Source organism: Janthinobacterium psychrotolerans (assembly GCF_001677885.1).
Lineage (GTDB): Bacteria > Pseudomonadota > Gammaproteobacteria > Burkholderiales > Burkholderiaceae_D > Janthinobacterium > Janthinobacterium psychrotolerans.
Map to the genome: position 1 here is coordinate 56728 of NZ_LOCQ01000062.1, position 57241 is coordinate 113968.

Here is a 57241-nt window from a genome sequence, read left to right on the forward strand (position 1 = left end):
TACCCCTTGTGCAATTGCGCATCAGAACGCAGTGTGCAGCCCCCTGTTACGCTTAACTTTGGAGAATGACATGAGTGCTATTGTTGACATTATCGGCCGTGAGATCCTGGACTCGCGCGGCAACCCTACCGTCGAATGCGATGTATTGCTGGAATCGGGCGTGATGGGCCGTGCCGCCGTACCGTCGGGTGCTTCGACCGGTTCGCGCGAAGCCGTGGAACTGCGCGATGGCGACGCCAAGCGCTACTTCGGCAAGGGCGTGCTGCAGGCATGCGAGAACATCAATACCGAAATCTCCGAAGCCATCATGGGCCTGGACGCCAATGAACAGGCTTTCCTGGACCGCACCCTGATCGACCTGGACGGCACCGAGAACAAATCGCGCCTGGGCGCCAACGCCATCCTGGCCGTGTCGATGGCGGTCGCCAAGGCCGCCGCCGAAGAAGCCGGCCTGCCTCTGTACCGCTATTTCGGTGGTTCGGGCGCGATGCAGCTGCCAGTGCCGATGATGAACGTCATCAACGGCGGCGCACACGCCGACAACAACCTGGACATCCAGGAATTCATGATCATTCCGGTGGGCGCCCCGTCGTTCAAGGAAGCGGTACGCTACGGCGCGGAAGTATTCCACACGCTGAAAAAGATCCTGCACAAGAAGGGCCTGAACACCAACGTCGGCGATGAAGGCGGTTTCGCGCCATCGCTGGCCAACCACGAAGAAGCGATCAAACTGATCATCCAGGCGATCGAAGAAGCCGGCTACGAGCCAGGCACGCAAGTAGCCATCGGCCTGGACTGCGCCGCTTCCGAATTCTTCAAGGACGGCAAGTACGAGCTGGCCGGCGAAGGCCTGAGCTTGAGCGCCACCGAGTTCACCAACCTGCTGGCGACCTGGTGCGACAAGTACCCGATCATCTCGATCGAAGACGCGATGCATGAAGGCGACTGGGACGGCTGGGCAATCCTGACGGCCGAACTGGGCAAGAAAGTGCAACTGGTCGGCGACGATCTGTATGTCACCAATACCAAGATCCTGAAAGAAGGCATCCAGAAGGGCATCGCCAACTCGATCCTGATCAAGATCAACCAGATCGGCACCCTGACCGAAACCTTCGCCGCCATCGAAATGGCCAAGCGCGCCGGCTACACGGCCGTCATTTCGCACCGTTCGGGCGAAACGGAAGATTCGACCATCGCCGATATCGCCGTCGGTACCAATGCCCTGCAGATCAAGACCGGCTCGATGTCGCGTTCGGACCGCATGGCCAAGTACAATCAGCTGCTGCGGATCGAAGAAGACCTGGGCGACATCGCTTCCTACCCTGGCCGCGATGCATTCTATAATCTGAAGTAATTGTAGTAATTGAAGTAATATTAGCAATTGACCGGCCGGAATTTTCCGGCCGGTTTTTTAACCGAGACCCATGCGCCTGATTACGCTTGCCCTGGCAGCACTGCTGCTGTTGATACAATTTCCCCTCTGGACGGGCAAAGGCGGCTGGCTGCGCGTTGCCGACATGGAAGCGCAAGTGGCGCAAGCGCATCAAAAGAATATGGAATTGAAAGCCCGCAACGCCAAGCTCGAATCCGAAGTGCGCGACCTGAAGGACGGCACCGGCGCGGTCGAGGAGCGTGCCCGCTATGAGCTGGGCATGGTCAAGCAGAACGAGATTTTCGTGCAGATCGTGCGCAAGGGCCAGCTGCCGCCGATGACAGAAACGCCAGCCGCGACGGCTGCGCCGCACTGAGCGATCGCCTGCGCATGCCAGTTGTGGCGGGCGGGCAGGCTGGTGTCATTATCCCGTCATCGGGCGGTCACCGCGCTGTCATCACTGGTTTTTACAATATGAAAACACGGTTTTTCGGGCAATCGCTGCGCATTGCCCGGTACGTGTTCCCATAATGAAAATCAACCAGGAATTGCGCTTGCCATGATCCTCAACAAACACACCTTGCTATGCCTGTCGGCGCTGGCCTTGTCCGCTTGCGGCGGCGGCAGTACCGAGTCGTTGCAGACGCTGGACGGCAAGGCGCCGCTGGTGATTGCCCACCGCGGCTTGCCTGGCCTGTACCCTGAAGAAACCCGTCCGGCCTACGAGGCGGCGGCCGATGCCGGCGCCGATTCGCTGGAACTCGATGTGCATATGTCGAAAGACTGCGTACTGGTTGCGCGCCATAACCCCTGGCTCAGCGACAACACCAATATCAGCACTGTCGCACTGACCAATGCCCAGGTCGCCGCACGCAAACGCACGGTGCCAGGCCGGCTGGTCAATGTCGGCTATTCCCTGGCGACCTATGGCGGCCCGGCGCAATACCTGACCGACCTGACCGATCCGGCCAATCAGAAATCGGTACTGAAATCGCTGATCGTCGATGGTGAAGATCATACGGGCGACTGGTCGATCAGCGATTTTACGGCGGCCGAACTGAAGCAATGGATCGGTGGCACGACCTACGACGCGCGCGAATCGCGTCCCAGTGAATTGAATGGCAAATATCCTGTGCTGACGATGCAGGAAGTGATCGATATCGCCAAGGCCAGGAGCGCATCGAGCGGCCGTACGATTTCGGTGTATCCGGAATCGAAAAACCCGGTATGGAATAATGCCCAGGCAATCGCCAACGGTTGCGGCAGCGGCAGCCATCCGTTCGAAGACGCGATTGTGAAGATCGTCAAGGACAATAACCTGAACAGCAAAACAGCGGCGATCTATATCCAGAGCTTTGATCCCGCCAGCCTGAAATACATGCGCGCTGCCGGTTTGACGAGCAAAATGGTGCAGCTGGTGGACGGCAATGACGTCAATTACAAGACAGGTGAAATGATTTATCGCACCAACGATGTCTACAACTTCGTCGATGGCCGTCCGTATAGCTGGACGCTGGCTGGCGATGGCCGCTTCTTCGGTGACATGCTGACGCCGGCGGGCCTGGCCGAAATCAAGACCTACGCCGACGGTATCGGCCCCTGGAAGCCGCAAGTGATGGCCTTGACGATTTCACCGTTCAAAGCCACGAATGCCGATGGCACGCCGTACACCGGTTCTGCTGCCGACGTCAACAAGGCTACGCCAACGAGCCTGATCGCCGACGCTCACAAGGCCGGCCTGTTCGTTCACAGCTATACGTTCCGTAACGAGGCGAAATATCTGGCTGGCGTGTATAAAGGCGATCCTGCAAGCGAATTGCGGGACTTTTTCCGCGCTGGCATCGATGGTGTTTTCAGCGATTTCAGCAATACGGCCGTGGTAACGCGTAATGCTTACTTGAAAGAAACCGGACATTAAGCACCTTGGCCGGCGCCGCCCAGCTGTGGTGTTGGTGCTTAGAACTCGCCCTTGCCGGTCGAGATCAGGTAAAAACGGATGGCGGTGACGGCGACGGCCAGGGTGATCAGGGTAGTTTCGAGGATCATCATATTTTTCAGTTCAAGTAAGTTAGTAATGTAAAAAGTGTTCATGGCAAAGGCGCAAGGCCGAAGGCAGTACCGCTGGCACGACGAGGCGAAGCGACGCCGCCATGGACACTTTTTAACCGCGCGAGGCCAGAAAGCGCAGTTCGCTGGCCAGATTCGGCATCAAGTGTTCGTAGCGTGCCGCTTCCGAGTTCAGCAGGGCGATATCGCGCTGGCTTGGGCGGACGTAGCGCGGCTCGTCGGCGGCGGCGGCTGCCTGGACGACCGGTTTCGAGGCCAGCAGGGCGCCCAGGAAAGCGCGCGTGGCGCGGCCGAGGTTGTTGAAGTAGCCGTCGTGGCTGGTGGTGCTGTACGTGCTGGTCATTGTGGACATATGCCCTCCATGAAAGTGTGTTGTTGCATTGCACAATAATGGAAACCGCGATATGCGTCCAATTCCAAATTCCAATTTCAGTAATTCAAGATGTGAATAATGGGGGCGTCACCACCGGCCATGCCCCGCAATAAAAAATTGTAACTAATTATTATCCTGCAGCAATACGGCCCAAACCTGGGTCGTCGCTGAAAAAACCGTCCAGGCCGGTGGCGATATAGCGGCGCATTTCCGCCACCGCCCCCGCCTCGTTGCGCGCGTTCTCGCCATTGCCATCCCTGAAGTCGGCCGCCAGAAAACGGTTTTCCGGGCGGAAGGTCCAGGTGTGCAGCAGCAGCCCGGCCCGGTGGGCGTCGTCAACAACGGAGGTCGGACTGGCCAGGCGCTGGTCGGCGCCGAGAGGGATCACGCCGCGCGTGGGCGGCGCCAGCACGTCGGCATAGGCGGCAATGTCGCGCAGGCCGGCCGGCTGCAGCATCTGCCCGAACGTCAGCTTGCCGCCGGTCTTGGCCACGTCCATCGGGCGCAGCTCGCCACCGAGTACCAGCTGCATCAGGCGCACATTGGCGCGCTTGCCCAGCTTGTTGCGCAAATACTTCAGGTTGGCCGTCTCAAACGACTGGATCTCGACCGGCGCACGGCGCGTGTACTCATGCGCCAGCATGGTTGCCATAAAACGGTCTTCCAGCGCCAGGCCGGCCTCGCTGAAGTAGGTCGAGCTTTTCAGCTCGGGCACCAGGCCGATCACGCGCCCGCTGGCCGCTGATTGCGCTGCAACAAATTCGATGATTTCTTCCCAGGTCGGCACCTGGAACTGGCCATCGTAGAGTGTGTTGCCGGTACGGATGGCCGGCAGGCGTTCGATGGCGCGCAGGGTTTTCAGCTCGGCCAGGGTGAAGTCGTCGACATGCCAGCCGTCGTGCCAGCTGCCGTCAACCATCTTCTTGCTGCGCCGGCTCGCAAATTCGGGCCGGCGCGCCACGTCGGTGGTGTCGATCAGATTGCTTTCGTGGCGCGCCACCAGCACCCCGTCGCGCGTGGCGACCAGGTCGGGCTCGACATAATCGGCGCCGTCGGCGATCGCCTTGGCATACGAGGCCAGCGTGTGCTCGGGGCGCAGCGCGCTGGCGCCGCGGTGGCCGTACACCAGCGGACGGGCAGGGGCGGTGGCCAGCATGCCGGCGAAGGCGGGCGACGCCGCCAGCGCCAGGGCGCCGGTGGCCGCCTGCACGAAACGGCGGCGCGACAGATGGCGTTGCGGCAAGACAGGCGCGCGCATCAGAAGTCCGCCGTCAGGGTCAAAAAGCCCTGGCGCGGCGCGATCGGGAAGGTGTTGTAGGTCTTGTCGGCGGCGCCCACCACCACGTTGAGCGCGCCTTCGCGGTTGGCCAGGTTGCTGACGTTGACTCTCCAGCGCGGGTTTTTCAGCCAGCTGGCCAGGGCCGGCAGCTTGCCCGACACGCCCAGGCTCATCAGGAAATAGCTCGGTACCGACAAGTCATTGGTGTAAGTGGCGTAGCGCTTGCCCACATAGTCTCCGATCAGCTGGAATTCCACCTCGCCCAGATTGGCGGTGGCGACGAATTTATTGAGCCACTCGGGCGAACCGGGCACGTTCTTGCCGGCCGTCGGCACCAGGGTCGCGCCATTGAAGTAATTGTCCGCATATTGCGAGCGGTTGTACGACAGCGCATTGTAGAACGAAAAATTGTTGCCGAAGTGGACGGTGGCAGCCAGGTCGACGCCGTCCGTGCGCACGCTGCCGACGTTGGCCAGCACCGGATTGCCGCCGATAATCGACGAGATCACCGGCGTCGGGCTGATCTGCAGCAGACGGTTGCTGAAATCCACATGATAGACGCTGACCTGGCCGTCGATGGCGGTGACGGCGCCCAGCTGCAGCGGATGGTTGCCGCGCAGACCCAGCTCATAGGTCAGCGCCGTTTCCGGCTTGGCGTCGCGCTTGAACAGGTCGAAGGCGGCCTGGCTGGCCAGGCTCCACGGCGAGGCGCCGCCACCGCCGTAGGTGACGAACTGGCGCATGTTTTTCTGGAGATTGAAGTACAGCTGGTCTTGCGGCGTGACATCCCAGCGCCCGCCGACCTGTGGCAAGAACCATTTTTTGGTGGTGATCGAACCGACCGGCAGGGCCGTCGAGCCGCCCGAAATCGCGCCCCGCGCCGGCTGCACCGGGAACTGGCCGTCGGCAAACTGCAGGCTGGACTTGAAGCCGGCCTGCAGCGCGATATCCTGGCTGACCTTCCATTCGTCCTGCAAGTGCAGCTGTACCACCTTGTTGTCGATCTCGCTGCCGTATTGCGTGATCAGCGGATTGCCGGGGCGGTCGTACGGCGAGGTCGGGTGGTTGACGTCGAGCGCATACCAGCGGCGGTAGGCCGAGGAACGGTTCTGTTCCAGCCACAGGCCCGCTTCCAGCTGATGCTCGCCGAGCTCCTTGCGCAGGGTGGAGATGAAACCGCCGCGCTTGATGTCGTATTCGGTGGTGCGCACGGCGTAGCCGGAATTGCCGAACACCTGCTTGAGGTTCTGATTCGGGTAGTACACGCCGAACAGCGCCGGCAGGCCGGCCACGCCGATCGGACCGGCCACCACGCCGGCGCCGTCATCCTTGTGGAAATAGACCTGGTTGGACCAGGTGGCGCCTTCGGCGAGGTTGGCGTCGAATTTGGCGTAGGCCAGGTAGTCGGTGCGCTGCGCGTCGCTGTAGTAATTGCGGTAGTTGTTGCCATCCGCCGCAGGCGTGGCGCCGGTCGGCGACAGGTAATTGAGGGCCGCGCCGAAGTTCGGGTACAGGAAGGGGCGCGTGTACGGCGCGCTGGTTTCGCCGGCCACGTGCACGGTGCTGTCTTCGTTCGGCTCGATCTTGTCCGAGTAATTGAAGAACAGCGTCAGCTTGCCGGCCTCGCTGCGGTTGACGAACTTGGCGTTGAACTGGTCGCCGCCCTGGCGCGCGTCGAAGTCCCAGGCGCGCGCTTCGTGGTGCAGGATGGAAAAATAAGCGCTGCTGCCGTCGCCAAAGGCGCCCGTATCGTAGCGGGCAAAGGTGCGCGAGGTGCGGTGGCTGCCGACGGTTTGCTGCACGCTGGCGCCTTGCGTGGCCAGCGGGTCGCTTGAAAACGTTTCAATCGTGCCGCCCAGGTTGCTGGTCGAGGCGGTGGCCAGGTCGCCGGCGCCCGACGACAGCACCACGCTGCGCACGTTTTCGCTGATCACGGCGCGCTGCGGCGACAGGCCGTTGTAATTGCCGTACTGCTGGTCGCCGAGCGGCACGCCATCCATCGTATAGCCGAGTTGCTGGCCCGAAAAGCCATGCACGAACAGCGACAGGTTCTGCTCGTTGTTACCCCAGGGATCGGCGCTCTGGAAGCTCACGCCCGGCAGGGTTTGCAGCGCTTTCAATGGATTGGTGCCGGGCAAGATTTTCTGGATTTCATTCTTGCTCAGAGCCACCGACGAGCGCGTCTTGCGCGAAGAGATCTCCACGGTGGCCATCGGTGCGTTATCTTCGACCGGGGCAGCCATCTCGGTGGTGGCGGAAGCGACCGCAGCCGCCACGGCCGTTTGCGCCAGCGCAGGCAGGGCGCTGCCGGCGGCGCAGCCCAGCAGCAGGTTAAAGGAATGGCGGCGCAACGCCAGCGTCAGATTCGTGTTCATCATGGCCTGTGGTATATGTGGGGGACAATACAAGCTGGGCAGCGTAACGGCAGGGCGTGACGCGCTGATGACGAACTGGTGACGGATCGATGACAGCCAAAAAACGCCGCCAGGACGGCGGCGTTCAGATGCGATGCTGAATAGAATTAATTGATGCTGGTCGCCGGCGGGATCAGCACTTCGGCCGGCGCATCGGTAATGAACAGCTGCGCACAATCGACCTTGTCGAAATCATAGTGCAGGCCGCAGAAGTCGCAATTCACGCCCACATGGCCGATTTCGGCCAGCGTGTCGTTGACTTCCTGTTCGCCCAGCATCTTGAGCATATTGCCGACTTTTTCGCGGGTGCAAGTGCAATGGAAACTCGGGTGCAGCGGCTCGAACACGCGGATCGTTTCTTCCCAGAACAGGCGCTGCATCAGGGTGTCGATATCGGTGGCCAGGATTTCTTCCTCTTTCAGGGTCGAGGCCAGCATCACGGCGCGGTTCCAGGTGTCGAGCGCATCTTCTTCCGACACCGGCGTCGCTTCGGCCTTGCCGCCGTGGTGCGGCAGCTTTTGCAGCAGCAGGCCGCGCGAGGTGGTGTCGTCGGTGGCCAGCCACAAACGCGTGTCGAGCTGCTCAGAGCGCAACATGTAGTTTTCAATCACGGTCGCCATATCGTCGCCGTCGAGCGGCACGATGCCCTGGTAAGGCTGCTGGCCCGGCACCTTGTCGGCCGGATCGAGCGTGATGATGAAGCGGCCCTTGCCGTTGGCGTTCATCAGCTGCGGCACGGTGGCGCCGTCAACGATCTCGGCGTCCGTGTCGAGCTTGGCGGTGGCGCGCAGGCGCAGGTCGGAGTCGCACTCGACCACCATCAGGCGCACCGGGCCGTCGCCGTGGATCTGCATGATGATGGAGCCGTTGAATTTCAGGTTGGCCGACAGCAGGGCGGCGGCCGCCACCATTTCGCCGAGCACTTTTTTCACGGCCAGCGGGTAGGCGTGGCGCGTGACCACTTCCTGCCAGGTGTGCGAGACGTCGATGAACTGGCCGCGCACGGCGGCGTTATCGAAAATAAATTTTTGCAGCGTATCCTGGCCTGCGATGGGGGCGGTGATCGCGCCGCTGGTGTCAGTAGTCATGTGTTTTATCCAATCTTCTTGAGTTGCGTATTAAATAGCTGGCCGCGCTGCACATAGTTGAGAGCATTGCCTTGCAGCCTGGTGATATCGTCCGCCGTCAGGGTGCGCACGGCCTTGGCCGGCGTGCCGATGATCAGCATATTGTCGGGAAATTCCTTGCCTTCGGTGACCAGCGCGCCGGCGCCGACCAGGCAATTTTTGCCGATCTTGGCGCCGTTGAGCACCACCGCCTGGATGCCGATCAGCGCGCCGTCGCCGATGGTGCAGCCGTGCAGCATGGCCTGGTGGCCGATGGTGACGTTCTGCCCCACGTCGAGCGGATAGCCGGGGTCGGTATGCAGCACCGCGCCTTCCTGCACATTGCTGTTGGCGCCGACCGTGATGCGCTCATTGTCGCCGCGCAAGGTGGCGCCGAACCACACCGAGGTGTTTTCATGCAAGGTCACCTTGCCGATCACATTGGCGGTGTCGGCAACAAACGCGGAAGCATCAATCCGCGGCGCGTCGGCGCCCAATTGGTAGAGTGTCATGATGAGCCTGAGGCTAGGGTGGAAAGGCCGGGGAACCGCTATTTTACGCTGTTGCAAGACAAGCCAGAACGGCGGCAAGCGATCCGGTATAATTAAGAACGGTCGTACTTTTATGGCGGTACATTACTTTCAGACACAGCATGTGGCGACGCCTGCGCCACTTTCAAGGTAGCTACTCATGAAACTTTCTCGTTCCGAATTCATCAACATCCGCGGCGCGCGCGTCCATGTGCGCCACTGGGGCCGCGAAGGCGCACCGATGTTGTTCATGGTGCACGGCTGGATGGACGTGGCAGCCTCGTTCCAGTTTGTCGTCGATGCGCTCGAAGGCGACTGGCATGTGATCGCCCCCGACTGGCGCGGCTTTGGCCAGAGCGACTACACGCAGTCCGACACCTACTGGTTTCCCGACTACCTGGCCGACCTCGACGCCATGCTGCTGCATTACTCGCCCGACTCGCCGGTGCACCTGCTGGGCCACAGCATGGGCGCCAATGTGGCCGGCCTGTATGCGGGCGTGCGGCCGGAGCGCATCACCAGCTTCATCAATCTCGAAGGCTTCGGCATGATGGCGACCCGGCCCGAGCAGGCGCCCGGCCGCTACGCCAAATGGCTGGACGAATTGCGCGCGCCGGCGCAGATGCGCAGCTATCCGACCTTGCAGGCGGTGGCCGAGCGGCTGCAGAAGACCAATCCGCGCCTGACCGACGAGCGCGCCGCCTTCCTGGCCGAACACTGGTCGGTGCGCAACGAAGCGGGCGAGTGGGATATCGCCGGCGACCCGCGCCACAAGCGCGTCAACCCCATGCTGTACCAGGTCGAGGAAGTGATGGCCTGCTGGCGCCGCATCAGTGCGCCGGTGCTGTGGGTAGAGGCGGCGGACACCAATATGTGGGAATGGATGGGGCCGAAAGAAAGCGCGCGCCTGGAAATCGACCGCCGCCTGGGCTTTTTGAAGGACGTGCGCTGCAAGATGATGGCGGACGCCGGCCATATGTTGCACCACGACCAGCCGCAAGCGCTGGCACGCCTGGTCGAGGAGTTCCTTGCTTCAATATGACACAGACGTGATGCAGAAGAGACATCGGCGCTGCCGTGCCCCGGCAGGCAGCGTACAATGAAAACTTCCATCATTCACAGCCCTGCACGGTAATCTTACCCATGCTTAAAGTCGACCTGCATTGCCATTCGAATATCTCCGACGGCGTCCTCGCACCGGCCGCCGTGGCCGCCTACGCGCGCAAGGCAGACGTCGATGTCTGGGCGCTGACCGACCATGACGAAGTATCCGGCATTGCCGAGGCGCGCGTGGCGGCGGTGGAGCAGGGCATGCGGTTTGTGGCCGGCGTGGAAATTTCGATTACCTGGGCCGGCCAGACCGTGCACATCGTCGGCCTGCAGATCGACGAAAACGATCCCGGCCTGGTGCGCGGCCTGGACCAGACCCGTTCCGGGCGCGACGCGCGCGGGCGCGAAATCGCCCGCCAGCTCGATCTGGCCGGCATTCCCGGCGCCTATGAGGGCGCGCTGAAATTCGTCGGCAATCCCGACCTGATGTCGCGCACCCACTTTGCCCGCTACATCGTGGAAACGGGCAAGTGCGCAAATATTCCCGACGTGTTCAAGAAATACCTGTCCGAAGGCAAGCCTGGCTATGTCGAGCACCGCTGGGCCAGCCTGGCCGATGCGGTGGGCTGGATACGCGGCGCCGGCGGCGTGGCCGTGATTGCCCATCCGGGCCGCTACCGCTTCAGCGACATGGCGCAGGGCGTGCTGTTTGATGAATTCAAGCAATTGGGTGGCGTGGCCATCGAAGTGGTGACGGGCAGCCATAGCCCGGACCAGTATCCGGAATATGCGCGCCTGGCCAACGATTACGGCTTTCTTGCCTCGCGCGGCACCGATTTCCATGCGCCGGGCGAGTCGCGCGTCGATTTTGCGCTGCTGCCGCCATTGCCGTCCAATGTCAAACCGATCTGGCACGACTGGTTTTAAGTCGCTGCTAAGGCCGCTCTGGCAAGCTTGATAACAGCTGTATCATCCCTATCTGACTGTTATCGCACTGCTGCCGGAGCCATCGCCATGAAACGAATTGTCCTGTTTATTGTCACCAACCTGGCCGTGATGCTGGTGCTCACGCTCGTCCTCAGTTTGCTCGGTGTCGGCAATCCGGCGCGCGGCAGCACCCTGAACCTGGGCAGCCTGATGGTGTTCTCCCTGGTGGTGGGTTTTACGGGTTCCATTATTTCCCTGTTGATCAGCAAACCGATGGCCAAGTGGAGCACCGGCGCGCGCGTGATCGACAACCCGAGCTCATCGACCGAGTTGTGGCTGGTCAATACCGTGCGCGCCCTGTCGGAGCGGGCCGGCATCGGCATGCCCGATGTGGCCGTGTACGACGGCGAGCCGAACGCGTTTGCCACCGGCGCCTTCAAGAACTCGGCCTTGGTGGCCGTGTCCACCGGTTTGCTGCAAAGCATGAACCGCGATGAGGTCGAGGCCGTGCTCGGTCACGAGATCGCCCACGTCGCCAATGGCGACATGGTCACCCTGACCCTGATACAGGGCGTGGTCAATACCTTCGTGGTGTTCATGGCGCGCGTGGTGGGCTTCTTTGTCGACAATATGCTGCTGAAAAACAGCAACCGCGAAGGCGGGCGCGGCATCGGTTATTTTGTGACCGTGATGGTCTGCGAAGTGCTGTTCGGCCTGCTGGCGTCCATCATCGTGGCCTGGTTTTCGCGCCAGCGCGAGTTCCGCGCCGATGCCGGTTCGGCCAAGCTCCTGGGCAGCCCGACGCCGATGATGCATGCGCTGGCGCGCCTCGGTGGCGTGGCGCCGGGCGCGCTGCCGCAGTCGATGCAGGCGCTGGGCATCAACGGCAAGGGCGGCTGGGGCGCCCTGTTCGCTACCCACCCTCCGCTGGAGGAACGCATCGCGGCGCTGCGCGGCGTACAATCATGACATATCCATAAAAAACTGGTCCGCCAGTCAGTGAACCCATGAGTCAATTTTTCCAGATTCACCCTGACAATCCACAATTGCGCCTGATTAAGCAGGCCGCGCACATCATCCAGTCCGGCGGCGTGGTGGCCTTGCCCACCGACTCCTGCTACGCGCTGGTCTGCCAGCTCGACGACAAGGGCGCCGTCGAGCGCCTGCGGCGTATCCGCGGCATCGATGAAAAGCATCACCTGACCCTGCTGTGCCGCGACTTGAGCGAGCTGGGCGTGTATGCCCGCGTCGACAATCGCCAGTTCCGCCTGCTCAAGGCGGCCACCCCGGGCGCCTACACCTTTATCCTGGAAGCGACCAAGGAAGTGCCGCGCCGCCTGAGCCATCCGTCGCGCAAGACCATCGGCCTGCGCGTGCCGGAGCACCGCATCGTGCAATGCCTGCTGGAAGAGCTGGGCCAGCCGCTGCTGGGCACCACCTTGATCATGCCCGGCGACGAAGACAGCCTGACCGACGCCGATACCATCCGCGAGCGGCTGGAAAAGCTGGTCGACCTGATCGTCGACGGCGGCGCCTGCGCGCATGGGCCGACCACCGTGATCGACCTGACCGGCGCCGAGCCTGAGGTGGTGCGCGTGGGCCGCGGCGATCCGGCCGCGCTGGGCTTGTAGGCGAGAGCTTCACCTGCCTTTAATGGCGGCATAAGAAAGTGACAAGGGCGCCTCTGGTAGAATCGCGGTCATGAGCGATTTCAACACGATAGTCCAAACCGTCGCGGTGTACCTGGTGCCCGTCCTTTTTGCCATTTCCCTGCATGAGGCGTCGCACGGTTACGCCGCGCGCTATTTCGGCGACCCGACCGCGTCCAACGAGGGCCGGCTGAGCCTCAATCCGATCCGCCATATCGACCCTTTCGGCACGGTGATCCTGCCGCTGCTGCTGTATTTCACGATACAGGTGCCGTTCGGCTATGCCAAGCCGGTGCCGGTCGACTTCAGCCGCCTGCGCAATCCGAAAAAGCAGATGGCCTGGGTGGCGTTTGCCGGGCCCGGTTCGAACTTCGTGATGGGCTTTGCCTGGATGATCGTTTTTGTCGTGCTGAGCGTGCTGCCGCCAAGCGAGATGGGGGCGTTTTTCCGCAAAATGGCGGGCGCCGGCGTCAGCGTCAATGCGGCCATGTTCGTCTTTAACATGATCCCGGTGCCGCCGCTCGACGGCGGGCGCATCATGACCGGCATGTTGCCGATGTCGCTGGCGCGCCCCTACGCCAGCATCGAGCGCTACGGCATCTATGTGTTTGGCGCGCTGGTGCTGCTGATGTACCTGGGCGTACTGAATCGCTTCTTGCTGGCGGCCATCGAATTTGTCATCGGCATTTTCGTCACCCTGGTCACGCCGCTGACTGCCTTGCTGACCTAGGCTGCAAGCAATTAACTGATGGAATTATCGATGCAAGCAACTGAGCAACACAACAATGCCGAGCTGATCTCCGGCTGGGTGCGCCGCTGGGCGCCACTGCTGCCGGGCGGCGAAGTGCTGGACCTGGCTTGCGGCAGCGGCCGCCATGCGCGCCACTTGGTCAGCCTCGGCCATACGGTGATCGCCCTCGACCACGATCCTGAAATGCTGGAAAAAGCGGCCGGCACCGGCATCACCACCTCGCTGGTCGACCTGGAGGCGCCGGGCGCCGCCTGGCCTTTCGCCGCCGGCCGTTTTGCCGGCATTATCGTCACCAATTATCTGCACCGTCCCTTGCTGGAGGCGATGATTGCCAGCCTGGCGCCCGACGGTGTGTTGCTGTACGAAACCTTTGCCGCAGGCAATGAAGAGTTCGGCAAGCCATCGAACCCGCATTTCCTGCTGAAGGAAGGCGAACTGCTGGCCCTTGCCCTGGCGCAGGGCCTGCGCGTGGTGGCGTTTGAAGAGGGCCGCGTGGAGCAGCCAAAAGCTGCTCTGGTGCAACGAATTTGCGCCGTACGGCCGGATTTTCCACGGCTGGCGGCCTTGTTGCCAGCGTTTTGAGCGGCGTTTCTACCTTACAATGCACCACAGGCGCGGGCTATCCGCTACAATCGTTGTTTTATTTATCGGCGCTATAAACTTACTATGATCAAGGGCAGCATTGTAGCAATCGTCACCCCGATGCAAGCGGACGGCAGTCTGGATATTCCAGGCCTGCGCAAGCTGATCGATTGGCATATTGCCGAGGGTACAGACAGCATCGTCATCGTCGGCACCACGGGCGAATCGGCAACCGTGAGCGTGGAAGAACACTGCGAACTGATCAAGCTGACCGTCGAGCATGCCAAGGGACGCATTCCGATCATCGCCGGCGCCGGTGGCAACTCCACGGCGGAAGCCATCAAGCTGACGCGCTATGCGAAAGACGCCGGTGCTGATGCTGTCTTGCAAGTTGTGCCTTACTACAACCGTCCGACCCAGGAAGGCATGTACCAGCACTTCAAGGCCATCGCCGAAGCCGTCGATATTCCCGTGATCCTGTACAACGTGCCGGGCCGCACCGTAGCCGACATGAGCAACGAGACCATCGTGCGCCTGGCCGCGATTCCGAACATTGTTGGCGTGAAAGATGCGACCGGCAACCTGGGGCGTGGCATCGACCTGCTGCGCCTGGTGCCTGGCGACTTTGCCGTCTATTCGGGCGACGATCCGACCGCCATGGCGCTGATGCTGTGCGGCGGCCACGGCAATATTTCCGTGACGGCCAACGTTGCCCCGCGCGCCATGCATGAACTGTGCGTGGCCGCCATGGCCGGCGACCGCGCCACCGCGATCGCCATCAATAACAAGGTCTTCCCCCTGCACCAGAAATTGTTTGTCGAACCGAACCCCGTGCCCGTCAAATGGGCGCTGGCGGAAATGGGCCTGATGCCTGGCGGCATACGCTTGCCGCTGGTGCCGCTGGCCGATCAGTACCATGCCACCGTGCGCGATGCCTTGCGCGACGCTGGCGTCTTAGCCTGAGCCCGGACTCGTACAGTCCGGACCTTCCCTGATTTCAGCTGCCACTTAGCTTCTTATCCAGTAACGACATGACTAATAGCAAGAAAACCACCCCGGCGCCAGCCACCATCGCCATGCGTGGCCTCGTCATCGGCGCCGTCGCGGCCAGTCTCGCCGGCTGCGGCATGATCAGCTCGGTAGTCGGCGGCGGCAAGGTCGACTACAAGTCGGTCAAGAAAGCCAGTTCCCTCGATGTGCCGCCCGACCTCACGCAATTGCAGCAAGATAACCGCTACTCCCTGCCTGACTCCAGGAACGGCGTCGCCACCGCTTCGGGCTACAACGCCCAGCGCAACGCCACCGCCGGCATGCCGACCATGGTGGGCGCCGATGGCGTGGTGGGCGTGGTGCCGGTCACGGCCGGTTCGGTGCGGGTCGAGCGCGCGGGCAACCAGCGCTGGCTGGTGGTCAAGCAGTCGCCTGAAGTGCTGTGGCCGCAGCTCAAGCAATTCTGGGAAGACTCGGGCTTTACCATCGCCATCGACCAGCCGACGGCCGGCATCATGGAAACCGAATGGAATGAAAACCGCGCCAAGATCCCGCAAGACATTATCCGCAGCACCATCGGCAAGGTCTTCGACGGCCTGTATTCGAGCGGCGAAAAAGACAAGTACCGTACCCGCGTGGAACGCCTGGCCGATGGCTCGACCGAGATCTACATCAGCCACCGTGGCGTGGAAGAGGTGATTACCGGCCGCGACAAGGAAAGCACCACCTGGACCGCGCGCCCTAACGATCCTGGCCTGGAAGCGCAGTTCCTGGCGCGCCTGATGACGCGCCTGGGCGCCGCTGGCGACGAGGCGCAAGCCAGGACGGCGATCGACTCGGCGATTGTGCAACCGCAGCATGCGAAGTTGATCGGCACGCCGGCCAGCGCCGAGCGCGCGATCGAAGTCGATGAAGGTTTCGACCGCGCCTGGCGCCGTGTCGGCCTGGCGCTGGACCGCGTCGGCTTTACCGTCGAAGACCGCGACCGCACGCAAGGCACGTATTTCGTGCGCTACATCGATCCCGATGCGGTCAAAAAAGACGGCTTCTTCTCCAAGCTGCTCAGCTGGGGCTCGTCGGACGACAAGAACAAGGGCGCGCAGCGCTACCGCGTGCTGGTCAAGGGCGGCACGGCGTCGGCCAGCACCGTCAGCATCCTGTCGAACGAAGGCCAGCCGGACACGTCGCCGGTGGCCGAGAAGATCCTGGGCCTGCTCAACGACCAGTTGAAATAAGGCAGTGCAGGGCGGCGGGTGCAAACCTGCCGCGCAGCAAAAAGGCTGGCCCGGAAACGGCGCCAGCCTTTTTTACGCCCGGCACTTGCGCCTCATGACAGTCATGACAAAGCGGCAGGCGTAAAAAAGCCGGCCCGAAGGCCGGCTTTTCACTACGGGGTGCTAAATTACTTAGCAGCCGATGCAGCAGCCGAAGCGGCAGCAGCAGCGTCCGAAGCGGCCGAAGCAGCGCTCGAAGCGGCAGCAGCAGCGTCGGTAGCAGCCGAAGCAGCAGCGTCAGCAGCTGGTGCTGGAGCAGCTTCAACTACTGGTGCTGGTGCTGGGGTTTCAACTACTGGTGCTGGTGCAGGAGCTTCTTCTTTTTTGCTGCAAGCAGCCAGAGCAACAACCATCAGGGAGGCGATCAGCAGGGATTTTTTCATTTGTTTTCCTTAATTATTTCAAAAAATAAATCAACATTGTTGCGATGAATAATTACCGGTAATTATCGCTCGTTAGGTCGTCTTCGAAGGCTTTTCGTACCAGGTGGTGCCTGCCAGACAACGGAAACTTCCTAACCGAATATTATAGCGATTTTTGGTGCGTCGCAATAGGAGCAAGAGGCAAATTCGCAACTATTTTGTGATATCGCAATATTTGCCAAGGCAAATTGCAAGCAAGTGTAAGAGTTTTGCGAAAGCGCGTCAAAACGATATTAAAACCTCATCTTTCTTTGCGCTGCCACAGAGTCTTTGCTCCTACCTGTGTTCCACCACATTTGCTGCGTTGCGCCTCATTCAGGCCAGTTCGAGCCAGCCATCCTGATACCAGGTGTACAGCGCTTCCATCACGTCATCGGAAGCCTGGGCCACGGCCGCGCCGTTCAGGGCGCGGTCATTGGCCAGCGTCTCCAGCGCCGTTTTATCGGCCCGGCCTATGGCAAACGACTCGCCATTGATGAAGACATTCTTGCCACGATACAGCATCATCGTCTTGCGTGACAACACAACACCGTTCTTGTGTGCCGCTTGTGTGAAGCGTCCCACAGTCAGCGGCTTGGACAGTGGCGTGAAGAACACATTGTGCTTCGGTTCGGACAGGTGTTCGCCAAGGAAAATGGTGACGTCTTCTTCCGTGAAGCGCACCTTGTTCATCTCTTCGGTAATCACCGACAGCATCTCGCGCGGGATTTCCGCCGGCTTGCTGGTTGCTTTCAGCTCGGGATCGCTGTAGATGCCGGGCAGGTCGATCGAATCGGCCATGAACTGCAGGAAGGCTTCGCCCAGTTCCTGGAACGACGGCGAGCGGAAACCGATCGAATAGGTCTGGCAGTCGCCGATGGCCACGCCGTCGTGCGCATAGTGCGGCGGCAGGTACAGCATGTCGCCCGGTTCGAGCGTGAATTCTTCGTCGGGCGTGAAGTTGCTGAGGATTTTCAGCGGCAGCCCGTCGATCAGGCTAAGGTCCTGCTGCGCGCCGATGCGCCAGTGGCGCTTGCCCTGGCCTTGCAGCAAAAATACGTCATAGGAATCGAAGTGCGGGCCGACACCGCCGCCATCGGTGGCAAAGCTGACCATCAGGTCGTCCAGGCGCGCGTCGGGCAGGAAACGGAACTGGCGCAGCAGGGCGTCGGCATCGGCGCTGTGCAGGTTGGCGCCCTGCACCAGCAGCGACCATTGTTTCTGTTTCAAGGAGGGCAGGCTGGCCAATGGGCCTTGCTGCATGGTCCAGTGGCCGTCGGCCTGGCTGACCAGGCGCGACTCGACATGGTCGAGCTTGGCCAGTTCGGACAGGGCCTTGAAGTCCAGCAGGGGCTTGAAGCCAGGCACGGCCTGGCGGATCAGCAATGGTTTTTTATGCCAGTAGTCGCGCAGGAATTGCGCCGGCGTGATGTCGCCGAGGAGAGTTAATTTTTTCATGCGCCCATTATAACAACCGGAAATGCAGGAATGCGCCTGTCGTTGGCGGGGGAAAGGTATAATTTGTCAGCTTATACAATGAAAGGAAGCATAATGAAGATTGCCAAAAATACGGTCGTGACTGTCAACTACAAACTGTCAGACGCGCAAGACAATCTGATCGAAGACGGCCGCCAGCCGATGGTCTATCTGCACGGTGACTATGAAAACACCCTGCCGAAGATCGAAGAAGAACTCGACGGCAAGGAAGTGGGCTATTCCAACACGATCCAGATCGAACCGGATGATGCGTTCGGTGAATACGACCCGGCGCTGGTCAAGGTCGAGCCACGCAACCGCTTGCCTGAGCCGCTGGAAGTGGGCATGCAGTTCGAAGGCATGCCGGAAAGCGATTCGCCGGACGAAGAAGCGATGATCTTCACGGTCACCGATATCGCCGACGACAAGGTCGTGCTGGATGGCAATCATCCGCTGGCCGGCATCGCCCTGCGCTTTGCGCTGACGGTGGCCGACGTGCGTGCTGCCACCGACGAAGAAATCGCCCACGGCCACGTGCACGGCGCGCATGGTCACGGCCATGACGACGAAGACGGTGATGACGAAGGCGGCGAGGGCGATCATTTCCGCACCCACCCTATCCACTAACACCTGATCAAACCTGCTGCGCGGCGCGCTTTGCGGCCGGCGATGCTCACCGTACTGAAGTACGGTTGCGCTTCTCGGCCACAAATCACTGCCGCTCGCTACGGTTTGCTCAGGCGTCGTGACGCTGGTTGTAAAGCAGTACTTCCGATTTAACGGCGCGGCACCGCAGGCCTGGTGGCGCGCTCGCGCACTTCAAACAGCGGCGTCTTGCCGGTGCGCACCGCAATCGCCACCCAGTCGCTGGCGATGCTGACATGGCCGATATTGTCTTTCCAGTGGATCGCCGGGGTATCCCCCTGACGTGTTCCCTTGCCCTTGCTGTCCCTTTCCTTCTGCGTATCGACCAGCAATACCTTGCCGCCGAATTTTTTTGCGAGCAGGCGGATCTGCTTGCGCGGACTGGCAAAGCCATCCTGCTTCGAGCTGAAGCTGGGCAGCAGCGAGCTTTCCTCTTCATCGAGCACGCCGACGTCGCCGTCGGAAAACAGCACGATGCCGTCGAGCTTCTTGCTTTGCGCCATGGCGAACAGGCGCTGCAGCCAGGACCGGTTGGCCACCAGCCGGTCTTCGAATTCGCTGTTGCGGCCGGCTTCGGGCAGGAAATGGTTGTTATTGGCGGGCAGGTTGACGGTGGCAAACAGCACGCCGCCCACCTCCCAGTGGGCATTTTCCGCATAGCTGCGAAACTTCGCCGTCGACGACAGCCGCGACACAGTGAGCTTGCGCTGGCCCAGGCTCTGGTTGTCCGCAAAATACACTTCGCGCAGGCGGTTCAGCCGTTCGATGGCGTTGACCCGGCCGCGCGAATTGCGGCAGCCGGCCCAGTCGCTGCCGGACAATGAAACGATCAGCGGCGAAGTGCTGGCGTCCAGCAAGTCCCTGCGCTGGCCGTACAGCTTGTCGGTGCACGACTCGCTGGCGGCCTTGATGCCGGTCGCCACCACGAACGAGGCATCGAAGGCGCTGGCGCCGGCAATCGCTTTTTTCAACGGGCCGTCATCGGGCCCGGCCTGGAACGAATGGCCGAGCACGGCAAATTCGAAGCCGGGGTTGCCAGCATTGGCCAGCGCCAGCGCCGGCGCCAAATGGCAGCTGGCCGCCAGCAGGGCCAGGCTTGCGATGCGACTGTTGAAGGTCATGCGGCAGCCAGCCGTTTCAACTGATACAGCTGCTCGAGCGCGTCGCGCGGCGTCAATGCATCAGGGTCGAGTTCGGCGATTGCGTCCAGCAAGGCCTGCTGCGCTTCGCTGAGGGCGGCCACCGGCGCCGCATCCTCTTCTTCCCCGGCGTACGGGTCGGACGCCGGCGCGGCAAACAGGTCGCGCTGCGGCGTGGTGTCGAGCGCCTGCGCTTCGAGGCGCGCCAGATGCTTGCGCGCGGCCTTGATCACCGGCTGCGGCACGCCGGCCAGTTGCGCCACCTGCAGGCCATAGCTTTGCGAGGCCGGACCCGGCTGCACCGCGTGCAGGAAGACGATGCTGTCCTTGTGCTCGACGGCCGACAAGTGCACGTTGGCCGCGCTTGGATGGCTGTCGGGCAATTGCGTCAGTTCAAAATAGTGCGTCGCGAACAGGGTAAAGCTGCGGCTGCTATCGATCAGATGGCGCGCAATCGCCCAGGCCAGCGCCAGGCCGTCAAAAGTCGAGGTGCCGCGGCCGACTTCATCCATCAGCACCAGCGAGTGTTCGGTGGCGCCGTTCAGGATCGCCGCCGATTCCGTCATTTCCACCATGAAGGTCGAGCGTCCGCCGGCCAGGTCGTCGGTCGCGCCGATGCGCGTGAAGATGCGGTCGATCGGGCCGATGGTGGCGCTGGCGGCCGGCACATAGCTGCCCACGTAGGCAAGCAGGGTGATCAGGGCCACCTGGCGCATGAAGGTTGATTTACCGCCCATGTTCGGACCGGTAATGAGCAATAACCTGCGCTCGTTGACGAAGCGGCAGTCGTTGGCGATAAAACGCTCGATCTGCTTTTCCACCACCGGGTGGCGGCCTTCGACGATATTGATGCACGGCTCGCCCACCAGCTGCGGCGCGGCCCAGTTGTGCTGCTGGGCGTGTTCGGTCAGGGCATTGAGCGTATCGAGCTGGGCCAGGCCCTGGGCGATGGTTTGCAGGGTGCCGATATGCGGCGCCAGGTCGGCCAGCAAGATGTCGTACAGCAGCTTTTCGCGCACCAGGGCTTTGTCCTGCGCCGACAGGGCCTTGTCCTCGAACACCTTCAGTTCCGGCGTGATATAGCGCTCGGCGTTTTTCAGCGTCTGGCGGCGGCGGTAGTCGTCCGGCACCTTGTCGGTCTGGCCGTGCGTGACTTCAATATAAAAGCCATGTACCTTGTTGTATTCCACGCGCAGGTTGGCAATGCCGGTGCGGGCGCGTTCGCGCGTTTCCAGGTCGACCAGGAACTGGCCGGCGTTTTCCGACAGCGCGCGCAGTTCGTCGAGCTCGGCGTCAAAGCCGCGTGCAAACACGCCGCCGTCGCGCACCATGGCGGCCGGCTCCGGCGCCACCGCACGCACCAGCAGCTCGAGGCAAGTTTCTGGCGTGGCCAGCGCCGTGTGGATCTCGGCCAGCAAGCCGTCGCACGGCTCGTCGCCGTAGCAACGGGTGACGCGTTCGCGCAGGGCCGGCAGCTGCAACAGCCCGTCGCGCAGCGCGGCCAGGTCGCGCGGGCGCGCCGACAGCAGCGCGATGCGCGTGGTGATGCGTTCAATATCGGGTACCTGCGCCAGCGTGGCAGCCAGTGGCGCCGCCGCCTCGCTGTGCATCAGCGCGGCAATCGCCTGGTGGCGCGCGCGCGCCACGCCCTGCTCGCGCCGCGCATGATGCAGCCAGTGGCGCAGCATGCGCGAGCCCATGGCGGTGCGGCAATGATCGAGCAGGGAGAACAGGGTAGGGGACTCCTGCCCGCGGATGGTTTCCGTCAGTTCCAGGTTGCGCCGGGTGGCGGCGTCCAGGCCGATAAATTCGCTTTCCGTTTCTGTGATCAAGGAGCGCACATGCTGCAGGCCGCGCCCTTGCGTCGACTGCGCATAGCGCAGCAGCGCGCCGGCCGCGCCGAACGCGGCGCCCAGGCCATCGGCGCCAAAGCCGGTGAGCGTGGCCACGCCCAATTGATCGAGCAGCGCCTTGTGGCCGCCGGCCACGTCGAAATGCCAGTCCGGCACGCGGTTCACATGGGTGGTCGGATGGTCGTCAAACAGCGTGCCATGGTCGCCGCTGAGAATCTCGGCCGGCACGATGCGCTCCAGTTCCTGCTGCAATCGCAAGGCCACGGTCTCGCTGCTGCCGGAAAACTCCATCAGTTTCAAGGCCCCGCTGGCCAGCGACAGCCAGGCCAGGCCGGTGGTGACCGTCTTGCGCTGCGTGATGCTGCACAGGGCCAGCAGTGGCCGTTCGGCCTTTTCGGGCAGCAAGTCGGCGTCCGTCAGCGTGCCGGGCGTGACCACGCGCATCACCTTGCGCTCGACCGGTCCCTTGCTGGTGGCCGGGTCGCCAATCTGCTCGCAAATGGCCACCGACTCGCCCAGTTTCACCAGCTTGGCCAGGTAGCCGTCGAGCGAATGAAACGGCACGCCGCACATCTTGATCGGATTGCCGCTGGCCGCGCCACGCGCCGTCAGCGTGATGCCCAGCAGACGCGCGGCTTTTTCCGCATCCTCGAAAAACAGCTCGTAAAAGTCTCCCATGCGGTAGAACACCAGCATCGTCGGGTGATGGTCCTTGATGCCCATATATTGTTGCATCATGGGCGTGAGCTTGCTCCGGGCGATATTGGCGATCTCTTGATTGGACTGCATGTTCATGGTAAGTCTTTGAATTTTTAGCGTTGTTCTGTGGAATTTTCTGGCGGCAGACGCTACAGGCGCGCCGCGTTGCTGCAGGGGGCGCTTCATGGCAATATCGGACTGGCCGCAGCAGGCTACACTTTACCATTACCGACTGCTCCCGACGCCGATTGGAGAAAGATACTGGTCGCCAGCGCCGCGCCTGGAATGCCGCACAAACAACAGATAGTCTGCGGTATACTTGTAATTAAGTAATGAAAATTACTTTGGTGTAATTTTAAGGTATGATGCCTGTCATCTAATTTTTTTTCCAGCCCGCCCCGAACTCGTATTGTATTGAGTGAAACGTTGTCAACTGCCAGGTGCGCAAGCGCGTGTGCTGGACTGGCGAGCCGTGAGTACACCCGACCATGACCATTTCCTGCCACATCAATGAAGCGCGCCGCCTGCAGGCGCTGCGCAAGCTCAACCTGCTCGACACGCCGCCGAGCGAGGCGTTTGACCGCATCACGCGCATGGCGGCGCGCTTTTTCAATTTGCCGATTGCCGCCGTGTCGCTGACCGATTCCGACCGGCAATGGTTCAAGTCGCGGGTCGGCGTCGAGCACACTACCATTCCGCGCATGAAAGCGCCGTGCGGTGAAGTGGCCGACAGCCGGGACGCGCTGGTGATACCCGACCTGCTGGCCGACGCGCATTACTGCGATAGTCCGCTGGCCGCCGGCGGCATCCGCTATTACGCGGGCGCGCCGCTGGTGACGCAGGACGGCCATTGCCTGGGCGCCTTGTGCGTGCTGGGCGAGACGCCGCGCGCAACCACCGCCGAAGAGCTGGGCAGCCTGCAGGACCTGGCTGGCATGGTGATGGCGCAGATCGAGATGCTGCATGCGATGGGGCGCGTCGATCCGGTCAGCGGCTTGCCGAACCGCACCCAGTTCATCGAAGACTTCGACGACATGCAGAAAGACCGTCCCAGCGGCGAATGGCGCCTGGCCATCCTGATCAACCTGGCGACGCCGGAACAGCTGGCGCATGCCGCGCGCGCCATGGATTCGGTCTATCTGGACGAGCTGGTCAACGACGCCGCCGCCTGGATAGGCGACGAGATCGGCGCACGCAAGGTGTACCACGTGGCCACCACCCAGTTTGCATTGCTGGCCGAGCCTGGCGTGACGCTCGACGCCTGCCTGCAGGTGATCGAAGCGAAAATCGCCGGCGCCATCGCCGCCATCAAGACCAGTTTCGTGGCCACCCCGGCCGTCGGCGTGGCGCCGTTCGAAGTGGGCAAGGCCGACTGCCTGAGCGTGCTGCGCCGCGCACAAAGCGCGGTTCATGACGCCATCGATGCCTCGGTCCACGTGGCCGTGTATTCGGCGCACGAAGACCGGCTGTACCGCCGCCGCTTCACCTTGCTGGGCGACTTTGCGCTGGCCCTGGCCAGCGGCGACCAGTTGCGCCTGGTGTACCAGCCGCGCATCGATATCACCAGCGGCCTGTGCGTGGGCGCCGAAGCGCTGCTGCGCTGGAATCACCCAAGCCTGGGGGCCATCGGCCCGGCCGAATTCATCCCCTTTATCGAGCGCTCGCGCCTGGCGCAGGCGACCACCGCCTGGGTGCTGGAAACAGCGCTGGACCAGCAACTGGCCTGGCGCGCGGCGGGCGTGGCCCTGCAATTGTCGCTCAATGTCTCGGCCGCCAATCTGTTGGAGTCGGACCTGGCCGGCCGCGTGAGCGAGGCGCTCGACCGGCGCGGTCTGCCACGCGACTGCCTGGAGCTGGAAATCACGGAAAGCGCCATCATGGAGCAGCCGGCCAAGGCGCACGCAACGCTCGAGGCGATCGCCGCCAGCGGCGTGCATCTGGCGGTCGACGACTTCGGCACCGGCTACAGCAGCCTGTCCTATTTGCAGCGCATGCCGGCCGACGTGGTCAAGATCGACCAGTCGTTTATTCGGGAGCTGGAAAGCGACCCGCGCCAGCAGGGCCTGGTAAAAGCCATGATTTCGCTGTCGCAGGACCTGGGCCACCGGGTGGTGGCCGAAGGCGTGGAAAACGAGGCCGTATTGACCTTTTTGCGCGAGGCCGGCTGCGACGAAGCGCAGGGCTACTGGTTTGCGCGGCCGCTGGAAACCGAGGTGTTTACCGCCTGGTACGTCGGCCGCATCGTGGCGCAGGCGCAGCAGCTGGCCTTGAATATGGCGGCCATGCCGGTGGCGCCGGTGACGCCCGCCCTACCATAGGCGCGCCAGCGGCATCACAAAGCCGCTGAAGAACGACCACCTGGGCGAAGCGCGATTGAGTCCGCGCGCAAAGCCGAAATCGATCGCCAGCCGTTTGCTGGGGCTGTAGGTGCTGGCAAAAAGAAGCTGGGCTGTGCTGTCGGCGCCAGAGCGCCGCGTTCCCGACAGTTCGCCCGTGGCGCCCCAATGATCATCGAGCGGCATTGACAACGACACCGACGCGCCTGTCTGCACGCGCCCTTCGCCCGCGTCGACGGCGCCCATGCGCGTCACGTTCAGATTGCTGTCCATGTGCACGCTGGCGATATCCTGACTGTAGATGCCATTGACGCTGTAGTCCGCCTTGCCGCTGCCGATCACCTTGCGCGCCGTCGGCGCCTTGGCGCCCAGTTCCACGCCAAAGGCGGTGGCCGGGCTGACCAGGAAAGCGTGCTTGAGCTCGATCGTGGTGTCACCCAGTCCCCGGTTGCGCTGGCCTCCACCATTGCGCTCGGAAACAAAAGCATCGCCCCCGATCACCACGCCCCAGGCCTCGTTGAAGGCCAGCTTGACGGTGTAGGGCAGGCTGGCCCGTCGGTCATCGTCCAGCCTGGTGTGCAGGCCCCCCAGTTCCAGTTCCAGTTGCCCTGGTACCGGCAGTTGTGCCGGGCTGGACACGGAGGGACGGTAAGGCGTGACCGCATCGTCAGGAGCTAGCTGGGCGTGCGCGGTGCTGGCGGTAATGCACAGGCAGAGCAGGAGAACACCGGGAAGTGGTTTCGGAGTGTGCATGGATAGTTTTCTACTCGTCAATGGGTGGCAGTGAATGCACTTATGTCTCTGCTCGCCCACCGACTGACGCTTCAGGATCAAAACTGAATACGCGCAATTCCGGCAGATCCTGCTCGCCGCGAATAATACGCACAGTCATGATGAAGGCAAGTTCCCAGCGGCCCTTGCTTTGGCCGACGTCAAGATTGTGTTTCCACTCTTGACGGACGCGGCGTAGCTCTGGCAGCTCGGGATCTGGCGGCAATAAATGGGATTCGAAATCCAATGGAAATTGATATGTAGCGCCTACGGACTGCAGGAACGGCGACGGCAGGGAGTAGCGTGTGGGAATGCCGGGGCCAATTTGTGTCAGTTGGGGCACGCTGACGAGGCAGCAATCGACGATCTGAAACGACGTGAAACCACCCGCCTTTGAACCACAGCAATTGACTTCCAGATAGACGTGTTGTCCTTGCTGAAAATGCACGCCGCCCATATAGGGACCATGGCGCGGGTCGGCGCTGCCGTCGCACGACGTAAATGCATAATCGAGCTGATTGGTGATTTGATCTGCGTCAAAATGGACGGCTAATTTCATCCAAGGTTTTTCGTACGTCATTTTTTTTGATTTCTTTCTATGTCAATGAGTAACTGCTGATAGCGAGCATCTCGCCGTAGTGTCAACAGATCGGGTGCTGATTCGATCAGATTGATGGGGTAGCCACGCTCCAGCGCCTGCTTCAATGCCACCATTGCTTCGTTGCGTTTGCCTAACAATTCGTAAGTCAGGGCCGCCCTGAAATGGATGTCGGGTAAAGTAGGCGCAAGCAGTACGGCTTGTGCCACGTGCTTCATCGCATCATCCCGCAAGCCAGCATAGGCAGAATACAGCGCCAGCCGTGAATTGATCTTGGAATCGTTCGGTGAATGTTGCAGCATGACTTTAATCAGCGTAATTGCGCGACGGTAAGAGCCGCTCGACAACTCAATTTGTCCAGGAACCCAGCGTTGCGCGTCGGCCAGATTCGCCCATAGCAGATAGTTGCCGGGATTGCCTTTGTTTTCCGAAACGGCATTTTTAAACGCCTGTACTGCTCCCAGATAGTTGCCGCGATTAAAAAGAGCGGTACCTAGATTCGTATATAATTCCCAATCAGGGTGCATCTGCAAACCTTGTTGCAGAACTTGCAGGGCTTCGTCACCACGATCCAGGCGTTCCAGTGTGGCACTCATGTCTGCATACGCAGCAGTCACCTGCGGGGCCATCTGTATCACTTTTCGAAAGTGCTTTTCAGCCTCGGTGTAATTGCCTAGGTTATAGTGCATCCTGCCCAACATCGAAACGAAAGGGGTGTCGTTCGGATAAAGTGCGATGGCTTTATCCAATACATCCCGAGCCAAGTCAAATTTTTGTGCGTGAATAAGCAAGCGTGCTTTACCATACATTCCTATCGGGATATTTGGATTCAGGTTCAGTGCTATAGTTATTTCTTGCAATGCTTCTGCACGTTTCCCATGGTGCTCAAGCACCCAAGCCTGCGCAACATGTGCGAGAGCTAGCTGATCATCTGAAGCTAATGCTTGTTTCGCAGCGATGTCAGCACGTTGTAACCATGTTTCATCACGGTTTGTGCCCAGATAGCGCGAGGTGAAAACCAGAGACAAGCCCGCATTTGCGCCAGCATGCTCTGGATTGTGTTTAAGAATAGTGCTGAAATGTTTCATCGCCAGCTCTTGATTACTGTCGCGATCAAACGCCCGCAACGCCTCCGTTCCGGCCTTCATGCTGGCCATCTCCGAATACGGTGCCGGTGCTTTTTCGCCAGTGAAAAGAGCCTTTACTTCGGGGGCCACATTTGGCCATTGCCACGCCGTCACCACAGCGACCAATACAACGCTTGCACAGATTTGCAAGGTCCGTTTGCGCGGAATCGGCAGGCGAATGGCGACGCTGGAGGGTGTTTCCGGCGGCAACTTAGTCTGCGCTGACGGCAAAGGCGAAGTGCCTGATGCGCTGCGCTGCGCCGCAATCGCCTCGCGCACATCGCGCATGGTCCTCGGCCGCTCCAGCGGATCATGCGCCGTCATCGAGCGCACCAGGGCGGCTATGGCCGGCGGCACCGAGGCCGGCATGGCGGGCCAGACGGCGTTCGATTGCATGTGGGCGGCGGCCAGGGCCAGGCCGTTCAGGTGGGCGAACGGGCGCTGGCCGGCCAGCATTTCGTACAGCATGGCGCCGAGCGCGTAGATGTCGCCGCGCATGTCGGGCAGGCGGCCCGTCAGGCGCTCGGGCGCCATGTAGGCGATGGTTCCCTGCAGGTCGCACAGAGCGGTGGTTTGGGTCGCTTGCGGGTCCAGCTGGCGCGCCAGGCCGAAGTCCAGGATGCGCACCTTGCCGTTTGCTTCCAGCATCAAATTCGATGGTTTCAAATCGCCATGCACCAGGTCCATGGCGTGCGCTTCGTCCATCGCGTCGGCGATCTGGCAGGCGATGTCGAGCGCGGTGTCGAGCGGCATGGTCGCCGCTTGCATCACTTGCCCCAGCGTCTGGCCTTCGACCAGTTCCATCACGATGGACTGGCTCTTGCCGTCGCCGTCGACCGAGAAAATGCGCACGAAGGCGGCGTGGCGCAGGGACGCCGCCAGGCGTGCCTCGTTGAGCAGCTTTTCCGGATGCAGCATGTCGGCCTGCTGCTTGAGGCGCTTGAGCGCCACGCTGCGGCACAGCTTGGCGTCCCACGCTTCGTACACATGGCCAAAACCGCCTTCACCCAGCAGGCGGCGCACTTCGTAGTGCGCGCTGAGCGTGTCGCCGTGTGGTGCAGCTTGCTGCACCGGATCGAGCAGTTCCATAGGGCGTGATGTGCAGTAAATTGATTTTTGGTAACTTACTGATTTAAAACGATTGTTTAGAATAAGTCAATTCCTATTGATAAAATATGAAGATGAACTGCTATACAAGGCTACTGCGGTAGGACCGCCAAAGCCGGGCTAGCCGGCCAGGCTGCCGTCGATGGCGCTGCCCAGCTTGTCGACGATCTCGTCCACATGGCTGCTGTCGATGATGTACGGCGGCGCCAGCAGCCCATGGTCGCCGTGCTGGCCGTCGATGGTGCCGCCCATGGGGTAGCACATCAGGCCGGCCTGCATGGACAGGCCACGGCTGCGGATATCGCCGATATGCGGATGGTCGCCGAAGCGCTGGACCAATCTGTCTTTCAACAGCTTGCCCATGGCGCGCACATTGGCCAATAAATCGCGCTGTTCGATCTGCTGCCGCACCGCCAGGGCTGCCGCGCAGGCGGTGGCGTGGCCGATACAGGTGTGGCCGTGCTGGAAGAAGCCGGTGCCGGCGCGCAGGGTGTCGCGGATGGCTTGCGACACCATCACGGCGCCGATCGGCTGGTAGCCGGCGCCCAGGCCCCTGGCGATACAGATCAGGCCGGCGCTGACGCCTTCCTGCTCGCAGGCGAACAGGCTGCCGGTGCGGCCCATGCCGCACATCACTTCGTCGGGTATCAGCAGCACGCCGTGGCGCCGGATTGCAACGTTTGTTGTATTTAGTATTTAAAAACATCAATGGGTGCTTCGCGTCTTAAGATGGCCTTCATCTTGCCGCTCCACACTGGGCCAGCCATACTGGCACCTGCTATTTCTCTGGAATCCTTTCATGCGCATCCTGCTAGCCGAAGACGATATTTCCTTGGGTGAAACCATCCTTGCCTGGTTGCGCCTGGACCAGCACGCCGTCGACTGGGTCGAGCGCGGCGACTCCGCACAGACGGCGCTGATGACCCATCATTACGACTGCGTGCTGCTCGACCGGGGCCTGCCCGGCATGAGTGGCGACGCCTTGCTGGCGCAGTTGCGCGGCAGCGGCAACGCCGTGCCGGTGATATTGATCACCGCCTTCAATGCGCTGGCCGACCGGGTCGAGGGGCTGGACCTGGGCGCCGACGATTACCTGGTGAAACCGTTCGAGCTGGAAGAGATGTCGGCGCGCATCCGGGCCGCCGTGCGGCGCGGCGCCAGCCAGGTCAGCAATGCGCTGGCGCACGCCGGCATCGCCCTCAATATCGAGACCAAGCAGGCCAGCCTGGACGGCCAGCCGGTGGCGCTGACGGCGCGCGAATACCATGTACTGCATGCCTTGCTGCTGAGGAAAAACAGCATCGTTGCGCGCGCGCAGATCGAGGAAGCGCTGTATGGCTGGGGCGACGAGGTGGAAAGCAACGCCATCGAAGTGTATATCCACAACCTGCGCAAGAAATTCGGCGCCGACAGCATCGTCACGGTGCGCGGCCTGGGCTATCGGCTGAAGAACGATGACACTCAAGTCTGAAGGCAAGCCCTGGTCGCTGCGGCGCCGCCTGCTGGCCGCCATCGTGGCCGCCAGCACGGTGCTGTGGCTGGCCAGCCTGGGCATTGTCACCATGATTGCCTGGCATGAGACCAATGAGGTGTTCGACGACGCGCTGGAAGAATCGGGGCAGATGCTGATGGCCGCCACCACCGACTGGGAGCAGCGCGGCCTGCTGGCGCGCGCGAAAGCGGCGGGCGGACCGGAGCGCAAGGTCGACATGCAGTACCAGATCGTGGTCGGCGGCAAGGTGGTGCAGCGCACCAGCGGCGCGCCGTCGCAACCGTTTGTGCGCCATTTTGGCGACAGCCACGGCTTTGCCGACCCCGAGGTGGAGCAGCGCCGCTGGCGCGTCTTCGTGGTGCGCGACGCGGCGCGCCAGTTCGAGGTACAGGTGGGGCAGCGCTACAAGAAGCGCTACGATATCCTGGAGGAACTGGCCGAGCACCTGTGGCTGCCGGTCGCCGGTTTCCTGGTGCTGCTGGCGCTGGTGTGCTGGCTGCTGACGGGCAGGGTGCTCAAACCGCTGCGCGCAACTGCTGCAACCATCGCCGCGAAAAGCCCGGACGACCTGGCGCAGGTCGAACTGGCCGGCCAGCCGCGCGAACTGCTGCCCATCGTGCAGGCCCTGAACGGCGTGCTGGGCAGGCTGGATACGGCGCTGCAGTCCGAACGCCGCTTTACGGCCGACGCCGCCCACGAACTGCGCACGCCGCTGGCCGGCCTGCACATGCATGTGCAATTGCTGCAGCGCCAGCATCCCGAACTGGTGGCGCCATTCCAGAAGCTGCGCCGCGATATCGCGCGCGTCACGGCCCTGGTCGACAGCCTGCTGACCCTGGCGCGGCTGGACCCTTTGGCGCGTGCTCAGGTGACGACGCACGCGGTGGTGCTGGCGCCGCTGCTGGAACCATTGCTGGCGGCCTGCGAGCAGGAGGCGTCTGCACGCGGCATGGCGCTGGCCGTGCGCTGCGAGCTTGCATCGGTCGAGGCCGACCCTGCGATGCTGGAGATCCTGCTGCGCAACCTGCTCGACAATGCGCTGCGCTACTGCCCCGATGGCAGCCGCATCGAGATCGTGGCGCGGCAGCATGCGGGGCGGCCGCGCATCAGCGTGCGCGACAATGGCCCCGGGGTGGACCAGGCCAGCCGCCAGCGCCTCGGCGAACGGTTTTTCCGCGTGCTGGGCCAGCAGCAAGCGGGCAGCGGGCTGGGTTTGTCCATCGTCAGGCGCATTGCCGACCTGCATGGCATCGCGCTGGCCTTCGGTCCTGGCCTTGATGGCCGGGGCCTGGGCGTGACGCTGGATTTTCCAGCGGTTCGCGCACCTTAAGATACGGTTAATGTGGGCTCGGTGTAATGCATGCATGCCTGCAGCGACAGGCAAACCCCACCACTACCGAAGAGGAATGACCATGAAAAAAGTACTGACCATCTCCTGCATGAGCGCCCTGCTTGCCGCTTCCGCCTTTGCCATCGCCCAGCCGAGCGGCTATACGGGTCCGTCGAACACGGCGCCAGCCACTACGGCCGGCTATGCCGGTCCATCGAGCGTGGCGTTGATGACGGCCAAGGACGTGCTGGCCAAGGCCAAGGACGATCAATACGTCAAGCTCAAGGGCAAGCTGACCAGCCACAAGGGGGGCGAGGACTATGAATTTACCGACGCCAGCGGCAAGATGACGGTGGAAATCGACGCCAAGCACTTTCCGCAAGGCGTCAAGATCGACCACACGACGATGGTGGAACTGACCGGCGAATTCGACAAGGAAACCTTTGGCGAGTCGACCGTCGACGTCAAGCAGGTCAAGGTCGTGGCGAACTAAGGCGCATACGCTCCAGTGCGCGCAGCTGGTTTGCCGCCGCCGCGAGGGCGCTGATCGCCGCGGGCCCGGCGCGCGCCAACAGCCGCGTGGCTGGCGCTTTCGGTGGCGGCCAGGTTGCGTTGCTGTACCGCGAACACTTCACTGACGAGCTCTTCTCCCTTGCCGGCCAGCGCGCCGGCTTTTTCGGCATATGGCGCCGGTCCCTGGCGCAAGCGTTCCACGAAAATGGCTTTCAGCTCCGGCCAGCCGGCAAAGCTCAGCGTCCCGGTAGCGCCGCGCCCAGCTTAGCGTAGCCGCCGGCCCCCGCGCGCGGGCGCAGGCGGGCAAACAGGTGTGGCGCCGCCTTGCGCCGCTGCGGCCCGGTGGTCAGCACGCGCAGTGCGGTGGCCAATGGCACGTCGTGGCAATGCAGGAACAGGGCGGCCGCGCCGGTGCCGGCCATTTGCTGCAGCGCCAGCGCATGCTCGACCAGCGCGCAAGTGCGCATGTCCAGCCGCGCCGGGATGTCGGGCTGGAACAACTGCTGAGGAACTCGCTGCCTGCTGGCCATGCCGCTCTCCGCCGGAAGTGCTGAGGAACTGACAGCATAGAATCGCCGTACCGATTGACCTTGCGCCAGATCAAGTCCGCCGCCAAATCGATGCTTTTAGGAAAATTTCACGCATCGTCAAAATAATTTTGCATTTCCGCCGGCCAGCCCCGTTGATGAGGGGTATGCAGCGGCACCATCACGGTTGCCGGCATCCCCACTGAAAGGATCCACCATGGACAGCCATAATCCAGGCAAAACCCCGGTTACCGAATTCCTGCTGCAGCACCTGCAAGCCGAAGGCTACCAGGCCAGCCTCGACAGTGATGGCGACATCGCCTTCCGCTTCGAGGGCATGGGCTACGTGCTGTGCTTTGATGAAGACGACACCCAGTTCGCCAAGCTGATCCTGCCGAATGTCTGGTCGATCGACACGTCCGACGAGTTGCAGCGCGTGCTGGCCGCCCTCGACGAAGTCAACCGCCGCATCAAGCTGGTCAAGGGCCATGCGGTGCGCGGCCAGGTGTGGTTCTGCATCGAGATGCTGCTGGTCGACCAGCGCCACTGGTCGCTCTTCCTGTCGCGCGCCACGCGCGCCATCTCGCACGCCACCGCCATGTTCGCCGCCGAGATGCGCGCCAGCGCGGTGGCCGCGCAGGCCATCGCCGAGGCCGGCGCGAACTGAGGGCGCGGACGCGCCAGGTTCAGGCCGGCACGGGCTGCTCGACGCCTTGCAGCCATGCCAGCAGCTGCGCCTGCGGCATCGGCCGGGAAAAATAATAGCCTTGCAACTCGTCGCAGCCGGCATGGCGCAGCACGTCGGCGTCGGCCGCGCTTTCCACGCCTTCGGCCGTCACCGTCAGGCCCAGGGTGTGACCGAGGCCGATGATGGCCTTGGTCACGGCCAGGTTCTGTGGCGAGCTGTGGATGTTCTGTACAAAACTCATGTCGATCTTCAGCTTGTCGAGCGGGAAGCGGCACAGGTAGTTCAGGCTGGAATAGCCGGTGCCGAAATCGTCGATCGACAGGCCGAAGCCCAGCGCCTTGATCTGCCGCAGGGTGGCGATGGTGTCGTCCACATTGTCCATCAGGATCGATTCGGTGAGCTCGAATTCGATCTGGCCTGGCGCCACGGGAAACTCGGCCAGCACCTCGCGCAAGCTCGCCACCAGTGCGCCGTTTTTCAGCTGTATCGCCGACAGGTTGATCGAGATGGCGATCTCGCCGGCGCCCGCCGCGCGCCACGCCAGATGCTGGCGGCACGCTTCGCGTATCACCCAGGCGCCGATCGGCACGATCAGGCCCGACTCCTCGGCCAGCGGGACAAAGCTGTCGGGTGCGATCAGGCCGCGCCGCGGATGGTGCCAGCGGATCAGCCCTTCCACGCCATGCAGCAGGCCGCCAACGGCGTCGATGCGCGGCTGGTAGTGCAGCACCAGTTGCTGGCGCTCGATGGCGTGGCGCAGGTCGCTCTCCAGATGCAACTGCTGCAGCTGCTGGTCCTGCAGCTGCTGCGAGAACATGCGCGCGTGGTCGCGGCCACCGTTCTTGGCCTGGTACATGGCGGCGTCGGCGTGGCGCATCAGGGTGTCGAGGTCGTCGCCATGGTCCGGGTACACCGCCACGCCCACGCTGCACGAGACATACAGTTCGCTGCCGGCGACCTGGTGAGGCGCGCGCATGGCCGGTATCAAACGCGCTTCGAGCAGCCGGCCGATGGCCTCGACATTGTCGATGCCGTTCAGGATGACGACGAATTCATCGCCGCCCAAACGGCTGACGGTATCGCCATCGCGCACCAGTTCGAGCAGGCGCGCCGACACCGATTGCAGCAGCGCGTCGCCGACATGGTGGCCCAGCGCGTCGTTGACGTTCTTGAAGCGGTCCAGGTCGATGAACAGCACGCCCACCTTGCCGCCATTGCGGCGCGCCTGCGCGATGGCGGCGGCCAGGCGCAGGTTCGATACATGGCGGTTGGCCAGCCCCGTCAGCGCATCGTGGTGGGCCATGTGTTCGATCTGGCGTTCGCTGGCCTTGCGCTCGCTGATGTCGAGCGAGCTGGCGATAAAGTGCGTGGTCACGCCATCGAGGTCGCGCACCGCGTTCATCACCAGCCAGGCCGGATAGCTTTCCAGCGACTTGCGCTGCACCGAAATTTCACCCTGCCAGTAGCCGCGCCGCGCCAGCGTGTCGCGCAGGCTGGCCAGCTGTGCCGGGTTGTTGTCGGGCGCCAGCAAGAAGGCGGGGCGCTTGCCGATCAGGTCGACCATGTCGTACAGCGCATGGCGGCGAAACGCCTGGTTGACGGTGATGATGCGCATGTTCGCGTCCATCACGATCAGGCTTTCGGCCGAGGCCTCGAACACCTTGGCCCACAGTTCCAGGCGCGACTCCATCTGCTTCATCTTGTTGATCGGCGTGAAGGTCGACAGCACGGCGCGCTGGCCCTGGTAGTCGATCAGGCGCGCCGAAATCAGCGCCCAGGTGGGCGCGCCGCCGCTGTGCCACAGCACTTCGAATTCATCGACGGCGCCCAGGTCGCTCAGGCGCTGGAAAAAGCGCGAACGCGCCTGCGCGTCCATGCCGCGGCTCCACGGGTCCAGTTCCAGTCCCTGCTGCCACGCATGGGCGGCCTGGTTGGCGTGCAGCACCTGGTGATGCGGGATCGAGGTGACCATCAGCGGGATCGGAATCGCGTCGACCAGCTGGCGCTGCGCGTCGGCCGCGCTGGCGCGCGCCACCAGTTCCTGCTGCGCCACGCGCTGGAAGTCGAGCTGCTGCAGCATGGTGTTGAAGGCTTTCACCAGGCGGCCGATTTCGTCCGCGCTGTGCCAGTCGGCGCGCAGGCCATGGTCGCCCGTCTCGCGCACCTCCTGCGCCACGCGGGCCAGGCGGCGGATCGGCAGGGCGATCTGGCGCGCGACGAAAAACACCAGGCCCAGTATCAGCGCCAGCAGCAGCACGGCCGTGCCCAGGTGCAGCCACATGCGCGTGAAAAAGCCCTCGATGCGCAGCTGGATCAGGCGCTGCAGCTCGCTTTCTGCGTCCTGCCAGGCCAGCCGCAGGCTGGCCAGCGCCGCCGCATCGCGCAGCAGCAGGTCCTGGCGGCCGGCCGGATAGGGCGCGGCCCCGGCCAGCGCCTGGGTGCTGGCGCGGAAGCGGCCTATCGCCTCGCTCAAGGCCGCGCGCGAGCCTTGCAGGCGGCGCCGCAGCAGCGGCGTGCTCGCTTCGAACGCTTCCGTGTAGTCGCTGCGGATGCCGCCCATGGTGGCGTCCATGCGCCCTTCGAGGATCAGGAACTGGGTTTGCATGCGCTGGCGCTGCGCGCCTTCGGCTGTGGCCAGGTTCAGGGCCAGTTCGCGCATGCTGTTGATCACTTCGAGCAGTTCGGGAAAGCGCAGGATCACCAGCGACATGGTGTAGTAGCTGTCAAGGTCAGGGTCGAGGATCAGGTTCGACTGGTTGCCCACGCGCGTGAGCAGTTCGCGCCCGGCGACAAACACGGGCGAGGGCGCGACGGCCTCATTTGGCGTTGACGCTTTGTTGTCATGCGCTTGCCTGAGCAGGGCGGCAAAGGTGGCCGCCAGTTCGCCGCTGCGCATGGTGCCGCCGTAGGCGCTTTCGGCGCGGGCGATGTCCGATGCGGCGGCGGCGCCCCGGGGTTCGGCGCCGCTGCGGTTCAATGGCAGCAGCGCGTCGCGGATCATGGCGATGTACTCGTTGCCGGCCATTTCCTTGCGCGAGAAATCGATGGCCAGGTATTTTTCGTTGATCAGGATGCCGGAAATGAAGATGACGGCCGACAGGTCCAGCAGGTAGATCAGGGCCAGCTTGCGCCCTACCGTCAGCTTGCCGATCAACCGCGAGATTTTGCCCACCATGCATGCACCGCCTTCTCGTCCACCGATGTTATCGGTTTGTTATGAGCAATTTTCATGCCTGAAGTTACACCATTGCATGGCAGATTTGGCGGGGTGGCGCACCGTGCTGGTGCAAGAAAGCGCAGGACGAAAAAAAGCGGCGCATCTGCGCCGCTTTTGCATGTGATAAAAACCGCTTAGGCTTCGGCCACGCGTTTGGCGATATGCGCCAGCGCTTCTTCCACCTGGTCGATCAGGATCAGGCACAGATCGCCTTCACCGAGGCGCGCCAGGGCGGTATCGATGGCGACGAATTCGCCGTTGATTTCATCGATATGGCTGGTGCGGCTGGCGCCGTCGAGGCCCTGGCGCAGCAGCGCCACGACTTCGCCGTCGGCGCGGCCGCGCTGGCATTGGTCCTGGTACAGCAGCACGTCGTCGAAGGCGGCGCCGAGGATTTCGGTTTGCTGGCGGATATCTTCGTCGCGGCGGTCGCCGGCGCCGCTGATGACCACCGAGCGGCGCTTGGCCGGCATGCTTTCCACCGCCTGCACCAGCGCCAGGATGGCGTCCGGGTTATGGCCGTAGTCGGCGATCAGGGTCGCGCCTTTATAGTCGAACACATTGAAGCGGCCCGGCGCATTGTCGTTCTCGTTGGCGAACGATTTGAGGCCGGCGCGGATCGCGTCCCACTCCAGGCCGACGGCCCAGGCGGCGGCCACCGAAGCCATGGTGTTTTCGACCTGGAAGCCGATCGCGCCATTGCGCGTGATCGGCACCTGCGACAGCGCGATCTCGTGGCGCGCCTTGCCTTGCGCCGCCACCAGCTTGCCGTCTTCCACATACACCACGCGGTTGCCCTGGGCGCGATGGGTAGCCATCACCGGATGCGATTTGTCGGCCGCAAAGAACGTCACGCTGCCGCTGCAGTTTTTCGCCATGCGAACCACCGCCGGATCGGTGGCGTTCAATACCGCCACGCCGCTGTCGGCGACGTTCTGCACGATCACGCGTTTCAATACCGCCAGGTCCTCCACGGTGGTGATGTAGTTCAGGCCCAGGTGGTCGCCGGCGCCGATATTGGTCACCACCGCCACCTGGCAGCGGTCGAAGGCCAGGCCTTCGCGCAGCATGCCGCCGCGCGCCGTTTCAAACACGGCCGCGTCGACGTCGGGGTGCAGCAGCACATTCCTCGCGCTGCGCGGGCCGCTGCAGTCGCCGCTGTCGATCTGGCGCCCTTCGATATACACGCCGTCGGTATTGGTCATGCCGGTGCGCAGGCCCGAGGCCGTCAGCAGGTGGGCGATCAGGCGCACGGTGGTGGTCTTGCCGTTGGTGCCGGTGACGGCCACCACCGGAATGCGGCCATCGTCGCCTTCGGCGAACATGGCGGCGATGATCGCTTCGCCGACCGGACGCGGCCTGCCGAACGAGGGCGCCAGGTGCATGCGCAGGCCAGGCGCGGCGTTGACTTCGACGATGCCGCCGTTCTGTTCTTCCAGCGGTTTCAATACGCTGTCGGCGACCACGTCGACGCCGCAGATATCGAGGCCGACCATGTGCGCGGCCGCCACGGCGCGCGCCGCCACTTCCGGGTGCACGTCGACGGTGACGTCGGTGGCCGAGCCGCCGGTCGACAGGTTGGCGTTATTGCGCAGGATCACGCGCTGGCCCACCGGCGGCACCGAGTCGGCCACGAAACCTTGCTTGGCCAGGCTGGCCAGGGCGATATCGTCGAAGCGGATCTTGGTCAGCGAGGTGGCGTGGCCGCTGCCGCGGCGCGGATCGAGGTTGACCTGGTCGACCAGTTCGCGCACCGTGTGGCGGCCGTCGCCGACCACTTGCGGCGGATCGCGGCGGGCGGCGGCAACCATCTTGTTGCCGATCACCAGCAGGCGGAAGTCGTGGCCCGGCAGGTAGCGCTCGACCAGGATATCGTCGCGAAATTCCTGCGCCGCGATAAAGCCGGCCGTCAGCTGTTCGCGGGTGGTCACATTGACGGTCACGCCCTTGCCCTGGTTGCCGTCCTTCGGCTTGACCACCACCGGCAGGCCGATCTCGCAGGCGGCGGCCCAGGCGTCGTCGGCGTCGATTGCCACGCGCCCTTGCGGCACCGGCACGCCGGCCGAGTCCAGCAGTTTTTTGGTCAGCTCCTTGTCCTGCGCGATCGCTTCGGCAATCGCGCTGGTGCCGTCCATTTCGGCGGCCTGGATCTTGCGCTGTTTGCTGCCCCAGCCAAACGTGACCAGGCTGCCTTCGGTCAGGCGGCGAAACGGGATATTGCGCGCCAGCGCGGCATTGACGATGGCGCCGGTCGACGGTCCCAGGCGCACGTCTTCATCGAGTTCCTGCAGTTGCAGCAGGGCACCGGCCAGGTCGAACGGACGGTCTTCCAGCGCGGCCAGGCACAGCTGCTGCGCCAGCTCCAGGGCCAGGCGGCCGACGTCTTCCTCCGAATATTCGACCACCACCTGGAAGATGCCGGTTTCCAGGGTGGGCGTGGTGCGGCTGAAGGTGACGGGGCAGCCGGCTTGCGCCTGCAGGCCCAGTGCGACCAGTTCGAGCACTTGCGCCATCGGCGCGGCCTTGTAGTTGCCCAGCGGTTGCAGCGGGCTCAGATGCGGAAAAATGTTGCGCAGGCGCGCTTCGAATCCAGGCAGCTGGGCGATGTCGAGTTCCTGCGTGGTGCAGGAAACGATGGCTTCCACGGCGGTGTCGTGGCTCCAGAGATTGGGGCCACGCAGGGCCCGTACGCGAGAAACTTCCATAATTAACCGTATTCCTTGTGTTCTTGTGGGCCCGGCTTCGCCGGGCTGGTGCTGTCAGTTGCCCTTAGTTGCCGATACTGCCTGGCGCGGCGTCAAACGTGCGCAGTCCCGCGCAGATCAGGTCGGTGGACAGGTCCAGCGACCAGGCCGCGGCGACGGCCGCCAGCACGCTGTCGACATTGCCGGCGGTGGCCGGTTTGAGCAGGTCCAGGCACAGCAGCACGGTTTCGATGCCGCCTTCGGCCAGCACGATATGGTTGCCGCGCACGAAGGCGGCGCGTTTGCCTTCGGCCAGGTGGGCCACGATGCCGGGCAGGTTGCCGTCTTGCGCGTACAGGGTCACGCCGCCGTCGCACAGGGCGGCCAGTTCCAGTACCTGTGGTTCGGCCGCGTTGAGCACCGCCGCGCCGGTCGGCAGCACCACGTCGACCTGGCTGCGCACGGCCTTGTGCAGACCGATCTCGTCGAGGATGTCGAAATCCCTGACGTCGTCAAGGCTGCCCATGTCGGTGACGACGCCGATCTGGCAGCGGTCATAGGCCAGGCCTTCGGCCAGTATCATGCGCGGATTGCTTTCGAACAGGGCGGTCTGCACGGTGCGGTTGAGCAGCAAGCGCTGGCCCGCGTCCCAGTTCACGCAATTGCCGCTGACGACGCGGCGCTGGTCGAGGAACATGCCTTCGCCGCAGACGGCGCCGGTATGCAGGCCGGATAAATTGAGCAACTTGCACAGCATGCGCACGATCAGGCTGGCGCCGCGCGTGCCGGTCACGCCGATCAGCGGAATGCGGCCGGTTTCCTGCGGTTCGAACAGATGGTCGACAATCGCCGCGCCGACGGCGCGCGGCTTGCCCACGCCCGGCTTGATATGGGCCAGGAGGCCCGGGCTGGCATTGACTTCGATGATGGCGCCGCGCTGCTCTTCGAGCGGGCGCGTGATGTCTCTCGCCACCAGGTCGATGCCGGCGATATCGAGGCCGACCACGCGCGCGGCCAGCAGCACCGCATGCGCGACCGACGGGTGGACGTCGTCGGTGACGTCGATGGCCACATTGCCGTTTGGCTGGATCAGCACTTTCTGGCCCGCCTGCGGCACGGAGTCGGCCGTCATGCCCTGGCGCTGCAGTTCCAGCACGATCTCGCCCGATTCATGCGGCTTGACGGTACCCAATGGGAAGTCTTCGCCTTCGCCGCGGCGCGGATCGGTATTGATCTGCGTGTTGACCAGTTGCAGCACGGTCGACATGCCATCGCCATCGACCCACAGCGACTCGCCCTTGGCGGCGGCAACGAGCTTGTTGCCGACCACCAGCAAGCGGTGTTCGTCGCCGGTGATGAAGCTTTCAACGATCACGGCCGAGCTGTCGCTCTGCGTGGCGGCCAGTTCATAGGCGGCCTTGACGTCGCTTTCCGTCATCAGGTTGAGCGACACGCCGCGGCCATGGTTGCCGTCGTACGGTTTCACCACCACCGGCAGGCCGATATCCTGCGCTTCTTCCCAGGCCGCCTCGGCGCTGCGCACCAGGCTGCCTTCGGGCACCGGCACGCCGCAGGATTTGAGCAGCGACTTGGTCAGGTCCTTGTCGCTGGCGATGCCTTCGGCGATCGCGCTGGTGCGGTCGGTTTCGGCGGTCCAGATGCGGCGCTGCGCGGCGCCATGGCCCAGTTGCACCAGGTTGCCGTCGTTCATGCGCAGCGAAGGAATGCGGCGCTCGGTGGCGGCGTCGACGATATTGGCCGTGCTCGGGCCCAGGCAGCGCGAATCGACCATGTCGCGCAGCGGCGCCAAGGCCGCTTCGAGATCGAAGGCGGTGTCGTTGATGGCGGCCATCAGCATGGCGCGCCCGGTTTCCAGGCAAGCGCGGCCGACCTGTTCCTCACGCGTGCGGAAGGCCATCTTGTAGACGCCGCGCTGGCTGGTCGAGCGCGTCTGGCCAAAGCCCGTGCGCATGCCGGCCAGGTTTTGCAGTTCCAATACCACGTGCTCGAGGATATGGGCCGCCCAGGTGCCTTCGCGCAGGCGCTCGAAAAAGCCGCCGCGCTCGCCCACGCCACAGCGGTGCTCGATCATGCCGGGCAGCCATGCCACCAGCCGCTCGTACAGGCCGGGCAGGGTGTTGGACGGACAGTCTTCCAGTTCGCCGATATCGACCCAGGCCTCGATCACCGGACGATAGGTCCAGATATTGGGGCCGCGCAAGTGGGTGACGCGGACAAATTCGATGTTCTTCTTCTTGATCATGTAAGTGGTTTCTTGATAACAAGCCAGGCGTCTGGGCGCCAGATACTTTATGGTGGCTCTACAGAGACTTTTCAGGCTCGTGCTTGGTTCTTTATCCCGGGTATGCGCAGTGTGCCACTTTTAGTGGGCTCTTGTCGCGTTTGCTTCTACTATTCTGCTGGAGTTACGTTTCTAATTGTTACCAATACTTGCCTTGCCTGCCATTATTTCCCTGTCTTGCCCCGCAACATGCATCATTTGCGCAACGGCCTGTTGTTGTATACTTCGGCCTGGCGTTGCAAAAGCGCAGCATCCACCTGGCCCTTCCTGATCAGTTTCGCCATCCTTACCTTACCTGCAGGCATCCATTCGATACAATACAGGAAATTGCCACTGGTTAATCTGCCAGCCGCCGTCCCGCTGCACACTTCAAAGACAGGCAGCTTTCACCCCCCAAATCCGCCCTTCAAGGGCCAGGCCATGAGCCGGAGCATGCTTTACGATGACAACTGAACTGATAGTTCCTGCAGTACCGACCCCCGCCACCGCGCTGCCCGACCACTGGCTGGCGCAGGTGGAAAAGAATCTGCCTAGCGGGGAGAACGTTTTAAGTAGCGTGGAGGTTGACCTCGATGCGCGATTACGTTTCACAAAAGGCATAATTGTTGTCACGGAGAAGCGTTTGCTGGCGCGCGCGCCTGGCGAAACCGAGTGGAAACACTGGTCTTACCGTCCCGGCCTGCGCCTGGCGCATCACGACCACGCCGGTGTCGGCCATATGGAATTGTTCGACGACCACGGCCGCCTGGCCTCGTGGCGTTTTACGCTGGGCCAGAACCTGCACGCCATCAGGGTGCTGGAACAATTCGTCGAGCGCCTCGACAGCCACCTGACGGGCCAGCCGGTCCTGCAGGCCGAGCAGGAAGTGTGCCCCAGCTGCAAGGCGCCGTTGGAACCCGACCAGGAAGAGTGCCCTATCTGCGCCAAGGTGCTGCATACGCCGCCGTCGACCTGGACCCTGTTCCGCCTGTGGCGCTTCGCCCACCCTTACCGCGGCCAGCTGGCGCTCGGTTTCCTGCTGATGCTGCTCAGTACCGCCGCCCACATGATACCGCCCTACCTGACGGCGCCGCTGATGGATAACGTGCTGATTCCGTACCAGAACGGGCAGAAGATCGATCCGTGGCTGGTGGTGTACTACATGGCCGGCCTGCTCGGCTCGGCCCTGCTGGCCTGGCTGCTGGGCTGGGGCAAGACCTATGTGCTGGCGCTGGTGTCCGAGCGCATGGGCGCCGACCTGCGTTCGGCCACCTATGAACATCTGATGAAACTGTCGCTGGAATTTTTTGGCGGCAAGCGCACCGGCGACCTGATGGCGCGCATCGGCAGCGGCAGCGACCGCATCTGCGTGTTCCTCTCATTGCACCTGCTCGATTTCGCCTCCGACGTGCTGATGATCATCATGACCGGCGCCATTTTGTGGTCGATGAATCCGTGGCTGGCCATCATGACCCTGGCGCCGCTGCCGTTTATCGCCTGGATGATCCACCTGGTGCGCGACCGCCTGCGTACCGGCTTTGAAAAGATCGACCGCGTGTGGAGCGAAGTGACCAATGTGCTGGCCGATACCATTCCCGGCATCCGCGTGGTCAAGGCGTTTGCCCAGGAACACCGCGAAGCGGCCCGTTTCCGCGACGCCAATGCACACAACCTGGCCGTCAACGACAAGCTCAATAAAGTGTGGTCGCTGTTCTCGCCGACGGTGTCTTTCCTGACCGAAATGGGTTTGCTGGTGATCTGGTGCTTCGGCATCTGGCAATTGTCGCGCGGCGAAATCACGGTGGGGGTATTGACCGCGTTCATTGCCTACAGCACGCGCTTTTATGGCCGCCTCGATTCCATGAGCCGCATCGTGTCGGTGACGCAAAAGTCGGCCTCGGCCGCCAAGCGCATCTTCGACATTCTCGACCATGTGTCGAGCGTGCCCGAGCCTGCACAACCGGTGAAACTGGACAAGGTTGAAGGCAGGATCGACCTGCGCGAAGTCGGTTTCCGCTATGGCAACCGGGCCGTCAACCGCGGCATTACCTTGAATATCAAGGCCGGTGAAATGATCGGCCTGGTCGGCCACAGCGGCTCGGGCAAGAGCACCCTGGTCAACCTGATCTGCCGTTTCTACGACGTGTCGGAAGGCGCGATTCTGCTCGACGGCGTCGATATCCGCTCGTTCGCCGTGTCGGACTACCGCCGCAATATCGGCCTGGTGCTGCAGGAACCGTTCCTGTTCTTCGGCACCATCGCCGAAAATATCGCCTACGGCAAGCCGCATGCGACGCGCCAGGAGATCATGGCCGCCGCGCGCGCCGCACACGCCCACGAATTCATCCTGCGCCTGCCGCAGGGCTACGATTCGATGGTCGGCGAACGCGGCCAGGGCCTGTCGGGCGGCGAGCGCCAGCGCATCTCGATCGCGCGCGCGCTGCTGATCGATCCGCGCATCCTGATCATGGACGAGGCAACCTCGTCGGTGGACTCGGAAACGGAAAAGGAAATCCAGAAAGCGCTCGACAACCTGGTGCAGGGCCGCACCACGATCGCCATCGCGCACCGCCTGTCGACCCTGCACCGGGCCGACCGCCTGGTGGTGCTCGACCGTGGCCAGGTGGTCGAAGTGGGCAGCCACGACGAACTGATGGCCAAAGAGGGCGCGTATTACCGCCTGTATGAAGCGCAGGCGCGCAACGCCGCCGAAATGGTATTGGACGACAAGGAATAAGCATGACCGAGATTACTTTTACCTTAAGCCGCGACCCCTACGGCAAGCTGTTGATGAGCACGGCGGACGGCCAGGTGATCGAGGGCGTGGCGCCGGTGCGCGCTTTTCCCATCCAGTCGCCCGACGAAGGTATTTCGCTGGTGCGGGGCGACGGCAAGGAAGTGGCGTGGATCGAGCACGTGAACGATTTGCCGGCGGCGTCGCGCGCCTTGCTGGTGGAGGAGCTGGAAGGGCGCGAATTCATGCCCGAGATTTCGCGCGTGAAAAGCGTCTCCAGCTTTGCCACGCCGTGCACCTGGGACGTGGCCACCGACCGTGGCGACACGCAATTCGTGCTCAAGGGCGAAGAGGATATCCGCCGCATCGGCGCCGCCTCGCTGCTGATCGCCGACAACCACGGCATACAGTTCCTGATCCGCGACATGTTTACCATCGACAAGCACACACGCAAAATCCTCGACCGCTTCCTGTAACGGCGGGTCAAGCGCTTTTCTGATGGCGATGCCGTTCAGCGCAAACTGAACGGCATTTTTTTAGGCTATGTCACCCGAAACAGTGGGAACGCGCCGTAGTTGCTGAGGTCTAACTGATCAGGTATTTCCTTTCAAGGAGCCGATCATGGATACAGCCCAGTGGCAGGCCTTCGCCAGGCAATTCCCGCAACTGTCGCATCGCCAGCGCCTTGCCAGCGGCGATCTATTGCGCACCAGCGCGCCACAGAATGCGGCCGTCACCCTGATCGAGCAAACAGCCCTGGCACAATTGCATTGCCCTGCTTGTGGCGCGACACGATTCCACCGCCACGGCCAGGCCCACGGCTTGCAGCGCTATCGCTGCGTGCCCTGCCGCAAAACCTTCAACGCCTTGAGCGGCACGCCGCTGGCGCATCTGCACCACAAGGAACGCTGGCTGGCCTATGCCGATTGCCTGCTCAACTCATTTTCGGTGCGCAAGGCCGCCAGCCAGGTAAGCATCCATCGCAACACCAGTTTTCGCTGGCGCCACCGCTTCCTGGCACTGGCCAAAACCGACCGGCCACGCTGCCTGCACGGCATCACCGAGGCCGACGAAATGTATATTCTTGAATCGCAAAAAGGTTCAAGACACATGACGCGGCCGGCACGCCAGCGCGGTGGCCGCGCCAGCCAGCGTGGCATTTCCAACGAGCAGGTGTGCGTGCTGGTGGCGCGCGACCGCACTGGCCAAACCGTCGATTTCGTCACCGGCATGGGCCGGCTGACCAAGGCCACACTGCACGCTTGCCTGCCGCCGGTGATCGACCGCGATATTTTATTGGTCAGCGATGGTCATCCGGCCTATCCCGTGTTTGCCAGGGAAATCGGCATCGAGCATGCGGCGGTCAACTTGCGGGCCGGCATCCGCGTACGCGGCACGGTGCATGTGCAGAATGTGAACGCCTATCACAGCCGGTTGCGTGGCTGGCTGCGTGCGTTTCATGGCGTCGCCACGCGCTACCTGCCCAACTACCTGGGCTGGCGCTGGATCCTGGACGCCAAAAGAATATTGTCCCCCGAAAGCTTGCTCAGGGCCACTTTGGGGACGTTCCCACATCTGATGGTGACATAGCCTTTTTTTAAGCCCTGTCCCTTGCAGTTCATCTCATTTGATCTAGCCCGATGTCTTGAAGGAGACGATCATGGCATATCCCAAGCAAGCAGATCAGCCATTGGCGGCCCGTCAGGCCCGGGTCTTGTATGACAGCACGAATCGGCCTGGTGCAAGCCATGGTCGAGCGCTCCGGCGCTCCGGCCGGCTTTGACGCCGCGCGCTGGCACGCTCCCTTTCAAGCGCTACCTGGTGCGTATGACGCCTTACTGAAACGCCACCTCGGCAAAGCTGCGCAATTTGCGGCTGTGCAGCCGGTCCACGCCCTGGCGGCGCAGCAGTTCCACCGCGCGGATGCCGATGCGCAAGTGCTGGTCGACGCGTTCGCGATAGAAATGGTTGGCCATGCCGGGCAGCTTGATTTCGCCGTGCAGCGGCTTGTCGCTGACGCACAGCAAAGTGCCATACGGCACCCGGAAACGGAAGCCGTTGGCGGCGATCGTCGCGCTTTCCATGTCCAGCGCAATCGCGCGGCTCTGGCTGAAACGGCGCTCGGGCGTGCGCTGCGGCAGCAGTTCCCAGTTGCGGTTGTCGGTGCTGGCCACCGTGCCGGTGCGCATGATGTGTTTCAGGTCCAGCCCCGTCAGCTGGGTGATTTCGGCCACCGCCGTTTGCAGCGCCTGCTGGATTTCGGCCAGCGGCGGGATCGGCACCCACAGCGGCAAGTCTTCGTCGAGCACATGGTCTTCGCGCACATAGGCGTGCGCCAGCACGTAGTCGCCCAGGCTTTGGGTGGTGCGCAGGCCGGCGCAGTGGCCCAGCATCAGCCAGGCGTGCGGGCGCAGCACGGCGATATGGTCGGTAATGGTCTTCGCATTGGCCGGACCGACGCCGATATTGACCATGGTAATGCCGCTGCCATCGGCGCGCAGCAGGTGATAGGCCGGCATCTGCGGCAGCCGCGGCGGCGCGGCGCCCAGGGCATCGTCCACCTCCACCGACTGGCCGACGCGGCGCGTCACCACATTGCCCGGTTCGACAAACGCGATATAGCCGTCGTCGTCCGAGGGCGTGCCGGCGTCCGGCGCACGCTGCATCATGGCGTGGCCCAAACGGATGAATTCGTCGATATAGAACTGGTAATTGGTAAACAACACGAAGTTCTGGAAATGCTGCGGCGAGGTGCCGCTGTAGTGGCGCAAGCGCTGCAGCGAATAATCCACGCGCGGCCCAGTAAACAGCGCCAGCGGCTGTGCTTCGCCATGCGCCGTTTCATGGGTGCCGTTGGCGATGCCGTCGTCCATCGCCGCCAGGTCGGGCAGGTCGAACAGGTCGCGCATGGCCAGGCGGCGCCCGGCGTCCATATTGCCTTCGATATGGTCGTGCTCGGCGAACGAGAAGTGCACGGGAATCGGCTGGGCGCTGACGCCCACTTCCAGCGTGACTTTCTGGCCGTTGTTATGGTTTTTCAGCAGCAGGGTGAACTGGTCGAGGTAATAGTCGGCAAACAGGTCGGGGCGCGTCAAGGTCGTTTCAAACACGCCGGGGCCGGCCACAAAGCCGTAGGCCAGCGGCGAGTCGGCGCGCGCCACGGTTTCGGTCTGTATGCGCACGAAGGGGTAGCAGCCGCGCACCCGTTCCTGCAGGTTTTCGCCGGCGACAAAGCGCTGCAGCGCGTCGCGCAAGTGGTCGATGCTGGCGCGGTAGATGGCTTGCACTTGTTCCAAGGCCAGGCGGGGATCGTCAAAACGGGCGGAAGCGATGAAGGGGGGCGTATGCAAGCGGTGCTCCTTTTGAAGGTTGGTACATGGCATTGTAAGGCAGGCACCGCATAAAGGCTTAAAAACGGCGGGCCGCAGGCGCGGGCCTGAGAAAATGCCGATGGCGGCGTTGCGGCTCCTTGCCGTACATGCGTACTGTCTGCGTCGCCGCGCCTTGCCCTCGACATTTTTCAGGCCCGCTTGGCCCGGAGTGCCCAGGTTGGGGTCTTGGGCCGGAGCATGGTTTGCTACTTGAAAACTTGAAAACTTGAAAACTTGAAAACTTGAAAACTTGAAAACTTGAAAACGGCGGGCCGGAGACGTGGGCCCGAAAAGCCCGGGCTGGCGCCTTTGGCCATGACCTATTTTGCTGGTGTGCTCATGAAGCAGGACAGCTCCATTGCTTATCGCTCAATGGCTGCTTTAGGGAAGCGCATCAGCTTGCTCCAGCCAGCTGGTGCATTTTTTCCGCAAGCTCGGAAACTGCTTCCTCGAATGAGTTTGCATTTGTCATGTGCAGCCACTTTCCAATAGGCGTGCGAACAGGAGCTTGGCCGGTCGCACCGCTTGGCCTGGTCTGCTTCCGCCGCCGGACTCAACCCCAGGATGCAACACGCTACCTTAAATGGCGACAACCACTGCCAGGGGACACGACAAGTGGCGGCTGGGGCGAATGATATAGTGGCGGGAATGTATACATTGAAAGAAACTGCCATGAAAAACGATGCTGCCGTTCGCCCGCAAGCCAACCAGGCGCCTGTCAGGCTCAGCAAAGGTGACTTCGTCACCGGGCTGCGCAAACTGCTGCAAGTAGCGGCCAGGGCCGGCGAGACCAGCGTGGATGTACGCGCTGCAACACTGCATACCGACGTGGGCGTTTATCCGGCGCGCGGCCATTCGATGCCCACCTGTTGCACCGTGATGTATGAAGAGATGCTGCCAGGTGACGAGATACTGCTGACGCCACCTGGCGGCAAGGGACCTGCGCTGCTGGTACGCTACAAATTACCACGCTGAAAATCGCTGTCTCAAGCGGCTGTTGCATGGGCCGGTCCGGCATGAGGGCGACAGGTTACACTGTCGCTTCATTCACTGATCGGCCTTCATCGGCCCACGCTGCCATGTTCATGCGCTTCGCTTTCCTTGCCACCGCCCTGACGCTCGGCTTGGCCGGTCCGGCCGTCGCCGATACTGCCGTCCTCGACAAACTCAAAGCCAATCGGCTCGCCATCACACTGGACAAAGGCGCGCTAACCGGGCCCGGTGCGGCGCCGCTGCTGCAAGCGTCGCGCCAGGCGCAGTACGTACTGCTCGGCGAAGATCATGGTGTCGCCGAGATCGCCCGGTTCTCTTCCGCCTACTTCAACGCCCTGGCCCCTGCCGGCTTCACCACCCTGGTCACGGAAAGTGGTCCAGTCGTGGCAAGCGCGCTCGAAGGCATGCTCAGGCGCGCCGACGCGGTAACGGCGATCGCCAGATTCGACGCCGCCTATCCGGACGCCATCGCTTTCTACACCATGCGCCAGGAGGCAGAGATGCTGGCCGGCTTTGCACTGGCCGCAGGGCCGCGCTTCGAACACTGGGGCATCGACCAGGAATTCATTGGCACGGCCAGATACCTGATCGCCCAAATGCTGGCCCAGCCGGTTAATCCGGCCGCGCGCGCAAAGCTGGAAGCCTTGCGTCAATTGGACGCTGTCGCTTCTCACAAGGCGGCGGCTAGCGGCAATCCCCTGGAGTATCTGATGCTGTCGGCCTCCGACGAAGAACTGGTGTCGCTGCGCCCGCTGCTGGCCGGCCCCAATGAGCAAACCGCGCTGGGACTGCTCGATGCACTGCTGGCGAGCCGTGCCATCTACCAGAAGAGCGCCTCAAAAGTGCCCGGCGATCGCGGCCTTTCCAACGCCATGCGATTGGCGCTGTTAAAGCAGACCCTGGCCTCCCGGCTCGGCGTGCAGGAGCAAAAGCTGCTGGTCAAGGTCGGCGCAAATCACGCCTACAAGGGTATCAATCCGCTCAACAACCGTGACGTCGGCAACTTTCTGGCGGAGCGCGCCGAAGGCCAGGGCCGCAGCTCGCTGCACCTGATCGTGCTGGCGGCGAAGGGCACGCAGCTGAGATTTGCGGGAGCGGGCAAGCCCCATCAGCCGGCGCCGATCGAGCTTGACAGCCCCGCCTCCAAACTGCTGGCCAGTGCGGGCGCCACCGACGGCAGCTGGTCGCTGTTTGACCTGCGCTCATTGCGGCCCGGCTTGCGCAAACTGGCGGCGGGCGACAGCGACGTGTTCAATCTGATCAACGGCTACGACTTCGCCCTGATCATCCCCGAAGGCAGCGCTTCGGCGCAGCTTGCGGCACCATAGTGGGTAGCGCAAGGCCTGAAAGCGCAACCCGGGCAGGGCGCAACCCTGGGCATGCTTGACGGATTCAATTAGAATTGCTATTCTATTTGCATGGTCAGACTAGCTAAATTCAACGAAAATCATTTTATCGACAGCGCCATCACGGTCGCGGCCCAGTGCGGCGTGGCGGCCGTGTCGATGTCGGCGATTGCGGTCAAGGCGGGTGCGCCGATCGGCTCCGTGTATCACCGCTTCGATTCGCGCAATGCGATTTTGGCGCGCGCCTGGCTGCGCGTGAAAAGCGACTTCCGAGAGGAAGTAGCCAGCCTGTGGGGCGAGGGCGACACCTGGGCCGGCGTGCATGGCTTGCTGGACTGGTGCCGCCGCAAGCCCGTCTATGCGCGCTTTTTGCTGCAATGCGAGGACAGCCCCGATTTCAACGGCAGCCTCGATGACGAACTGCAGGCCGCGCTGGAACAGGAGCAAGCCGCGCTCGACGCCTGTTTCGCGCGCTGCGCCGCCGCCATGCCCGATTGCGCCGAAGGTAGCACCGGCCTCGATCACCTGGTGCTCAAGTTCATGCTGATCGACGCGCCGGTGGCCGTCGTCAAACCCTACCTGACCCAGGAACGCGCGATACCGGCCAGCGTCGACGCCATGCTGCGCGCCTCGCACGACGCCGTGCGCGGCTGGGCCGCCCACACCACACATTAATCCACCAGAATAAAGAAAACACACCATGCGCTATTCCACCCAGCTTGAACACGGCAAGAAAATCCCCCTGCATGACGAAGAAGGTTTCGAAGGCATGCGCGCGGCCGGCCGTATCGCCGCCGACACGCTCGACTACATCACGCCGTTCGTCAAACCCGGCATCTCCACCGCCAAGCTCGACGCCATGTGCGAGGAGTTCATGCGCGCCGCTGGCGCCATTCCCGCCACCATCGACTACCACGGCTACAAGCACGCCAGCTGCATTTCGGTCAATCACGTGGTCACGCACGGCATTCCGTCCGAGAGCAAGATTTTGAAAGTAGGCGATATCCTCAATATCGACGTCACGCCGAAATTCAACGAGTGGCACGGCGACACCAGCCGCACTTTCAAGGTCGGCGCCGTGTCTATCCTGGCCAACCGCCTGGTCAATACGGCGTATGAGGCGATGATGGTCGGCATCAACACCGTGCGCCCGGGCGCGACCCTGGGCGACGTCGGTGCGGCGATCGAAGCGGTGGCCAAAGCGCAGGGTTTCTCGTCGGTGCGCGATTTCTGCGGCCACGGCGTGGGCAAGGTGTTCCACGACACGCCGCAAGTGCTGCACTACGGCCGCGCCGGCACCGGCATCGTGCTCGAACCTGGCATGATCTTTACCATCGAGCCGATGATCAATGTCGGCAGCTACCAGGTAAAAGTGTTGCCCGACAAATGGACCACCGTCACCAAGGACCGTTCGCTGTCGGCCCAGTTCGAACACTCGCTGGCGGTGACGGAAACCGGTTTCGAGATCTTTACCTTGTCGGCGTTGCCAGGCGCCCAGCCCTGAGCGCGCTGACCGAGCGGCTGCTGGCGCGCCACCGGTCCGAGCCCGAAGACGCGCTGCAGCAGGTGGCGCAAGCCGTCCTGATGCAGCATGGCATCCGCAGCGACAGCGTGCTGCGCGCGGAAAGCATTGCCGCGCTTGCGCCGCCGGTGGCGTGCGTGGTGGTGCTGGCCGAGTGGCTGGCCCATGTGGACTGGGAAGGGTTCGACAGCGCGCGGTACATGAACTTTGACGGGGTCAATGCGCTGGTGCAAACCGAACTGGGTATGCCGCCACTGGCGCGCGACAATTTTGAGCTGCAACGGCACCGGCTGGTGGAGGCGCTGTACGCTTATATTCAACGCCATATTGCCGAGTTTCCTGCGTAGGTCGGATTAGCGCGCAAGTGCGTAATCCGACAACATTGTTGACGTCTGTGATGTTGTCGGATTACGGCCCGACGGGCCTAATCCGACCTACCCGACGCACGATAAACATCAGGGTTTGCCCTGCGCCACTGCCTTGATGGCGCGTTCCTCCCCCATGCTGGCCGCAATCTTCCACCTCTGCATGGCGCTGGCGCGGTCGGGGCGCCTCAATCCCGCGCCTTCCCAGTCCATCAGCCCCAGATTGTAGATGTCGCCGGCGCTGCCCTTGTCGGCCGCCATGGTGAACCATTTGCGCGCTTCCTTGTTGTTGACCGGCATCTGGACGCCACGCACGTGGTACAGGCCCAGCAGGTGCATCGCCTCCGTATTGCCTTTTTGCGCTGACTGTTTCAACAGCGCCAGCGCGCGCGGCATATTGCGCTGTTCCTGCCAGCCTTCGGCCAGCATCACGCCCTTGGCGGCCAGTGCGTAGCTGTCGTTTTTCGCCAGCGCGCGCGTGATCCACGGCTTGGCGTCGGCGTGCCTGGCCTGGCGTTCCTGCGCCGTGGGCGTGGCCTGGCCCGGCTGTTTCGGCTGGCCTTCGCCCATCAGTGTCATCCAGCCGTACAGCCCATAGGCGTCGGCATTGCCCTTCTTGACCAGCACGTCGAGCATGGCCAGCGCCTGTGTCTTGTCGCCGTTTTCATACAGCTTCAAGGCTTTCGTTGCGCTGGCATCCAGCGGCACCCTGGCCACATGCGGCGCCACCGGCGCGGAAGCGAGCGCGGGCACCGGCGCCGTGCTGGCGCGCTGGCGCAGCGGCAGGCCATAGCCGGCGCCCAGCGCCACCGCGATTGCCGGCGCCAGCACCAGGGTGTAGGCCAGCCGGTGGCGGCCGCCCTTGCCGGCGATCAGCATGGCGCGTTCGGCCTGCTTGTCGCCGCCCAGCGCCTCTGCCAGCACCGCTTTCACCTGGCGCTTGAACAGCAGCCAGGCCGCGCCGGTGGCCAGCAGGCCGGCCGCCGCGCCCATGCCGCGGCCGAAGAAGAACCATACGCCGATGGCGGCGGCCAGCGCGGCCAAGGCGCCTTTCCACCAGAACTGCTTGGCCAGCCGCGTGTACACCTGGCGCAGCGCACCCAGCACGCAGGTGCGTACATTGCTGGCGTAGTCGGCCGACACCACGGCCGCGTGCGCGTGCTCGGCCTCGCCGCTGAGTACCGCTTCGATCACGTCGGCGTTCAGCTCGGACGCGGCCACGTCGCGCAGCGGCGTGAGCAAGCCCTGTATATGGGACGAAAACAGGCCGTCATCAAGACTGCCGGCCAGCGCGTCGCTCAGTGCCTTGAGGTCGCCGCGCAGCAGTTTTTCCACGATATCGTCGAGGGTGAGCCAGCGCAGGTCGCTACCATAGGCCACCAGATGATGCGCTTCGCCATTGCAGGCCGCGTCCAGGCGCACGATGCGCAGCTTGCCCGCGTACAGGGCGTCGACTTCCTGCGGCAGGTCTTCGTCGTAAATGCTCACTTTCGACAACTGCAGGCTGCTGGCAAGCGCCGCAAGTGAGCGCACACCTTCTTTTTCGCGGATGCGGTGCGCGTCGTCGGGCGCCTGCTTGGGCAGGCTGACGCTGTAGGCGGGCGCCACATGGACATCGACCCAGGCGGCGTCACCGACCTTGCCGGAACCGTCGCAAGGGTTGCACTGCAGGTCGCCGACGCCGTTGCAAGTGCGGCAAGTGATACTGCCGCTGGCGCGGCAGGTGCCGCAATTGACGCTGCCGCCGCCATGGCAGGTGTTGCAGGTAACCTTGCCAAAGTTGCAGTGGTGGCAAGTGCGCTGCACATTGCGGTATTGCGTGCGCCACTCCGTGTGGTAGCTGGTGCGCGAGCCGCCGTTCTCGTAGACGGTAGTGGGCACTTCCACCATCACCTGTTCCGCGACGTTTTCCATGACAAAGCCGCTGGCGTGGCAATACGAGCACGACACCTTGCCGCTGCCGTAGCAGCCATAGGCGTCGCAGCTGACGGTGCGCCCGCCGCGGCAGTTCCAGCAGGTTTCGGTGGTGCTGCCGTAGCAGGTGGTGCAATTGACGCGGCCGTGGCCGGCGCAGCTGTTGCAGCTGTCCAGGTGCCACTGTTTGACGGCGTGGCCCAGATACACGCCGTCAAGCACCGCATCATAGGCGTGGCCTGTGCTGTTGAGCGCGGTGGACAATTTGCCGGCCGCGCGGCGCAGCCGGTCCCGGGTGTGCGCTTGCGCCAACGGCACCACGTCATGGCTGGCGCAGCAGTGATCGCTCGCTGACGGCGTGAAGTAGCCGTTGATATGGCGCTGTTCGAGGCGGGCGTCGAGCGTGTAATTGGCCTGCAGTGCGAAGTCCTGGAGCACATCGTCTTCGGCCAGCGGCGTGATGTCCTGCGGTTCGAAGCGGGTCTTGTCCTGCACCAGGCTGCGCAGCTTGCCCAGTACGGTCGGTGCGTCGTCCTTGCCCAGGTTGATGGGGGCGGGCGCGGCCGGCGCGCTGGCGCTGCCGGTGTCATCGCCGTTCGTCTCCGGCACTGGGTTCATGCAACCATCCTTTTGCTCGTTGAAAGATGTTTTGATTTTAGCATTGATGACAGGCTGCTCATCTTGCATCCGTGCAGCTTGCCAACGGCAAAAGCGCGCCCATGCGAGAATGCGCGCTCTTCGTTTCAGGAGCCGCCATGCAGGCCAGGCATTATCTGTTTCCCGTGATCGCCGTGCTGATCTGGGCCATCAATACCATCGTCAGCAAGCTGGCCGTCGGGGTCATCGATCCGGCCGCCATGTCGTTTTTCCGCTGGCTGCTGGCCGGCGTGCTGCTGGCGCTGGCTTTCGGCCGCCCTGTGTGGCGGCAGCGCGCCATCGTCCAGCCTTACCTGGGCAAACTGTTTGTGCTGGGCATGCTGGGCATGGTGATGTACCAGTGCCTGGCGTATATTGCCGCGCAGACCACCTCGGCCACCAATATGGGTATCCTGGCGTCGATGATGCCGCTGCTGGCGGTCGGCCTGTCGGTCCTGCTGCTCGGTGAGGCGGCCACGGTGGGCGGCGTGTTCGGCGGCCTGGTGTCGCTGCTGGGCCTGGCCTATCTGCTCAGCCATGGCGACCCGGCCGCGCTGCTGGCACATGGCGCCGCCGTTGGCGATGGCCTGATGCTGCTGGCCTGCCTGTCGTACGCCGGCTATGGCGTGCTGCTCAAGCGCTGGAAGATCCCGCTCAATAACTGGCATTCGCTGCTGGTGCAGGTGTGGTGCGCCGTGCCGGTGCTGTTCGTGTATTACCTGAGCCAGTCGGCGCCGCCCGTGACCCGTGGCGGCTTGCCGCTGGTGCTGTTCGCCGGCATTCCCGCGTCCATCGTCGCGCCGTTTTTGTGGATGCACGGACTGGCGAAACTGGGACCGAGCCGCGCCACCACTCTGATGAATTTGCTGCCGGTCTTCACTGTCATCATCGCCATGCTGTTCTTGGGCGAAACCTTGCACGCCTACGATGTGATCGGCGGCGGCGTGACCCTGCTCGGCGTGCTGATGGTGCAATTGCTCAAGCGGCCGTTGCGCGCCAGGGCCAGACAGGCTTGATTTTTTGCTATGCTGGTATTTTTGTCAGGAGCCATTCATGACCCTCAATACCAGCCTCGACACCTTGCTGAGCGAACTCGAAGCGTTCGGCATTGCCAACGACGCGGTGCATGCCGAGCGCGGCAGCCGCATGCTCAATATCACGCGCGATACCGGCCAGTTGCTGGCCGCGCTGATACAGGCGCGCGGCGCGCAGCGGCTGCTGGAAATCGGCACCTCGAATGGCTATTCCACCTTGTGGCTGGCGCGCGCGGCGCAGGCGCTGCAAGGCAAGGTTGTCACTGTCGAGCAGGCCGATGATAAATACGCCATGGCGCAGGCGAATTTTGCACGCGCGCAATTTGCCGAGGTGATCGAGCAGAAACTGGGCGACGCGGGCGAGGTGCTGCGCGCGGCGCACGATGGCGCGCACGACTTTATTTTCCTCGATTCGGCGCGCAGCCAGTACCAGGCATGGTGGCCGCAGCTGGACCGCGTGCTGGCGCCCGGTGGCGTGCTGGTGGTTGACAACGCCACTTCGCACTATGGCGAAATGGCGGTGTTTCTTGACGGCATACTGCTTGACGCACGCTATACCAGTTGCCTGGTGCCGGTCGGCAAAGGCGAATTTATCGCCGTCAAGGCACGCAGCTGATCAAACGATGGTGCTTTCCAGCATGCGCACCAGCGACTCGATGCCCTGTGCATCGACCTCGTCGAAGCGGCCGGGCAGGGGGCTGTCGAGGTCGAACACGCCGATGATCTGGGCGTTGGAGAACACCGGCACCACCAGTTCCGAGCGCGAATTGACGTCGCAGGCGATATGGCCGGGAAACGCGTGCACATCCTGCACCACGATGGACTTGCCTTCGACCACGGTGGTGCCGCACACGCCGCGCCCCTTCTTGATGCGGATGCAGGCCGGCTTGCCCTGGAACGGCCCCAGCACCAGTTCATCGCCCCTGAGGAAATAAAAGCCGGCCCAGTTCAGGCCCGGCATGGTATTGAATACCAGCGAGCTGAAGTTGGCGGTATTGGCGATCAGATCGCTTTCGCCGGCCAGCAGGCCTTGCAGCTGCGAGCGCAGGTCGGCAAACATGGCTTGCTTGGCGGCGGGAGTATCGGTGCCGTAGGCGGCGTCGCTGATGGTAAACGTCATGGTGTCTGGAAAGTAAAAGCAAGGAAGGCAATATGGTAGCGCTTCTGGCGCGATTGCGTACGGCTCAGGCGTTTGCCCGGTCGCGCAGCGGCGCCAGCGCCGGATGCGCCTTGTCTGCCGGCCATACCAGCGCGATCTGCAGCGCCAGTTCCTCGCCTTCGGCCAGCGCGCGGTAGGCGACGCCTGCCAGGCGCAGCGCGCGAAACGAGTCGGCCAGCAGCGCCGCGCCCTTGCCGGCCGCCACTTCCGCCAGCAGCACGTGATGGTCTGGCGGCTCGCGCAGGAACACGGGCGCGTAGCCGTGGCGCTGGAATACCTGCTGGCAATGGTCAAAAAAAGCCGGCTGGCGCGCGCGTTCGAACCAGAATACGGGCAGCTCCCGCAGGTCGCGCAGGCGCAGCGTGCGCTTGCGCGCCAGCGCGTGGCCGGCGGGCAGGGCTACCAGCATGGGCTGGCGCAGCAGCGGCTGCACCGCCAGTTCGAACGTGGTGGCCGGCAAGGCCACCAGCGCCGCGTCGAGCTTGCCCTTGCGCACGGCCGTGATCAGGGCCGGCGAGGGTGCCGCTTGCAGGCGCGCCGGCATGCCATGCTCCAGCCGCTCCAGCAAGGGCCGCAGCAGTCCCGCTTCCACCGACGTCGTCACGCCCAGGCGCAGCGGCGGCGCTGCGGTGCCGGCCAACGGCGAAAGCGAGCGCTCGGCCTGGTCCAGCATGGCCAGGATCCGCAGCGCCTGCGGCAGCAGGGTGGCGCCGGCATCGGTCAGCGCCACGCCCTGCGTGTCGCGTTCGAACAGGCGCGCGCCCAGCCGTTCCTCCAGGGTCCTGATGGCGCGCGACAGCGGCGGCTGGGTCATGTGCAGCTGCTGCGCCGCCTGGCGAAAGTTCAGGCAGCGGGCCACCGCGCAAAACAGGGTCAGTGCATGGGTGTCGAGGGTTCTCATACCATAAAGGTATCACGA

At 63.1% G+C, this 57241-nt stretch carries 48 protein-coding genes and 1 pseudogene; 27 read left to right on the forward strand and 22 right to left on the reverse strand.

Features of this window, described 5'->3' with window-relative positions; genetic code table 11:
- The first annotated feature begins 70 nt into the window (after nt 1–70).
- From eno to ASR47_RS24345, 3 genes are all read left to right on the forward strand, one after another.
- Nucleotides 71–1354: a phosphopyruvate hydratase gene (eno, locus tag ASR47_RS24335; protein ID WP_065310386.1), complete on the forward strand. Its 1284-nt coding sequence runs from the start codon at nt 71–73 to the stop codon at nt 1352–1354.
- Between the two features lie 70 nt (nt 1355–1424).
- Nucleotides 1425–1748: a cell division protein FtsB gene (gene ftsB / locus ASR47_RS24340; RefSeq protein WP_065310387.1), complete on the forward strand. Its 324-nt coding sequence runs from the start codon at nt 1425–1427 to the stop codon at nt 1746–1748.
- A gap of 183 nt (nt 1749–1931) precedes the next feature.
- On the forward strand, nt 1932–3290 hold the full coding sequence (locus ASR47_RS24345; protein WP_065310388.1) for a glycerophosphodiester phosphodiesterase family protein: 1359 nt from the start codon (nt 1932–1934) through the stop codon (nt 3288–3290).
- 243 nt (nt 3291–3533) lie between these two features.
- On the opposite strand, the gene ASR47_RS24350 is transcribed toward ASR47_RS24345, so the two are convergent.
- The 5 genes from ASR47_RS24350 to ASR47_RS24370 form a co-directional block, all read right to left on the reverse strand.
- Complete coding sequence (locus tag ASR47_RS24350; RefSeq protein ID WP_150127959.1) at nt 3534–3791, reverse strand: hypothetical protein; 258 nt, start codon at nt 3789–3791, stop codon at nt 3534–3536.
- 151 nt (nt 3792–3942) lie between these two features.
- Nucleotides 3943–5070, reverse strand: coding sequence for a glycerophosphodiester phosphodiesterase (locus ASR47_RS24355; RefSeq protein ID WP_065310390.1), 1128 nt, complete (start codon nt 5068–5070; stop codon nt 3943–3945).
- Complete coding sequence (locus ASR47_RS24360) at nt 5070–7469, reverse strand: TonB-dependent receptor (protein WP_245714460.1); 2400 nt, start codon at nt 7467–7469, stop codon at nt 5070–5072. Before ASR47_RS24360 ends, ASR47_RS24355 begins: the two co-directional genes overlap by 1 nt.
- 143 nt (nt 7470–7612) lie before the next feature.
- On the reverse strand, nt 7613–8593 hold the full coding sequence (gene hslO / locus ASR47_RS24365) for an Hsp33 family molecular chaperone HslO (RefSeq protein WP_065310392.1): 981 nt from the start codon (nt 8591–8593) through the stop codon (nt 7613–7615).
- A gap of 5 nt (nt 8594–8598) precedes the next feature.
- The gene (locus ASR47_RS24370) at nt 8599–9123 is read right to left on the reverse strand and encodes a gamma carbonic anhydrase family protein (RefSeq protein ID WP_065310393.1); all 525 of its coding nucleotides are present in this window, start codon (nt 9121–9123) and stop codon (nt 8599–8601) included.
- A gap of 178 nt (nt 9124–9301) precedes the next feature.
- Here ASR47_RS24370 and ASR47_RS24375 point away from each other — a divergent pair, with 178 nt between their 5' ends.
- The 8 genes from ASR47_RS24375 (at nt 9302) to bamC (ending at nt 16325) form a co-directional block, all read left to right on the forward strand.
- Complete coding sequence (locus ASR47_RS24375; RefSeq protein ID WP_065310394.1) at nt 9302–10183, forward strand: alpha/beta fold hydrolase; 882 nt, start codon at nt 9302–9304, stop codon at nt 10181–10183.
- Nucleotides 10184–10284: 101 nt separating this feature from the next.
- Nucleotides 10285–11118 (forward strand): 3',5'-nucleoside bisphosphate phosphatase, encoded by an 834-nt coding sequence (locus ASR47_RS24380; protein ID WP_065310395.1) that lies wholly within the window; start codon nt 10285–10287, stop codon nt 11116–11118.
- An 87-nt stretch (nt 11119–11205) separates the two neighbouring features.
- Nucleotides 11206–12087: a protease HtpX gene (gene htpX, locus ASR47_RS24385; protein WP_065310396.1), complete on the forward strand. Its 882-nt coding sequence runs from the start codon at nt 11206–11208 to the stop codon at nt 12085–12087.
- A 38-nt stretch (nt 12088–12125) separates the two neighbouring features.
- Complete coding sequence (locus tag ASR47_RS24390) at nt 12126–12749, forward strand: L-threonylcarbamoyladenylate synthase (protein WP_065310397.1); 624 nt, start codon at nt 12126–12128, stop codon at nt 12747–12749.
- A 70-nt stretch (nt 12750–12819) separates the two neighbouring features.
- Nucleotides 12820–13497, forward strand: coding sequence for a site-2 protease family protein (locus ASR47_RS24395; protein ID WP_065310398.1), 678 nt, complete (start codon nt 12820–12822; stop codon nt 13495–13497).
- Between the two features lie 30 nt (nt 13498–13527).
- Entirely contained in the window at nt 13528–14100 is a 573-nt protein-coding gene (locus ASR47_RS24400) for a class I SAM-dependent methyltransferase (RefSeq protein WP_082989153.1), read from the forward strand.
- Nucleotides 14101–14184: 84 nt separating this feature from the next.
- Nucleotides 14185–15063 (forward strand): 4-hydroxy-tetrahydrodipicolinate synthase, encoded by an 879-nt coding sequence (dapA, locus tag ASR47_RS24405; RefSeq protein ID WP_065310400.1) that lies wholly within the window; start codon nt 14185–14187, stop codon nt 15061–15063.
- Nucleotides 15064–15131: 68 nt separating this feature from the next.
- Nucleotides 15132–16325: an outer membrane protein assembly factor BamC gene (gene bamC, locus ASR47_RS24410; RefSeq protein ID WP_082989154.1), complete on the forward strand. Its 1194-nt coding sequence runs from the start codon at nt 15132–15134 to the stop codon at nt 16323–16325.
- Between the two features lie 167 nt (nt 16326–16492).
- Here the strand turns inward: bamC and ASR47_RS26710 are convergent, their stop codons facing one another.
- Both ASR47_RS26710 and ASR47_RS24415 read right to left on the reverse strand, forming a co-directional pair.
- Nucleotides 16493–16747, reverse strand: coding sequence for a hypothetical protein (locus ASR47_RS26710; RefSeq protein WP_082989155.1), 255 nt, complete (start codon nt 16745–16747; stop codon nt 16493–16495).
- A gap of 354 nt (nt 16748–17101) precedes the next feature.
- Nucleotides 17102–18223, reverse strand: a complete 1122-nt coding sequence (locus ASR47_RS24415) for a cupin domain-containing protein (RefSeq protein WP_065310401.1) — start codon at nt 18221–18223, stop codon at nt 17102–17104.
- Nucleotides 18224–18316: 93 nt separating this feature from the next.
- Between ASR47_RS24415 and ASR47_RS24420 the strand changes: the two genes are divergently transcribed.
- Complete coding sequence (locus ASR47_RS24420) at nt 18317–18868, forward strand: FKBP-type peptidyl-prolyl cis-trans isomerase (RefSeq protein WP_065310402.1); 552 nt, start codon at nt 18317–18319, stop codon at nt 18866–18868.
- 149 nt (nt 18869–19017) lie between these two features.
- Here the strand turns inward: ASR47_RS24420 and ASR47_RS24425 are convergent, their stop codons facing one another.
- Nucleotides 19018–20007 carry a hypothetical protein gene (locus tag ASR47_RS24425; protein WP_065310403.1) on the reverse strand — a complete coding sequence of 330 codons (990 nt, stop codon included), beginning with the start codon at nt 20005–20007 and terminating at the stop codon, nt 19018–19020.
- Entirely contained in the window at nt 20004–22673 is a 2670-nt protein-coding gene (mutS, locus tag ASR47_RS24430) for a DNA mismatch repair protein MutS (protein WP_245714461.1), read from the reverse strand. Before mutS ends, ASR47_RS24425 begins: the two co-directional genes overlap by 4 nt.
- Before the next feature lie 392 nt (nt 22674–23065).
- Between mutS and ASR47_RS24435 the strand changes: the two genes are divergently transcribed.
- Nucleotides 23066–24895, forward strand: coding sequence for a putative bifunctional diguanylate cyclase/phosphodiesterase (locus ASR47_RS24435; protein WP_082989156.1), 1830 nt, complete (start codon nt 23066–23068; stop codon nt 24893–24895).
- Here the strand turns inward: ASR47_RS24435 and ASR47_RS24440 are convergent.
- From ASR47_RS24440 to ASR47_RS24455, 4 genes and pseudogenes are all read right to left on the reverse strand, one after another.
- Nucleotides 24887–25666 (reverse strand): transporter, encoded by a 780-nt coding sequence (locus tag ASR47_RS24440; protein WP_150127960.1) that lies wholly within the window; start codon nt 25664–25666, stop codon nt 24887–24889. The genes ASR47_RS24435 and ASR47_RS24440 overlap by 9 nt on opposite strands.
- Nucleotides 25667–25706: 40 nt before the next feature.
- Nucleotides 25707–26264 carry a hypothetical protein gene (locus ASR47_RS24445; RefSeq protein ID WP_065310404.1) on the reverse strand — a complete coding sequence of 186 codons (558 nt, stop codon included), beginning with the start codon at nt 26262–26264 and terminating at the stop codon, nt 25707–25709.
- On the reverse strand, nt 26261–28498 hold the full coding sequence (locus tag ASR47_RS24450; protein ID WP_065310405.1) for a serine/threonine-protein kinase: 2238 nt from the start codon (nt 28496–28498) through the stop codon (nt 26261–26263). The genes ASR47_RS24445 and ASR47_RS24450 overlap by 4 nt, the downstream gene beginning before the upstream one ends.
- Nucleotides 28499–28636: 138 nt before the next feature.
- A pseudogene (locus ASR47_RS24455) lies at nt 28637–29182 on the reverse strand (aminotransferase class III-fold pyridoxal phosphate-dependent enzyme); the annotation flags it as partial.
- Between the two features lie 133 nt (nt 29183–29315).
- Between ASR47_RS24455 and ASR47_RS24460 the strand changes: the two are divergent.
- The 3 genes from ASR47_RS24460 to ASR47_RS24470 all read left to right on the forward strand — a co-directional run bounded on the left by ASR47_RS24460 (nt 29316) and on the right by ASR47_RS24470 (nt 31831).
- Nucleotides 29316–29987, forward strand: coding sequence for a response regulator (locus ASR47_RS24460; protein WP_065310406.1), 672 nt, complete (start codon nt 29316–29318; stop codon nt 29985–29987).
- Nucleotides 29971–31338: an ATP-binding protein gene (locus tag ASR47_RS24465; RefSeq protein ID WP_065310407.1), complete on the forward strand. Its 1368-nt coding sequence runs from the start codon at nt 29971–29973 to the stop codon at nt 31336–31338. The genes ASR47_RS24460 and ASR47_RS24465 overlap by 17 nt, the downstream gene beginning before the upstream one ends.
- An 82-nt stretch (nt 31339–31420) precedes the next feature.
- Nucleotides 31421–31831 (forward strand): YgiW/YdeI family stress tolerance OB fold protein, encoded by a 411-nt coding sequence (locus ASR47_RS24470; protein ID WP_082989178.1) that lies wholly within the window; start codon nt 31421–31423, stop codon nt 31829–31831.
- Here the strand turns inward: ASR47_RS24470 and ASR47_RS24475 are convergent.
- Complete coding sequence (locus tag ASR47_RS24475; protein ID WP_065310408.1) at nt 31828–32052, reverse strand: hypothetical protein; 225 nt, start codon at nt 32050–32052, stop codon at nt 31828–31830. The two genes, ASR47_RS24470 and ASR47_RS24475, sit on opposite strands and share 4 nt — an antisense overlap.
- A gap of 35 nt (nt 32053–32087) precedes the next feature.
- Nucleotides 32088–32381 carry a hypothetical protein gene (locus ASR47_RS24480; RefSeq protein ID WP_150127962.1) on the reverse strand — a complete coding sequence of 98 codons (294 nt, stop codon included), beginning with the start codon at nt 32379–32381 and terminating at the stop codon, nt 32088–32090.
- 214 nt (nt 32382–32595) lie between these two features.
- On the opposite strand from ASR47_RS24480, the gene ASR47_RS24485 reads away from it, so the two are divergent.
- The gene (locus tag ASR47_RS24485; protein ID WP_065310410.1) at nt 32596–33045 is read left to right on the forward strand and encodes a hypothetical protein; all 450 of its coding nucleotides are present in this window, start codon (nt 32596–32598) and stop codon (nt 33043–33045) included.
- A 19-nt stretch (nt 33046–33064) separates the two neighbouring features.
- On the opposite strand, the gene ASR47_RS24490 is transcribed toward ASR47_RS24485, so the two are convergent.
- From ASR47_RS24490 to ASR47_RS24500, 3 genes are all read right to left on the reverse strand, one after another.
- Complete coding sequence (locus ASR47_RS24490; RefSeq protein ID WP_065310411.1) at nt 33065–36241, reverse strand: bifunctional diguanylate cyclase/phosphodiesterase; 3177 nt, start codon at nt 36239–36241, stop codon at nt 33065–33067.
- A gap of 176 nt (nt 36242–36417) precedes the next feature.
- On the reverse strand, nt 36418–38988 hold the full coding sequence (gene cphA / locus ASR47_RS24495; RefSeq protein WP_065310412.1) for a cyanophycin synthetase: 2571 nt from the start codon (nt 38986–38988) through the stop codon (nt 36418–36420).
- 64 nt (nt 38989–39052) lie between these two features.
- Nucleotides 39053–41230, reverse strand: coding sequence for a cyanophycin synthetase (locus ASR47_RS24500; RefSeq protein ID WP_065310413.1), 2178 nt, complete (start codon nt 41228–41230; stop codon nt 39053–39055).
- Between the two features lie 481 nt (nt 41231–41711).
- On the opposite strand from ASR47_RS24500, the gene ASR47_RS24505 reads away from it, so the two are divergent.
- From ASR47_RS24505 to ASR47_RS24515, 3 genes are all read left to right on the forward strand, one after another.
- On the forward strand, nt 41712–43985 hold the full coding sequence (locus ASR47_RS24505) for a cyanophycin metabolism-associated ABC transporter (RefSeq protein WP_082989157.1): 2274 nt from the start codon (nt 41712–41714) through the stop codon (nt 43983–43985).
- Nucleotides 43986–43987: 2 nt separating this feature from the next.
- Nucleotides 43988–44458: a cyanophycin metabolism-associated DUF1854 family protein gene (locus ASR47_RS24510; protein ID WP_065310414.1), complete on the forward strand. Its 471-nt coding sequence runs from the start codon at nt 43988–43990 to the stop codon at nt 44456–44458.
- A gap of 145 nt (nt 44459–44603) precedes the next feature.
- Nucleotides 44604–45572, forward strand: coding sequence for an IS1595 family transposase (locus ASR47_RS24515; RefSeq protein WP_065310415.1), 969 nt, complete (start codon nt 44604–44606; stop codon nt 45570–45572).
- Nucleotides 45573–45817: 245 nt separating this feature from the next.
- Here the strand turns inward: ASR47_RS24515 and ASR47_RS24520 are convergent, their stop codons facing one another.
- Nucleotides 45818–47332 (reverse strand): AMP nucleosidase, encoded by a 1515-nt coding sequence (locus tag ASR47_RS24520; RefSeq protein ID WP_065310416.1) that lies wholly within the window; start codon nt 47330–47332, stop codon nt 45818–45820.
- A gap of 693 nt (nt 47333–48025) precedes the next feature.
- Between ASR47_RS24520 and ASR47_RS24525 the strand changes: the two genes are divergently transcribed.
- The 5 genes from ASR47_RS24525 (at nt 48026) to ASR47_RS24545 (ending at nt 51561) form a co-directional block, all read left to right on the forward strand.
- Entirely contained in the window at nt 48026–48328 is a 303-nt protein-coding gene (locus ASR47_RS24525; protein ID WP_065310417.1) for an HNH endonuclease, read from the forward strand.
- 110 nt (nt 48329–48438) lie between these two features.
- Nucleotides 48439–49674 (forward strand): hypothetical protein, encoded by a 1236-nt coding sequence (locus ASR47_RS24530; protein WP_150127963.1) that lies wholly within the window; start codon nt 48439–48441, stop codon nt 49672–49674.
- A 90-nt stretch (nt 49675–49764) separates the two neighbouring features.
- Nucleotides 49765–50367 (forward strand): TetR/AcrR family transcriptional regulator, encoded by a 603-nt coding sequence (locus ASR47_RS24535; protein ID WP_065310419.1) that lies wholly within the window; start codon nt 49765–49767, stop codon nt 50365–50367.
- 25 nt (nt 50368–50392) lie between these two features.
- Complete coding sequence (map, locus tag ASR47_RS24540) at nt 50393–51196, forward strand: type I methionyl aminopeptidase (RefSeq protein WP_065310420.1); 804 nt, start codon at nt 50393–50395, stop codon at nt 51194–51196.
- An 80-nt stretch (nt 51197–51276) separates the two neighbouring features.
- A complete protein-coding gene (locus ASR47_RS24545) occupies nt 51277–51561 on the forward strand; it encodes a hypothetical protein (RefSeq protein WP_171899033.1) in 285 nt (94 codons plus the stop codon).
- Between the two features lie 108 nt (nt 51562–51669).
- Here ASR47_RS24545 and ASR47_RS24550 read toward each other — a convergent pair whose 3' ends face one another.
- Nucleotides 51670–54111 (reverse strand): tetratricopeptide repeat protein, encoded by a 2442-nt coding sequence (locus ASR47_RS24550; RefSeq protein ID WP_065310422.1) that lies wholly within the window; start codon nt 54109–54111, stop codon nt 51670–51672.
- 137 nt (nt 54112–54248) lie between these two features.
- On the opposite strand from ASR47_RS24550, the gene ASR47_RS24555 reads away from it, so the two are divergent.
- Nucleotides 54249–55145: a DMT family transporter gene (locus ASR47_RS24555; protein WP_065310423.1), complete on the forward strand. Its 897-nt coding sequence runs from the start codon at nt 54249–54251 to the stop codon at nt 55143–55145.
- Nucleotides 55146–55182: 37 nt separating this feature from the next.
- The gene (locus ASR47_RS24560; protein ID WP_065310424.1) at nt 55183–55779 is read left to right on the forward strand and encodes an O-methyltransferase; all 597 of its coding nucleotides are present in this window, start codon (nt 55183–55185) and stop codon (nt 55777–55779) included.
- On the opposite strand, the gene ASR47_RS24565 is transcribed toward ASR47_RS24560, so the two are convergent.
- The gene (locus ASR47_RS24565) at nt 55780–56283 is read right to left on the reverse strand and encodes a GAF domain-containing protein (RefSeq protein WP_065310425.1); all 504 of its coding nucleotides are present in this window, start codon (nt 56281–56283) and stop codon (nt 55780–55782) included.
- Between the two features lie 64 nt (nt 56284–56347).
- Entirely contained in the window at nt 56348–57223 is an 876-nt protein-coding gene (locus tag ASR47_RS24570) for a LysR family transcriptional regulator (RefSeq protein ID WP_065310426.1), read from the reverse strand.
- Nucleotides 57224–57241 lie beyond the last annotated feature (18 nt).

Coding starts and splice junctions, on each gene's coding strand:
- ASR47_RS24515 (WP_065310415.1), top strand. CDS start 44,604: ATGGATACAGCCCAGTGGCAGGCCTTCGCCAGGCAATTCCCGCAACTG.
- ASR47_RS24350 (WP_150127959.1), bottom strand. CDS start 3,791: ATGTCCACAATGACCAGCACGTACAGCACCACCAGCCACGACGGCTAC.
- ASR47_RS24500 (WP_065310413.1), bottom strand. CDS start 41,230: ATGATCAAGAAGAAGAACATCGAATTTGTCCGCGTCACCCACTTGCGC.
- ASR47_RS24565 (WP_065310425.1), bottom strand. CDS start 56,283: ATGACGTTTACCATCAGCGACGCCGCCTACGGCACCGATACTCCCGCC.
- ASR47_RS24490 (WP_065310411.1), bottom strand. CDS start 36,241: ATGGTGGGCAAAATCTCGCGGTTGATCGGCAAGCTGACGGTAGGGCGC.
- eno (WP_065310386.1), top strand. CDS start 71: ATGAGTGCTATTGTTGACATTATCGGCCGTGAGATCCTGGACTCGCGC.
- bamC (WP_082989154.1), top strand. CDS start 15,132: ATGACTAATAGCAAGAAAACCACCCCGGCGCCAGCCACCATCGCCATG.
- ASR47_RS24485 (WP_065310410.1), top strand. CDS start 32,596: ATGGACAGCCATAATCCAGGCAAAACCCCGGTTACCGAATTCCTGCTG.
- ASR47_RS24560 (WP_065310424.1), top strand. CDS start 55,183: ATGACCCTCAATACCAGCCTCGACACCTTGCTGAGCGAACTCGAAGCG.
- htpX (WP_065310396.1), top strand. CDS start 11,206: ATGAAACGAATTGTCCTGTTTATTGTCACCAACCTGGCCGTGATGCTG.
- ASR47_RS24420 (WP_065310402.1), top strand. CDS start 18,317: ATGAAGATTGCCAAAAATACGGTCGTGACTGTCAACTACAAACTGTCA.
- ASR47_RS24550 (WP_065310422.1), bottom strand. CDS start 54,111: ATGAACCCAGTGCCGGAGACGAACGGCGATGACACCGGCAGCGCCAGC.
- ASR47_RS24450 (WP_065310405.1), bottom strand. CDS start 28,498: ATGGAACTGCTCGATCCGGTGCAGCAAGCTGCACCACACGGCGACACG.
- ASR47_RS24570 (WP_065310426.1), bottom strand. CDS start 57,223: ATGAGAACCCTCGACACCCATGCACTGACCCTGTTTTGCGCGGTGGCC.
- ASR47_RS24545 (WP_171899033.1), top strand. CDS start 51,277: ATGCAGCATGGCATCCGCAGCGACAGCGTGCTGCGCGCGGAAAGCATT.
- ASR47_RS24360 (WP_245714460.1), bottom strand. CDS start 7,469: ATGATGAACACGAATCTGACGCTGGCGTTGCGCCGCCATTCCTTTAAC.
- ASR47_RS24395 (WP_065310398.1), top strand. CDS start 12,820: ATGAGCGATTTCAACACGATAGTCCAAACCGTCGCGGTGTACCTGGTG.
- ASR47_RS24380 (WP_065310395.1), top strand. CDS start 10,285: ATGCTTAAAGTCGACCTGCATTGCCATTCGAATATCTCCGACGGCGTC.
- ASR47_RS24370 (WP_065310393.1), bottom strand. CDS start 9,123: ATGACACTCTACCAATTGGGCGCCGACGCGCCGCGGATTGATGCTTCC.
- ASR47_RS24510 (WP_065310414.1), top strand. CDS start 43,988: ATGACCGAGATTACTTTTACCTTAAGCCGCGACCCCTACGGCAAGCTG.
- ASR47_RS24470 (WP_082989178.1), top strand. CDS start 31,421: ATGAAAAAAGTACTGACCATCTCCTGCATGAGCGCCCTGCTTGCCGCT.
- ASR47_RS24345 (WP_065310388.1), top strand. CDS start 1,932: ATGATCCTCAACAAACACACCTTGCTATGCCTGTCGGCGCTGGCCTTG.
- ASR47_RS24425 (WP_065310403.1), bottom strand. CDS start 20,007: ATGACCTTCAACAGTCGCATCGCAAGCCTGGCCCTGCTGGCGGCCAGC.
- ASR47_RS24390 (WP_065310397.1), top strand. CDS start 12,126: ATGAGTCAATTTTTCCAGATTCACCCTGACAATCCACAATTGCGCCTG.
- mutS (WP_245714461.1), bottom strand. CDS start 22,673: ATGAACATGCAGTCCAATCAAGAGATCGCCAATATCGCCCGGAGCAAG.
- ASR47_RS24415 (WP_065310401.1), bottom strand. CDS start 18,223: ATGAAAAAATTAACTCTCCTCGGCGACATCACGCCGGCGCAATTCCTG.
- ASR47_RS24435 (WP_082989156.1), top strand. CDS start 23,066: ATGACCATTTCCTGCCACATCAATGAAGCGCGCCGCCTGCAGGCGCTG.
- hslO (WP_065310392.1), bottom strand. CDS start 8,593: ATGACTACTGACACCAGCGGCGCGATCACCGCCCCCATCGCAGGCCAG.
- ftsB (WP_065310387.1), top strand. CDS start 1,425: ATGCGCCTGATTACGCTTGCCCTGGCAGCACTGCTGCTGTTGATACAA.
- ASR47_RS24555 (WP_065310423.1), top strand. CDS start 54,249: ATGCAGGCCAGGCATTATCTGTTTCCCGTGATCGCCGTGCTGATCTGG.
- ASR47_RS26710 (WP_082989155.1), bottom strand. CDS start 16,747: ATGAAAAAATCCCTGCTGATCGCCTCCCTGATGGTTGTTGCTCTGGCT.
- ASR47_RS24400 (WP_082989153.1), top strand. CDS start 13,528: ATGCAAGCAACTGAGCAACACAACAATGCCGAGCTGATCTCCGGCTGG.
- ASR47_RS24445 (WP_065310404.1), bottom strand. CDS start 26,264: ATGACGTACGAAAAACCTTGGATGAAATTAGCCGTCCATTTTGACGCA.
- cphA (WP_065310412.1), bottom strand. CDS start 38,988: ATGGAAGTTTCTCGCGTACGGGCCCTGCGTGGCCCCAATCTCTGGAGC.
- ASR47_RS24355 (WP_065310390.1), bottom strand. CDS start 5,070: ATGCGCGCGCCTGTCTTGCCGCAACGCCATCTGTCGCGCCGCCGTTTC.
- ASR47_RS24460 (WP_065310406.1), top strand. CDS start 29,316: ATGCGCATCCTGCTAGCCGAAGACGATATTTCCTTGGGTGAAACCATC.
- dapA (WP_065310400.1), top strand. CDS start 14,185: ATGATCAAGGGCAGCATTGTAGCAATCGTCACCCCGATGCAAGCGGAC.
- ASR47_RS24505 (WP_082989157.1), top strand. CDS start 41,712: ATGACAACTGAACTGATAGTTCCTGCAGTACCGACCCCCGCCACCGCG.
- ASR47_RS24535 (WP_065310419.1), top strand. CDS start 49,765: ATGGTCAGACTAGCTAAATTCAACGAAAATCATTTTATCGACAGCGCC.
- ASR47_RS24375 (WP_065310394.1), top strand. CDS start 9,302: ATGAAACTTTCTCGTTCCGAATTCATCAACATCCGCGGCGCGCGCGTC.
- ASR47_RS24465 (WP_065310407.1), top strand. CDS start 29,971: ATGACACTCAAGTCTGAAGGCAAGCCCTGGTCGCTGCGGCGCCGCCTG.
- ASR47_RS24525 (WP_065310417.1), top strand. CDS start 48,026: ATGAAAAACGATGCTGCCGTTCGCCCGCAAGCCAACCAGGCGCCTGTC.
- ASR47_RS24480 (WP_150127962.1), bottom strand. CDS start 32,381: ATGGCCAGCAGGCAGCGAGTTCCTCAGCAGTTGTTCCAGCCCGACATC.
- ASR47_RS24530 (WP_150127963.1), top strand. CDS start 48,439: ATGCGCTTCGCTTTCCTTGCCACCGCCCTGACGCTCGGCTTGGCCGGT.
- ASR47_RS24440 (WP_150127960.1), bottom strand. CDS start 25,666: ATGCACACTCCGAAACCACTTCCCGGTGTTCTCCTGCTCTGCCTGTGC.
- map (WP_065310420.1), top strand. CDS start 50,393: ATGCGCTATTCCACCCAGCTTGAACACGGCAAGAAAATCCCCCTGCAT.